Origin of the sequence: Streptomyces sp. NPDC016640 (assembly GCF_043076215.1) — a bacterium.
Taxonomy (GTDB): Bacteria; Actinomycetota; Actinomycetes; order Streptomycetales; family Streptomycetaceae; genus Streptomyces.
Window position 1 is genome coordinate 1 of sequence record NZ_JBIBRG010000003.1, and the last position, 57,162, is coordinate 57,162.

Below are 57,162 nucleotides of genomic sequence, written 5' to 3' on the forward strand. Positions count from 1 at the left end.
GCGTTGACTTTTGGCACGCTGTTGAGTTCTCAAGGAACGGACGCTTCCTTTGTACTCACCCTCTCGGGCTTTCCTCCGGGCTTCCCTTCGGTGTCTCCGACTCTATCAGATCCTTTTCGATCCGATTTCCTCGGTGCTTTCCAGGTTCCCGCTCTCGCGTTTCCCTTTCCGGCGGCTCCGACTTTATCAGAAGTTTCGGGGCGGACTTGCCGGCCCCTGATTTCCGATTTATCGGGAGGCGCTTCTCCGAAATCAACGTTTCGCCGAGAAGCAGACAGACACTCACGGTTGCCCTCTGGGGACAGACCCCATCTCCAGGCAACTGTTTGAATCTACCTCCCCGCTCATGCTGTGTCAACAGCTCCTGCGGGGTGAAGAGGACACTAGCAGCTCGGGGGGCCGCCTCGCACATCAGGCGGCCGTGGGCACGTCGGCGCTGCGTTCGGACGCCGCCAGGTCACCGGTCTCACCGGCGCGCGCCGCTCGTCCGCCCAGGACATAGACGTAGGCCAGGAAGGCCAGCTCGGCGACGGCGCCGATGGAGATGCGCGCCCAGGTGGGCAGGCCCGACGGGGTGACGAAGCCTTCGATGGCTCCGGACACGAAGAGGACCAGGGCCAGGCCGATCGCCATGGCCAGGGCCGCCCGGCCCTCCTCCGCGAGTGCCGAGCGCCGGGTGCGAGGGCCCGGGTCGATGACGGTCCAGCCCAGGCGGAGTCCGGTTCCGGCGGCGACGAAGACCGCGGTGAGTTCCAGCAGGCCGTGCGGCAGGACCAGGCCGAGGAAGGTGTCGAGGCGGCCGGCCGAGGACATCAGACCGAAGCCGACACCCAGGTTGAGCATGTTCTGGAAGAGGATCCAGAGGACCGGCAGGCCCAGGAAGACGCCCAGGATCAGGCAGAGGGCCGCGGCCCAGGCGTTGTTCGTCCAGACCTGAGCGGCGAAGGACGCTGCCGGATCGCTCGAGTAGTACGTCTCGTACTGGCCGCCCGGTCGGGTCAGCTCGCGCAGTTCGCCGGGAGCCGCGATGGTCGCCTGCACTTCGGGGTGGGTGCCTATCCACCAGCCGAGCAGTGCCGCGACCGTCGTGGACAGCAGCGCCGTGGGGACCCACCAGTGGCGCGACGTGTAGACGGCGGCCGGGAAACCCTGGGTCAGGAAGCGTGTGACGTCCCGCCAGGACGCGCGGCGGGCACCCGTCACCGCATTGCGCGCGCGGGCCACGAGCCGGCTGAGCCGACCGGTCAGCCGGGGATCGGGGGCGGCGGACTGGATCAGGGAGAGATGGGTGGCCGTGCGCTGGTAGAGGACGACGAGTTCGTCGGCCTCCGCGCCGGTGAGACGGCGCCGGCGCCGCAGCAGGGCGTCGAGGCGGTCCCACTCCGCGCGGTGGGCGGAGACGAAGACGTCGAGATCCATCGGAGTGCCTGCTCCTCGGCTGTTCGTCGGCGGTCGGCCGGACCGGTGGAATGACGATCCGCTTGATCGGCTGGTCGTACTGCGGTGCGATGTGTCATCAGCTTGGCAGACTGACGGTGTCCGGGGCAGGCCAGGGAAGGGCGGCGGGCGTGAGTGAGCTGGTGACGGGCGAGGCGGTGGCGCTGGAGCTGCGCCCCGCGAGACTGCCCAGCAGGGCGCTGGCCGTGCTGCTCGACCTGGCGGTGGCCATTGCCGTCTATGTCGCCGTCACCATCGCTCTGGTGGCGGCGACGGCCTCGCTGGACCCGGCGGCACGGACGGCGATGTCGACCGCGCTGTTCGTGCTCCTACTGGTGGGTGGACCGGTCATGGTCGAGACCCTGAGCCATGGACGGTCGCTCGGGAAGACGGCGTGCGGGCTGCGGGTGGTGCGGGACGACGGGGGGCCGATCCGGTTCCGGCACGCTCTGGTGCGGGGCCTGATCGGTGTGATCGAGATCTTGATGACGCTCGGGGTCGTGGCCTGCGTCGCCTCGCTGGTCTCGGCGCGCGGACGACGGCTCGGGGACGTGTTCGCGGGGACGCTGGTCGTGCGGGAGCGGGTGCCGGCCGGCCGGGCGGACTTCGTGCCGCCGCCCCCGCCCTGGCTGGCGGGGCGTTTCACCGGGCTCGACCTGTCGGCGGTGCCCGACGGTCTGTGGCTTGCCGTCCGCCAGTACCTGACGCGGATGCGGCAACTGGATCCGCGGGTCGGCCTGTCGATGGCGGAGCGGCTGGCCGCGGATCTGGCCGAGCGCACGGGGACGCCGGTGCCGCCGGGGGTCCCGGCGGCGGCGTATCTGGCGGCGGTGGTGCAGGAGCGGCAGGCCCGGGAGGCTCGGCGGGCCTTCGGGCAGGGGGCTGCCGCGGGAGGCGGGCGGGCCGGTGCGGTGGGTGGTGGCGGCCACGTCCGGTACCCCGCCGGGGCCGTGCCGCCGGATGTACGCGCGGATGCGCGTCCGGGTGCAGGGGCGGAGGTTCCGCCGGCCGGTCCGGGGGCCGGGGGGCGGGAGGGCCGGGCCGCCGCGCCGCGGGACGGTGCGTCGTCCGGCCGTCCGCCGGCTCGTCCCCCGACGGGGTTCGTGCCGCCGGCGTAGTGCCCGTGGTGCCCGTGGTGCCCCCTTGCCGTCGGACCGCTCAGCCGAAGACCGACGGCGGTGATTCGAGGTCCTCGAGCTCGATGCCGGGGGCCGCGAGGACCACGTCCCCGGCGAGGTGCACGGAGTGCTGCTCGCCCGTGTCCAAGGCTGTGACCTGGTATTCGTCCACGGTCAGGGGGCCGTTGTCAGTGGCGTGTGCTTCTCTTCCCACCAGCGACCAGGACTGGTCCACGGTGCGCGGGGCGAGGACCGGGTCCGTGAAGGCGACGAGGCGGACGCGGGTGGCGGAGGCGGAGGGGGTGAGGCGCAGGAGACGGGCGGTGGCGACCAGGAAGGCGGGGGACGAGCCGGTGAAGGCGTGGGCGCGCACATTGCCTTCGGTGGCGTGGGCCCCGGTGGGGTCGGTGCGGACCCAGGTGACGCCGTCGAGGGCGGCGCCGCGGACCTGCCAGCTCGCGGCGTGGAGTTCGAGACGGATGGGACGGCCGAGTTCGTCGAGGGCGAGGTCGACCGAGCCCAGGTGATCGCCGCAGGGGGCGGTGAGCTGGGAGACGTAGCGCCAGCCGGAGGGGCCGGGGGCGCAGTGGAAGTGCTCTTGGGCGAGGGGGGTGTGATCGTGCGGATCGTGGAGCGAATAGCGGCCGCGGGGCATGGGTGTCCTGGGTCGTGACGGACTGGGCCGGACGCTGGTCCGCCCATGGGACAGGCCCCCGGCACGGGGGTGCGGGGGCCTGTCTCCGGGGACCTGCTGCCGGGGTGCGCGTCAGTGCACGGGCGCGCACCCCATGGCGGGAGCGTGGGCTCAGTAGCGGTAGTGGTCCGACTTGAACGGGCCCTCGACCTGCACGCCGATGTACTCGGCCTGCTCGGGGCGGAGCGTGGTCAGCTTCACCCCGAGGGCGTCGAGGTGGAGGCGGGCGACCTTCTCGTCGAGGTGCTTGGGCAGCACGTAGACGCCGGTCGGGTACTCGTCGGGCTTCGTGAACAGCTCGATCTGGGCCAGGGTCTGGTCCGCGAAGGAGTTGGACATCACGAACGACGGGTGACCGGTGGCGTTGCCCAGGTTCAGCAGGCGGCCCTCGGACAACACGATGATCTTCTTGCCGTCGGAGAAGGTCCAGGTGTGGACCTGCGGCTTGATCTCGTCCTTGACGATGCCGGGGGTCTTGGCGAGGCCGGCCATGTCGATCTCGTTGTCGAAGTGGCCGATGTTGCCGACGATGGCCTGGTGCTTCATCCTGGCCATGTCCGAGGCCATGATGATGTCCTTGTTGCCGGTCGTGGTGATGAAGATGTCGGCCGTCTCGACGACCTCGTCGAGGGTGGTGACCTGGTAGCCGTCCATCGCGGCCTGCAGCGCGCAGATCGGGTCGATCTCGGTGATGATCACCCGGGCGCCCTGGCCGCGCAGGGACTCCGCGCAGCCCTTGCCCACGTCGCCGTAGCCGCACACGACCGCGGTCTTGCCGCCGATCAGGGTGTCGGTGGCACGGTTGATGCCGTCGATCAGGGAGTGGCGGCAGCCGTACTTGTTGTCGAACTTCGACTTGGTGACGGCGTCGTTGACGTTGATCGCCGGGAACAGGAGGACGCCGTCGCGCTGCATCTCGTACAGGCGGTGGACGCCGGTCGTCGTCTCCTCGGTGACGCCGCGGATCTCGGAGGAGAGCTGGGTCCACTTCTGCGGGTTCTCGCCCAGGGTGCGGTTGAGCAGCTCGAGGATGACGCGGTGCTCGTCGGACTCGGCGGTGTCGGGCGAGGGGGCCTTGCCGTCCTTCTCGTACTCGACGCCCTTGTGGACGAGGAGGGTGGCGTCACCGCCGTCGTCGAGGATCATGTTGGGGCCGCCGGTGGGGCTGTCCGGCCAGGTCAGCGCCTGCTCCGTGCACCACCAGTACTCCTGGAGAGTCTCGCCCTTCCAGGCGAAGACCGGGACGCCCTGCGGGTTGTCGGGCGTGCCGTTCGGGCCGACGGCGATGGCGGCCGCGGCGTGGTCCTGGGTGGAGAAGATGTTGCAGGACGCCCAGCGGACCTGCGCGCCGAGGGCGACCAGGGTCTCGATGAGGACGGCGGTCTGCACGGTCATGTGCAGGGAGCCGGTGACCCGGGCGCCGGCCAGCGGCTGGGTCTCGGCGTACTCCTTGCGGATCGCCATCAGGCCGGGCATCTCGTGCTCGGCGAGGGTGATCTCCTTGCGGCCGAACTCGGCCAGGGAGAGGTCGGCGACCTTGAAGTCCTGCCGGTTGTCGACAGTCGTCATGCGGGCTGCTCCTCGGGGTGTGGGTCGAGGTGGGTACGGCTGGTCTGCGCGGCGGCGGACACAGGGGTGCCCGAAGAGGACATGGGCATGCCCGCGTGCGCGCAGCGCAGTCCGTCGGAGGCCCTCTCTCCCTCGGCCGGCCCCGGTGGGACCGCCCGACCGCCATCAGCAGCGACGTCTGGCTCCGTCCCAAGCTACACCGCCCGACCCCGGCGCCCCCAGTCCGTCCGCCGTACACATCAGGCCGATCTGTGGCGTGACGGCGAAGGGCCCCGCCGTGACGGCGGGGCCCTCGGCTGCGGGGCGGGTCTCAGTGACCGGCGTCGTGCGGTGCGGGGCCGCCGGGGGCGGCCTCGGGGTCGGGGCCCCTGACGGCTTCGGTCTCGCTGTAGACGTCGGGCTCGAGGTAGATGACGCGGGCGATCGGGACGGCCTCGCGGATGCGGGACTCGGCGGCGTCGATGGCGGAGGCGATCTCCCTGGCGGTGTCCTCGTGCCGGACGGCGATCTTGGCGGCGACGAGGAGCTCCTCGGGACCGATGTGCAGGGTGCGCATGTGGATGATGCGGGTGACGGTGGCGCCGTCGACGAGGGCGGTCTCGATCTTCCGGGTCTCCTCCGGGCCGGCGGCCTCACCGAGCAGCAGGGACTTCGTCTCGACGGCGAGGACCAGGGCGATCAGGATGAGCAGGATGCCGATGCAGAGGGTGCCGACGCCGTCCCAGACGCTGTCGCCGGTGAGCACGGCGAGGCCGACGCCGCCGAGGGCGAGGATCAGACCGACGAGCGCGCCGAGGTCCTCCAGGAGGACGACCGGCAGCTCGGGCGCCTTGGAGTGGCGGACGAACTCCTTCCAGGAGCGCTTGCCGCGCAGGACGTTGGACTCCTTGATGGCCGTGCGGAAGGAGAAGGTCTCGGCGATGATCGCGAAGACGAGGACGCCGACCGGCCAGTACCAGTGCTCCAGCTCGTGCGGGTGCTTGATCTTCTCGTAGCCCTCGTAGAGGGCGAACATGCCACCGACCGAGAAGAGCACGATGGAGACGAGGAAGGCGTAGATGTAGCGCTCGCGGCCGTAACCGAAGGGGTGCTGCGGGGTCGCCTCGCGCCGCGCCCTCTTCCCGCCGACCAGCAGCAGGCCCTGGTTGCCCGAGTCGGCGAGCGAGTGCACGGACTCGGCGAGCATCGACGAGGAGCCGCTGAAGAGGAACGCCACGAACTTCGCTACCGCGATCGCGAGGTTGGCGGCGAGTGCCGCCACGATCGCCTTGGTGCCGCCTGACGCGCTCATGTGTCCGCGTTGTCCCTTCGTACGCCGTGTGGGGCCCGGGCGTGCGCGTGCGTACGCCGCCCGGGACTCTGCCCGTCCCTTGACGGTGGGCCATTGTTGCAGCCCGGTCCGGCGACTGCGCGTCAGGTCGCCGTCACGGGACGGTCAGGCGACGACCGTGGCCCTGAACAGGGTTCCGGTACCCGATACTTCGGCCTTCTCACCCGCGGGGACGAACACGGACGTGCCCGGGGTCAGTTCGTGCCCGCCGGCCCGTACGGTGCCGGCCGTGCAGAGCAGGATCTGGGGGGTGGTGAGGGCGAGGTCGTGGGTGGTTCCGCCCGCGGGAAGGACGTAGCGGGAGAGCCGGAACTCGTCGATGGGGGTCTCGTAGACCTCTTCGCCGTCCGGGGTGGCCTCCGGGCGCAGGACGCCCGGATCGCCCGCCTCGAAGCGGACGATCCGCAGGAGTTCGGGGACGTCGACGTGCTTGGGGGTGAGGCCGCAGCGCAGGACGTTGTCGGAGTTGGCCATGATCTCGACGCCGAGGCCGCTGAGGTAGGCGTGCGGGACGCCGGCGCCGAGGAAGAGGGCCTCGCCGGGCTGGAGCCGGACGTGGTTGAGGAGCATCGCGGCGATGACGCCGGGGTCGCCCGGGTAGTGGTGGGCGATGTCGGCGTACGGGGCGTGGGCGCCGCCGAGACGGTCGCAGGCGGCGGCCGCCTCCGTGACGGTGCGGGCCATCTCCTCGGGGTCGGCGGTGAGGACGGCGGTGAGCACCTCGCGCAGGGCCGCCTCCTCGGGGTGGGCGTGCAGCAGGTCGACGTACGGCTTCAGGGACGCCACGCCGAGGCCGTCGAGGAGTCCGGCGGCGCGCAGCGGGTCGCGGAAGCCGCACAGGCCGTCGAACTCGGTGAGGGCGCAGATCAGTTCGGGCTTGTGGTTGGCGTCCTTGTAGTTGCGGTGCGGGGCGGTCACGGGGACGCCGCGGCGCTCCTCGTCCGCGTGGCCCTCCTTCGCCTGCGCCAGGTCGGGGTGGACCTGGAGGGAGAGGGGGGCGCCGGCGGCGAGGAGTTTGAGCAGGAAGGGCAGGCGGGGGCCGAATTTCGCGACCGAGTCCGCGCCGAGTTCCTTCTCCGGATCGGCGTCGATGACCTCGGCGAGCGTGCCCCGGCCGGTGCGCGAGGGTGCGCCGGGGTGGGCGCCCATCCACATCTCCGCCTGTGGCTCGCCGGTCGGTTCGGTGCCGAGCAGCCGCGGGATGGCGGTGGTGGAACCCCAGGCGTAGGGGCGGATGGTGTTGTCGAGGCGGTCCATGGGGTTCTCTGCGTTCCTTCTGCCGGTTCTCGTGCGTGCGCGTGGAGGGAGGGTCAGGGCTTCCCGCGCATGATCAGGCACCCGAGGCGAGCGCCAGGTAAACGGCGGCGAAATCCGTGACGGCGATCAGTTCCGCGAGGCTCTCCAGTTCGCCGCCCGCCTCCGGCTCCAGTTCGCTGATCGGCGTGTCGTGGGTGAGGGCCAGTTCACGGGCTGCGGGGGCGGCGGTGATGCCGCCGATGGGGCGGTCGCGGAGCAGCACCACGCGCGCGTGCAGGGCGGGGGGCTCCTCCACGCGGTCGCGGAAGAAGTCGCCCGGGTCGGCGCCGGCGGCGAGCGGGCCGGCGAGCAGGGCGCTGTGCGCGGCGAGCGCCTCGGGCAGTTCGGCGACGACGGCGGGGGTGCCGGACAGCTCGGCCAGTGCGGCGGCGAACCGGCGGCCGGCCGGGCCGGCCGAGACGCCCTCGGTCCACACGACGGGCAGCGCGTCGGCGAGTTCGGCGGCCAGGGTCTTGGCCGGGTTGCTGTACGTCGCGGTGGCGGGCCCGCAGCGTTCGGCGATGGCGTCGAGCCGGTCGGCGATCGTCTCCAGGACCTCCGGCGGCGCGGAGAGCAGGCCGGTGCGGTCCAGGAGGGCGAGCAGCGGGGTGAGCAGCGCCCACAGGACTCCGGGGGCGGAGGCCGCGGCGAGGGGCTGGTCCGGGTCGTAGGGGGCGGTGGCCATGGGGACGAACAGGCTGTGGGAGCCGTTGACCGTCTCGGCGAGCGGGGTGCGGGCGGGGGCCACGGCGACGACGGTGCAGCCGCGGCGGTAGGCCTGCTCGGCGAGCAGGGACAGGCCGGGTTCGGTGCCGTCCGGGGTGGCGATGAGGAGCAGGTCCACGGAGCCGGCCCAGCCGGGCAGTTCCCAGCGCAGGGCGCCGGCGGCGGGGGCCACACCGGTGGGTGCGAGCCGGGTGACGGGGCTGCCGGCGCCGGCCAGGGTGCCGAGGAGATCGGCGGTCTGGGTGGCGGCGGCGCCGGGCCCGGCGATGAGGACGGCGCGGGGGCGGCCGTCCGGCTCGAGGTCGTTGACGCCGGCCTCGGCGGCGTACCGGACGGCGGTGCGGACGCGGGCGCCGGCTTCGGCGGCGCCGCGGAGCAGTGCGCGGTGGTCGGCCTGGGCGAGGCCCTGCGGTGAGTCGAGCAGCGATTCGTCGAGCATGTGCGGCAGGCTCCGATCGGCGGGACGTCGGTACGCGGGGCGCCGGCTCGCAGGTGCGCCGGATCTCCGGACCGTGGGGTGCGCGGGTGACGGACCGTGGGGTACGCGGGCGGCGGGCCGCGGGTTACGCGGGGCGGCGGGCCTCGTCGACGAGGAGGACAGGGATACCGTCGCGGACCGGGTAGGCCAGGCCGCAGTCCTGGCCCGTGCAGATCAGCTCGGTGTCCCGCTCCTCGAGGGGGGAGTGGCAGGCCGGGCAGGCGAGGATCTCCAGGAGACCGGCTTCGAGCGGCATGGGGGTTCCCTTCGGGGCGATGTGCGGATGTGCTGGTCAGGGTACCGCCGGTGGGAGGCGGGTGGAGGGCCGCCGCCCCCGCACCCGCCGGGGCGCCCCCGGTGCGTGTGCCCACCCCCACCGGCTCGGCCGGACCGGCGGCGGGCCGCTCGCGTCAGCCCCTGATGATCGCCAGTGCCTCGTCCCGGATCTTCGTCATCGTCGCCTCGTCGCGGGCCTCCGCGTTCAGCCGGAGGAGGGGTTCGGTGTTGGAGGGGCGGACGTTGAACCACCAGTCGGCGGAGGTGACGGTGAGGCCGTCCAGTTCGTCCAGGGTGATGCCCTCGCGGCCCTCGTAGGCGGCGCGGACGGCGGCGAGGCGGGCGGTCCGGTCGTCCACGGTGGAGTTGATCTCGCCGGATCCGGTGTAGCGGTCGTACTGGTCGACCAGCGCGGACAGGGTGCCGTCCTGGCCGCCGAGTGCGGCGAGGACGTGCAGGGCGGCCAGCATGCCCGTGTCGGCGTTCCAGAAGTCGCGGAAGTAGTAGTGCGCGGAGTGCTCGCCGCCGAAGATCGCGCCGCTCCTGGCCATCTCGGCCTTGATGAAGGAGTGGCCCACGCGGGTGCGGGCGGGGGTGCCGCCGTTCTCCCGCACGACCTCGGGCACCGACCAGGACGTGATCAGGTTGTGGATGACCGTGCCCCTGCCGCCGTTCCTGGCCAGTTCGCGGGAGGCCACCAGGGCGGTGATCGCGGACGGGGAGACCGGTTCGCCCCGCTCGTCGACGACGAAGCAGCGGTCGGCGTCGCCGTCGAAGGCGAGGCCGAGGTCGGCGCCCTCCACGCGGACACGCTGCTGCAGATCGACGAGGTTGGCCGGGTCGAGGGGGTTGGCCTCGTGGTTGGGGAAGGTGCCGTCGAGTTCGAAGTACATGGGGACGAGAGTGAGCGGCAGGCCGGCGAAGACCGTGGGGACGGTGTGCCCGCCCATGCCGTTGCCCGCGTCGACGACGACCTTCAGCGGGCGGACGGAGGTCAGGTCGACGAGCGAACGCAGGTGCGCCGCGTAGTCGTCCAGCGTGTCGCGCCGGGTGACCGATCCCCTGGTGGCGGCCGGTTCGGGGGCGCCCGAGGCGCTCCACCGCTCGACGAGTTCGCGGATCTCGGTCAGGCCGGTGTCCTGGCCGACCGGGGCGGCACCCGCGCGGCAGAGCTTGATGCCGTTGTACCGGGCCGGGTTGTGCGAGGCGGTGAACATCGCGCCCGGCAGGTCCAGCGCGCCCGAGGCGTAGTACAGCTGGTCCGTGGAGCACAGGCCGATCTCGGTGACGTCGACGCCCTGAGCCGCCGCGCCCCGCGCGAACGCGCCCGAGAGGCCGGGGGACGACGGCCGCATGTCGTGACCGGTGACGACGGCCGTCGCGCCGGTCACCCGGGCGAAGGCGGCGCCGAAGAGCTCGGCGAGCGGCTCGTCCCACTGGTCGGGGACGACCCCGCGCACGTCGTACGCCTTGACGATCTGCGACAGATCAACAGCCACGGCCAACCCTTCCGGAGGTCCTGTCGGTCCTCACAAGCTACCCGTAGCGGGTGGCACCGCGGCGTGGTCACCGGATGAACGCCCGGCCGTCCCGGGGAGGGGGAGGGTCTCCGGCCGCCTCGGTGGGCCGCCGGTCGTATCGATGGGTGTGCGTGACGCGGAGGGGTGCGCTCGGCCGGGTGCGGGTCAGTTGTCCGGCGAGCGGAGGACGCGCAGGTGGCCGCGGCGGGCGACCTCCATGGGGTCGGCCCCGCGGGATCCGCCGCCGGCGCCCGCCGCACGCCCCTGGGGGCGGGCCGCCTCGCGTACCGCGTTCGCAAGCGCTTCCAGGTCGTCTCCGCTGGGCTGGGCGGGGGCCGAGCCGTCGAGGAGGCGGACGACCTCCCAGCCGCGCGGTGCGGTGAGGCGCTCGGAGTGCTCGGCGCACAGGTCGTAGCAGTGGGGTTCGGCGTAGGTGGCGAGCGGGCCGAGGACCGCGGTCGAGTCGGCGTAGACGTACGTCAGCGTCGCGACGGCGGGACGGCCGCAAGCGGTGCGCGAACAGCGACGTACAGGGCTCACGATGTTGGACGGTACCGCACTCTTGAGCGGGCCGCGACGACTCCCCACCAGGCCACTCCCCCGTGTCGTGGCGCGAATCACCCTACATACCCCTTTGGGCACACCTTGCCGGCCTGGTTCGACGCGGGTGTCCGGGGAGGGGGCGGCGCTGGTTCCGGTCACCAGCTGGCACAAACACCGTCAATTGCCTTGGGATCCGCGGTCGCGGAACGATATGGAATCGAGCCCAACCTTGGCTGGAACGGTCACGTTGTGACACGGCGGGCGGGTCGACCGGAAGGCGTACGGGGATCGGGCGGCCCGGCGACGCGACGGCTACCCTTCGCAGTGATGGACAGCCCTGTGACGCCCCGTGCCGCCGGCCCCGGGCCCCGACGCCGTGATCGCCACGGCCGCGGTATGCGCGGCCCGATCGCACCACCCCAGGTACCGCTCGCCGCCAGCCGCGCGGAGACGTTCGCGGATCTGGTGCAGGACTCCGTGGAGCGGCTGGAGCGGCGCTGGCCGCAGCTCGCCGACATCGATTTCCTCGTGCTGGACGTGCCGCGGCCGGACGGGGCGGCGGAGGCGGGGTGGGGTGACGGGACGGTGCCCCTGGGCGGGACCGTGGCCGCGCGGGAGGGGCGTCCGGCGCGGGTGGTGATCTATCGCCGGCCGGTCGAGATCCGGACCAAGGGGCGTGATGAGAGGGCGGCTCTCGTGCATGAGGTGGTGGTCGAGCAGGTGGCGGATCTGCTGGGGCTGACGCCGGAGACCGTGGATCCCCGGTACGGCGAGGACTGAGACGGACGCCGGCGGCGCGACCGCGGCTCCGGTGGGGCCCGGGCAGCGCCTGCGGCGGGGTGGTCAGGGGCCGGGCCGTACGCGGCCCGGCCCCTGACCCTGACCGCGGGCAGCCACCGCCTTCCGTCGCGGGCAGTCGTGCCTCCCCCAGTGCCCGGACGGCCTGGGAGGTACCCCCGGGGGCGAGGGGGGTCCCCTGCCCGGGCGCAGCCGAGGACTCGGGTAGGCACCCTGTCGGTGCCGGGCCGCGCGACCCGCCCCGCGCGCGGCCGTCGCCTAGCGCTGCAGGACCGACAGGTCCTCCTCCGACTTCGGTACCGCCACCATCCCGCGGTCGTCCGGGAGGGGCTGGACGGTGAAGAACGGGACGCCGTTGTCCGTGGTGGTGAGGGTCCGGGCGGCGTAGACGGGGGTGCCCGGCCGGGGTTCGACGGTGAGGGCGTAGGTGCCCTTCGCGCCGGACGGTACGGGGGCCGCCACGTTCTGGGTGGTGCCCGACTTGATCGTGTACGTCTTGGACACCGGCGTACCGCCCTCGGTGCCCGCCGAGGCCGTGACCCTGATCTCGGCGGTGCCCTCGGGGGCGGTCACCGAGAGGGTCGTGCCCTCGGCCGTGTTGCCGGCGGACGTCGCGCGCGTGCCCACCGGCCGGGCGGCCGGGATGAAGGCCGACTCCTGTTCGCCGTCGTCGCCGCGCAGGACGCGTACGGCCGCCACGACCGGGACCGAGCCGTCCGACGCCGTCAGGACCAGGGAGCCCGCCTCGCCTCGCGTGATGTCGCCCAGGTCGACGGCCGCCGTCATGCCGCCCTTCACATGGAGCGTCTCGTGACCGGCCGGGGTGAGCAGGCCGGAGGGGCCGGCGAGGCGTAGCTTCAGGTCGACGTCGGCGTCTCGCGGGGTGAAGGCGACCAGGCGTACGGCGGTGGCGTCCTCGGGGATTCCGGGGATGACCAGGCTGCCCGCCGGGTCGGCCGACGCGGGCAGCCAGTCGCCGCCCAGCTCGGCGTCGAGGGCCTGTACGGCCGCGCCCACCCTGCCGCTGCGGACCACCACGTGCACGGTCACGTCGGTCTGCTTCTCGTCGGTGAGCGTGGACAGCAGGACCGGCTCGGCGGAGTGCGGCTTCACCGTGATGCCCTCCCCCACCACCGTCTCGAGGGCGCCGTCCTCGCCGTAGAGCTCGATGTCCACGACCGCCGCCGAGTCGTCGGGGTTGGTCAGGTGGACGTAGTCGGTGCGGCCGGTCCCGGTGCTCGTGCCCGGGAACCAGAACTCGGTGTCGGCGGCCGAGCAGGCGACGCCCTGCATGCCCCGGCCCGTGCCCGCCGCGACCTGTGTCGTCTGCTGCACGGTCCAGCCGGGCGCGAAGCGGCCCTCGGCGGTGCCGACGAGGGCGGGGGCCTCGCCCCCGGAGGTCTCCCCGGTGACCGGCCTGCCGGGGTCCCCGGGCTCGAGGAGGGGCTGGTCGTCGGTCTGCGTCTTCGGCGCGGCCGGGCGCAGTTCGGCCTCGCCCTCGTTCTCCGTGCCCTTCGTGACCGGCGTGAACGACGTGTACGTCGTCTCGGCCAGGTCGGAGGTGCTGGGCCGGGGACACAGCAGGCTCGTGCGCTCGACCGGGAGGCCGGCCGCCGCCGTGGCCGTCTCGTCCGTGGTCCCGGCGTCCGGTGCGGACACCGCGGCGAAGCCGGTGACGGCGGCGAGCGCGGTCACGCCCGCGATCAGGGACAGGGTGGTGCGGTTCACTGCTGGCTCCCGTCGGGACGCTCACTGGCGGTGCCGTGGGGGTCGTACGACGTGTCGTAGCCCTGCGGGTGGTTCTGGTCGTAGTACGTCGGGTCGTAGCCCTGGGTGTACGCCCGGTCGTCGTACGGCGGTTGCTGGGTGCCGTGGGCGTACGGGTCGTACCGGCCGCCCTGTTGAGGTTCCGCCTGGTAGGGCTGGTAGGGGTCCGGGGTGTACTGCTGCTGGTACCGGTCGCCGGTGTCCGGGGCCCAGTCGCCGTAGTCGGGCTGGGGCGGGACGGTGGCCGGGGCCTCCTCGGTCCCGGGGGTCCGTGCGGTCCCGGGCGCTTCCTCGGGGGTGGACTCCGCCTCGGCCTGGGCGCGCAGGCGGCGGGCGCGGCGGCCCTCGCCGGCCAGGGCCTCGGCGGGAACGGCCGGCTCCTCCTCGGGCAGGTCGTCGTCGACGTCGCGACGGCGGCCGGGCAGGGCCATGACGACGAGGACGAGGGCGAGCAGACCCTGGGCCCAGAGCCAGGCGGTGTGGCTGACCGGGTCGTCGTAGGTGACGTCCAGCGTGCCGCCGGCGGCGGGGAGTTCGAAGCCCTGGGCCCAGCCGTCGACCGTGGTGCGGGGCAGCGGCTCGCCGTCGAGGGTGGCGGTCCAGCCCTCGGCGGTGGTGTCGGCGAGGCGGAGGACCCTGCCCTCGGCGCCGTCCGGGATCCTGGTGTGGATGTCGACGGGGCCCGCGGCGACGGGCCGGGGCTCGGTGTCGCCCTCCCCGGCGGCGACGACGCTCGCGCGGGAGACCTGGCGGTCGACCCGCCACAGTGCGCCGCCCGCCTGCTGGCTGAGCCGGCTCAGGCCGGGGGTGGCGTCCAGGACCCGGGTGACCTCGCGGGGCGCTCCCGGGTGGAGCAGGACGTAGCGGACGGCGAAGCCGCCGAGCTGGTCGGCCTGGTCGGCGCCGGAGCCGGCGACCAGGTTGGCGACGACCTTGTCGAGCCGGGTGTTCTCGCCGTCCGCCGCGGCGATCTCGGCGTCGCCCATGCGCGCGCCGGAGCCGCGGACCAGCACATAGCGGACGTGGGCGGCGGAGTCGCTGTCGAGGACGAGCGTGCGGGCCTGGTCGCGGGTGCCGCTCTCCTCGGCGACGAAGGCGGGCACCTGGACGGGGTCGCGGCGCTCCACGGGGCCGTCGGCGCCGCGGATCATCCAGCCGGCGGCGACGAGCAGCGGTCCGGCGGCGCAGGCGAGGGCGATCAGCGCGGCGACCGGCTGGCGCCAGCCGAAGCTCTGCTCGGCGACCCGTGCCCGTGCCCCGTCGGCGCCGAGCGTGGCGGCGGCCAGGACGGCGATGCCGTAGACGAGCGTGGCGGGTCCGGCCCAGGCGGAGGCGTTGGACAGGACCGCGAAGACGAGGCCCACCAGGGCGGCGGCCCAGGCGGTGAGGATCGCCGGGCGGCGCTCGGAGCGGAGCAGGGCGGCGAGCGCGGCGAGCACGAGGCCGATCAGCAGCAGGCCGTCGGCGGTGCCGGGGCCGCCGGGGCTCGCGCCGAGCAGGTCGAGGGCGGAGGCGGCGGAGGAGCCGTACTCCAGGCCTGCCTCCCGGAGGAAACCGGAGGGCAGGAGCGACAGCGACCAGGGGGCGAGGACCAGCAGGGGGCCGCCCAGCTGGGCCAGGAAGCGGAGCGCGTACGCCGGGAGGTCGGCCCTGCGCAGGGCCAGGAGGCCGAGGCCGAGGACCAGCGCGATGGGCCACACGATCGGGGTGAACGCGGTGGCGACGGTGAGCAGCAGCGTGTACGCCCAGGTGGCGCGCCAGGTGGCGCGGGCGCCCGGGGCGCTGGTGAGGCCGCTCGCGGCGATGCCGGTGCGGGCGATGAGCGGCAGCAGGACGGCGAGGACGGCGGTGCCGATCCGGCCGCCCGCCAGGGCTCCGGTCACGGCGGGCAGGAAGGCGTAGGCGACGGCCGCCCACGCGCGCAGCAGCCGGGACTCGACGAGCGGCCGGGAGGCGAAGTAGGCGGTGCAGCCGGCCAGCGGTACCGAGCAGACCAGGAGGACGGTGACGGCGAGGCCGGTCGAGCCGAGCAGCAGGGAGGCGAGGGCCGCCACGACGGCGAGGTAGGGCGGTGCGGATCCGGTGCCGCCGGCGCCCACCGCGTGCCAGGCGTCGGTGTAGCGCGCCCACAGCTCACCGGCGTCGGCGGGCGCGGGGAGCAGGGCGCCGCCGCCGAGCGCGCCGCCGCCGATGAGGGCGCGGCAGGCGGCGAGGGAGACCAGCAGCAGCATCAGGAAGAGCACCGGGCCGGGTCTGCGGGCGATGCGCTTGAGCCGGGCGAACTGCTCGACCTGCAGGAAGTCGGCGTCGTCGCCGCCGGGTCCGGACTCGATCGCGCCGCCGTGCCGTCCCGCGCCGGTGACGGCCTCGGGATCGGAGCGGCCGACGAGGTCGCCCGCGACCTGTTCCACGGTGACGCGGACGGTCGCGCCGGGCGGCGGGAGCAGCGCCCGCAGTTCACCCTTGTCGATCTGCGGGCTGCCGCGGTGGCGCCGGCCGGCGAGGATCCGCTCGGGCCGCAGCAGGGTGCCCACGAGGCCGCGGATCTCGTCGACGGCCTGCCCGGGCACCTTGCCGACGAGGTAGGCGAGGGTGCGCAGCAGGGTGCCGAGGACGAGGCGCAGCAGCACCCAGGGCAGCGCGGCGGTACGGGTGTTGACGAGCAGGGTGTAGACGGCGCCCGCCTTGTCCACCTTGTGCGGGGAGGCGGAGGTGCGGCCCACGCAGTCGACGGTGCGGCGTTCCCGGGAGGCGGCCTCGGCGTGCCGGACGACCGCGTCGGGGGCGATCAGGACCCGGTGTCCGGCGGAGTGCGCGCGCCAGCACAGGTCGACGTCGTCGCGCATGAGGGGAAGGTGCCGGTCGAAGCCGCCGAGCCGGTCGAAGACGTCGCGGCGGACCAGCATGCCGGCGGTGGACACCGACAGCACGGTCCGCACGTGGTCGTGCTGGCCCTGGTCCTGCTCGCGGCGGTCCAGACCGGTCCAGCGGCGCCCGGAGTTGGCGATGGAGACGCCGACCTCGAGCAGCTGCCTGCGGTCGTACCAACCGCGGAGTTTGGGGCCGACGACGGCCACGTCGTCGCGGCCGAGCTCGTACTCGTGCTCCACGACGCGCAGCAGCTGGGCCAGCGCGTCGGGTTCGGGGGCGCAGTCGTCGTGCAGCAGCCACAGCCACTGCACCGGTTCGCCGTGCGGGAGTTCGGGCAGGTCGTAGGCGTCGTCGCGCCAGCTGCGGGTGACCGGGTCCCAGCCGCTCGGCCGTTTCAGGTAGGGCAGGTCGTCCGGCGTGAGGTGCGGGGCGCTGCGGTTGCACTCCTCGACGGCCTGGCCGAAGCCGGTGCGCCGGGCGAGGTGCAGTACGTGGTCGTCGCCGAGGGCGTCGGTGACCAGCCGGGCGGAGTCGTCCGCGCTGCCGGTGTCGGCGGCCATGGCGAACTGGACGGGACGCTCCTGGCCGAGCAGCCCGGCGAGTGCGTCGGGCAGCCAGCGGGCGCCGTCGTGGGAGACGAGGACCGCTGTCACCACGTGACGCGGGAACTCGGGCGGGCGGGCAGGGTCAAACACTGCGGCGGCAGCGAGGTCTCGCCGGGCTGCCGTGTGGCTGTGCACGGACATCGAGGTACGGGCCCCGGTTCGGTGGTCTGTGGGGGACGCCTGTGCCCCAGGGGGCAGCGGGGCGTCTCGGACGAGCGACCACACTATCGGCAGATCGAACGGGGCGGCGCGGAGCGCCTCGACGGGAGGCGGTGGCCGGGCGACGGGCGGGCACGGCGGTCCGCCGCCTGTGGACGACCCACTCGCGACGTGCCCTGCGCGGCACGGGTGCCGGGTGTCAGACGGCGGCCTTCTTCAGCCGGCGGCGCTCCCGCTCGGACAGGCCGCCCCAGATGCCGAAGCGCTCGTCCTTGGCGAGGGCGTACTCGAGGCACTCCGAGCGGACCTCGCAGGCGAGGCAGACCTTCTTGGCCTCGCGGGTCGAGCCGCCCTTCTCGGGGAAGAAGGACTCGGGGTCGGTCTGGGCGCACAGTGCGCGCTCCTGCCAGCCGAGTTCCTCGTCCGCGTCGTCGACCAGCAGTTGCTGCACCAGCTCGGTCATGTGCGCCCCTCGTCCGTCTTTCGCGTCCCCGTGATGCGGCCGTTACCGATTCCGGTTGAACGACACGAGTGAAATTACAAGTGCGCTGCTCCGGGCGAGTCAAGCTGGGATCTGCTATTGAGCCCCTTATTCACTCTGCGGAACCAAGGCCGAGCGGAAAGTGTTCAAATCACCCTAAACCTTGACGCACCTGCGGGACCCGCGGGGACCACCGGCCCCGCGCGGAGCCTCCAAGGGCCTCTGCGGGAAAGACGCCCGGGAGACCGGTCCCGTTGCGACACCCGCGCCGGTGCGAACCGGATCACAGTCGGATCACGGGATCGCAACGGCGCGCGAGACGCCCGGCCGTGCGCACCTTGTGTCCCGGGAAACGACTGAGCAAACCTTTCGCCTGACAGATGGACCGGATGAGGTGAACCATGTCCCACATACCGGGCGCCGAGTTGACAGTGCGGGAGTGAACCGTTGTCCTAGGGGGCATGCTCGCGAATCCGGCACTCACCCCGACCCGCTCCGCCGGGTTCTCCGGTGCTGCCCGCGCTCGCTGTAGCTGTCGCTGTTCCGGCTGTTGAGCCTTCTTCCGCGCTCCGGCCCCCGCCGCCGGGTCACCCACGACCCGGCGACCCGTCTCCCCTCGCCGCCGCCCGCGACCCGGGCGCACGCGACGCGACACCCCTCCCCCACCTCTTCTCCGCCAAGGAATTCCCGCGCCCATGAACAGCGACAGCGACCTGCAGATCGCCGGTGACATCCTCGAAGTCCCGCACCTCCTCCAGCCCCCGCGCGAACACCCGTCCACCGTCGCCGAGTTCGCCGGTCTGGCCCGCTCCATCGCCGCCGACCGCTCCCGGTGGGAGCACCTCGTGCGCTACGACGCCACCAGCCGCTGGTACCACCGGTTGCGCGCCGTCCCCCAGGCCCCCGGCTCCGCCGGAGCAGGGGAGGTCCCCATCGGCTACGAGGTGTGGCTGCTGTCCTGGGTGCCCGGCCAGGGCAGCGGACGGCACGACCACGGCCGCTCCTGCGGTGTCCTCACCGTCCTGGACGGCACCCTGACCGAGCACACCGGGCGCGGCACGCGCGCGTTGCCGGCCGGCGCCCAGCGGGTCCTCGCACCCGGCTCCGTGCACGAGGTCGTCAACGACGCGCTGGAGCCCGCGGTCAGCCTGCACATCTACTACCCGGGCCTGACCGAGATGCCGATGGCCCCCCGGTCCCGGTCCCGGTCCCGTTCGACCGGGGGCACCCCCGTCGCCCCGTACGGCGGGGCGCGTACGGCACCCGGCCCGGTGACTGCCTGACGCGATGCCGTGGCCGCCTGCGAGGATGGCTCCCATGCGCATTGTGGTTCTGGCAGGCGGCATCGGCGGTGCCCGTTTCCTGCGCGGTCTGAAGCGGGCCGTGCCGGACGCGGACATCACGGTCATCGGCAACACCGGGGACGACATCCACCTCTTCGGGCTGAAGGTCTGCCCGGACCTCGACACGGTGATGTACACGCTCGGCGGCGGCATCGACGAGGAACAGGGCTGGGGGCGGGCCGACGAGACCTTCCACGTGAAGGAGGAGCTCGCGGCGTACGGCGCGGGCCCGGAGTGGTTCGGGCTCGGCGACCGGGACTTCGCCACGCACATCGTGCGGACGCAGATGCTCACCGCCGGGTATCCGCTGAGCGCGGTGACCGAGGCACTGTGCGACCGCTGGAAGCCCGGCGTGCGCCTCATCCCGATGACCGACGACCGCGTGGAGACGCACGTGGCCGTCACGCTGCCCGACGGCGGCCCCGGCGAGCGCAGGGCGATCCACTTCCAGGAGTACTGGGTGCGGCTGCGGGCCTCGGTGCCGGCCGAGGCGGTGGTGCCGGTCGGCGCGGAACACGCGAAGCCGGCCCCGGGTGTCCTGGAGGCGATCGCCGGGGCCGACGTGATCCTCTTCCCGCCGTCCAACCCCGTCGTGTCCGTCGGCACGATCCTCGCCGTCCCCGGCATCCGGGAGGCGATCGCCGACGCGGGCGTGCCGGTGATCGGCCTGTCGCCGATCGTCGGGGACGCGCCCGTGCGCGGCATGGCCGACAAGGTGCTGGCGGCCGTGGGCGTGGAGTCCACGGCCCCGGCGGTGGCCGAGCACTACGGCTCGGGCCTGCTGGACGGCTGGCTGGTCGACACCGTCGACGCGGCCTGTGTGGAGCGCGTCGAGGCGGCCGGGATCCGCTGCAGGGCCGTGCCGCTGATGATGAGCGACGTCGACGCGGCCGCGCGGATGGCCCGGGAGGCGCTGGCCCTGGCCGAGGAGGTGCGGGCGGTATGAGCGACGTGCCCGCGGGCTACCGGGTCTGGCCGGTGGCCGGCCTGCCCGAGGTCCGCGACGGCGACGACCTGGCCAAGCTGATCGCGGCCGCCGAACCCGGGCTGTCCGACGGCGACGTCCTGCTGGTCACCTCGAAGATCGTCTCCAAGGCGGAGGGCCGGACCGTCGAGGCGGCCGACCGGGAGGCCGCGATCGACGCGGAGACGGTACGCGTGGTGGCGCGGCGCGGCGCGCTGCGCATCGTCGAGAACCGGCAGGGCCTGATCATGGCCGCGGCCGGTGTCGACGCCTCCAACACCCCCGCCGGCACGGTCCTGTTGCTGCCCGAGGACCCGGACGCCTCCGCGCGGACCATCCGCGAGGGCCTGCGCGCCGCCCTCGGCGTCGAGGTCGGCGTGATCGTGACCGACACCTCCGGCCGCCCCTGGCGCGCGGGGCTGACGGACGTCGCGATCGGCGCGGCGGGCATCCGGGTGCTGGAGGACCTGCGCGGCGGCACCGACGCGTACGGCAATCCGCTCGCCGCCACGGTCGTCGCCACGGCCGACGAACTCGCCGCCGCAGGCGACCTGGTGAAGGGCAAGGCGTCCGGCCTGCCGGTGGCCGTCGTGCGCGGGCTGGGGCACCTGGTGGCGCCCGGCAGCACCGAGGGCGCGCGGTCCCTGGTGCGCGGCGCGCGTGACGACATGTTCCGCCTCGGCACCTCGGAGGCGGTACGCCAGGCGGTGACCCAGCGCCGCACGGTGCGGGCCTTCACGGACGAGCCGGTCGACCCCGGAGCCGTACGCCGCGCGGTGGCGGCGGCCGTGACGGCCCCGGCCCCGCACCACACCACGCCCTGGCGTTTCGTCCTGCTGGAGTCCCCGGGATCCCGCACCCGTCTCCTCGACGCGATGCGCGACGCCTGGATCGCGGACCTGCGCCGGGACGGCAGGTCGGAGGAGTCCGTCGCCCGGCGCGTCCGCCGCGGCGACGTCCTGCGCAACGCGCCCTACCTGGTCGTCCCGTGCCTGGTCATGGACGGCTCGCACACCTACGGGGACGTACGGCGCGACGGCGCGGAGCGGGAGATGTTCGTGGTGTCCGCGGGCGCCGGCGTGCAGAACTTCCTGGTCGCGCTGGCCGGGGAGCGGCTGGGTTCGGCCTGGGTGTCGTCGACGATGTTCTGCCGCGACGTGGTCCGGGAGGTCCTGGACCTGCCCGGGCACTGGGACCCGATGGGCGCGGTGGCCGTGGGCCACCCGGCCGGGGCCCCGAGCCCGCGGCCGGAGCGGGACGCGGGCACGTTCACCGAGGTGCGGTGAGCCGGTCGCGCGGGCGCCTACCCTCATAAGGGCCCTCCGCTCCACTCCACCCCTGGGATCCCTCGTGGCAGGACGTTTCGCCCCCCGCCCCGCCCGCACGCCGGTGCGCGGCGGGCAGGCCGCCGCGCCCGCGGGGATCCCCCGCCGGGCACCGGCCCCGGCCCGGGTACGGACGTGGGTGCCGGACGGCCCGCTGGACCTCGCCCTGGTGCTCGGGCCGCTGCGGCGCGGGCCCGGCGATCCGACGTTCCGGGCGCTGCCGGACGGCTCCGTGTGGCGGGTCAGCCTGACACCGGCGGGCCCGGGGAGCCTGCGGGTGACGCGGTGGTCCGGCGGGATCCGGGGAGAGGCGTGGGGGCCGGGCGCGGACTGGCTGCTGGAGCGGCTGCCGGACCTGCTCGGAGCGGCCGACGACCCCTCCCCCTTCGTCCCCCGGCACAAGCTGCTGGCGCTCACCCGGCACCGGCGGCCGGGACTGCGGCTGACGCGCACCGGGCTGGTGCTGGAGTCGTTGATCCCGTCGGTCCTGGAGCAGAAGGTCACGACCGGTGAGGCGTACCGGGCGTGGCGGCTGCTGGTACGGAAGTACGGGGAACCGGCGCCCGGGCCCGCACCGGAGCGGATGGCGGCGATGCCCGCGCCGCGCACCTGGGCCCTGATCCCCTCCTGGGAGTGGCACCGCGCCGGGGTCGACGACAAGCGTGCGGCGACGGTCCTGCGGGCGGTACGGGTCGCCGCGCGCCTGGAGGAGGCGGTGGGGATGCCGCCGGCGGCGGCGCGGGCGCGACTGGAACTGGTGCCGGGAATCGGGCCGTGGACGTCGGCCGAGACCGTGCAGCGCAGTCACGGGGCGGCGGACGCGGTGACCGTCGGCGACCTGCACCTGCCGGGGATCGTGGGGTGGGCGCTCGCCGGGGACCGGCATGCGGACGACGCCGTGATGCTGTCGTTGCTGGAGCCGTACGCGGGGCAGCGGCACCGGGCCACGCGGCTGATCCTGCTGAGCGGCCGGGTGCCGGAGCGGCGGGCGCCGCGGATGCCGTACGGGGACATCGGGCGGTTGTAGGCGGGGGCACATGGGCCGGCGCCGGTGCGGGCCGGGACCCGTCCACGCAGCGCGGCGCCACCGGGATGCCGCCGCGCCCGCCCTCCCCCGGCCCGCAGGGGGCGTCGCCCGCACCCCCACCGAAGCCGACAGGCGCCGCGGGCGTCACCGCGCCCCCTACTGGTCCGAGGAGAACCGCACCGCCCCCGCCGGGATCCGGGCGTCGCACCACACCCGCACGCCCTCCCGGAGTTCGTTGCCCGCCCCGATCACCGCACCGTCGCCTATCACCGTGCCGGTGAGCACCGAGCGCTCGCCCACCCGTGCCCGGCTGCCGATCAGCGAGTCCGTGACGACCGCCCCCGGCTCGATGACCGCCCCCGGAAGGATCGTGCTGCCGAAGACGCGCGCGCCCTCCGCGACGAACGCGCCCTCGCCCACCACCGTCCCGCCCGCGAGCTTCGCGTCGGGTGCCACGACGGCCGTGGGCAGCACCAGCCGGTCACCGCAGCGGCCCGGCACCGCGGGCGACGGCGCACGGCCCAGCACCAGATCCGCCGAGCCCCGTACGAACGCCGCCGGGGTACCCAGGTCCAGCCAGTACGTGGAGTCGACCATGCCCTGCAGATGGGCCCCGGCCGACAGCAGTTCCGGGAACGTCTCCCGCTCCACCGACACCACCCGCCCCGCCGGGATCGTGTCGATCACCGAGCGCCGGAAGACGTACGCCCCCGCGTTGATCTGGTCGGTGACGATCTCCTCCGGCGTCTGGGGCTTCTCCAGGAAGGCGAGCACCCGCCCCGTGCCGTCCGTCGGGACCAGCCCGTAGGCACGCGGGTCCGTCACCTTCGTCAGGTGCAGCGAGACGTCCGCGCCCGTCGTCTCGTGCGTGCGCACCAGCGCCCGTATGTCCAGCCCCGTCAGGATGTCCCCGTTGAAGATCAGCACCGGATCGTCCGGCGCCGAGTGGAGCCGGGACGCGACGTTGCGGATCGCGCCGCCCGTGCCGAGCGGCTCCTCCTCCGTCACGTACTCGATGTGCAGCCCCAGCGCCGCCCCGTCGCCGAAGTAGGGCTCGAAGACCTCGGCCAGATAGGACGTGGCCATGACGATGTGCTCGACGCCCGCGGCTCTGGCTCTCGCCAGTTGGTGCGTGAGGAAGGGCACCCCGGCCGCCGGGACCATGGGCTTGGGCGTGTGCACCGTGAGCGGGCGCAGCCGCGTGCCCTTGCCGCCGACCAGGAGGATGGCTTCTGTCACCTGTCGTCTCTGCTTCCTGCCGGGACCGGCCGAACTGTCCTTCGGCCGGCCAGTGTATGCAGACCGCTCCACAGCACTGGCGACGGCGGTGCCTCCGGCGGGAAAGGACGTCCCGGACCGCCTCAGCGGCCCTGGTAACGAGCAGCCGTGGAACGTGCGGTGCCGAGCTTCCGGTAGAGCTTCCCCCCTGGGCACGCGGTGTTGAACCCGTCCCGGTGACCGGAGATCACGTTCAGTCGTACCTTCTTGCCTTTCCGGTGGAGATTGCCACCGGCGGACTCCAGGTACGTCTTTGCCCGCGGATTCACGCCGTGCAGCCCGAGTTTCCAGGCGGTGAGCCGAGCGATGGCCTTCACCGCCGAGGAGGACGGCTTCTTGGAGCCGTAGGAGCCGATCACCGCGATGCCCGTGGTGTCGGTGTTGAACCCGAAGGTGTGGGCGCCCTTGACCGGCTTCGCCACTCCCCCGGCCCGGCCCTCGTAGATCCTCCCGCACTTGTCGACGAGGAAGTTGTAGCCGATGTCCCGCCAGCCCAGGCTCCTGACGTGGTAGCGGTAGAAGCCGCGGACGAGCGCCGGGGCCTGCGCGCACGAGTAGGTGTTGCCGGAGGCGGTGTGGTGCACGAAGGCCGCCTTGACCTTGCCGGTGTACACGAACCCCTTGTCCCGCAGGCTCTCGTTCGCCCCCCAGCCGCGCCGCGTGACGATGGCGGGCCGCGGCCCGATGTACGGCCTGGCCCGCTGCTCCCCCGTCAGTTCGGACCCGCGCAGGGTGAGCAGTTCCTGCCGGGTCTGTTCACCGGTCAGCGCCGGGAGCTCGGTGGCGCCGAGCGGTGCGAGCGCGGAGTTGGCCGCGGAGGCGGCGGTCGCCTCGGTGCTCATGACGTCCGTACGGGGAGCGTCCGCGGCCTCCACCGGGGCCGGAGCGGCGGCCCCGGGGTCGACGAGTTCCAGCCGCAGCCCGGAGGGCAACGCCGGCGAGTCGCCGGACCCGGGATCACCCGCCCCTGGATCACCAGCCCCTGCTTCCCCCGCGCCTGGTTCCCCCGCACCGGAATCACCGGCCCCGGAATCACCGGCCCCGGATTCTCCGGGCTCCGGTTGCACCCGGACCTCCACAGCGTCCGAATCCCCCACCCACAGCGGCGCCGTGGCGCCGCGGACCCCGTCCGCGGCGGCCTCCGCGCTGCCCGGATCGGCCGCGTGGTCGGCGTAATGGGTCTCGACGTCCCGCCAGTCGGTCCAGGCCCGCTCCCCGGCCGCCCGGGTACGGACCTGGACGCGTCCGTGGAGTTCGGCGGCGGGGTCGTCCCAGACGACCCCGAGAAGGGAGAAGTGCCGTACGGCCCGAGGGGCGAGGCCGACGACGACGGCGCCGGTGACGCGGTCGCGGGCGAGGGGGCGCAGGGGCAGCGACTGGGTGCTGCCGGGAACGTCGGGCCGGGCCGTCACCGCTGCGCGCGTGGCCGCTTCCGCCGTCGCCGCCGGTCTCACGGCCGCCGCGGTGGCGGGCGGAGCGAGCGGGAGGGCGAGGGCGGCGGCGCAGGTGACACCGATCGAGGAAGCAAGGATTCCACGCATACTCCCGACCTTGGGCACAGCCGGCACATCTGTCCATCCGTGAGGTGACGGTCCGTCGGAGCCCGTTCGTCCGAACCGGTGTCCCGGCCGGGCGGTGCGCGCGGACGGGTCCGCGTACGCTTGCGCGGGTGAACGCGACCGACCGCACCCCTGCCGACCTGCTGAGTTCCGCGCTGGCCGCGGACCCGGGACGCCCCCTGGTGACCTTCTACGACGACGCCACCGGCGAACGCGTCGAATTGTCCGTGGCCACCTTCGCCAATTGGGTGGCCAAGACCGCCAACCTCCTCCAGGACGAGCTGTCCGTCGAACCGGGCGACCGGGTGGCGCTGCTCCTGCCCGCGCACTGGCAGACGGCGGTCTGGCTGCTGGCGTGCGCGTCGGTGGGCGTGATCGCGGACGTGGCCGGCCGGCCGGCGTCCGCGGACGCCGTCGTGAGCGGGCCGGAGCCGGAGTCGCTGGACGCCGCCCGGGCCTGCTCGGGCGCGCGGATCGCCCTGGCGCTCAGGCCGCTCGGCGGACGCTTCCCGCAGCCGCCGGAGGGCTTCGCCGACTACGCCGTCGAGGTGCCGGGACAGGGCGACCGGTTCGTGCCGTACGCGCCCGTCGACCCCGACGAGCCGGCGCTGATCGTGGCGGGGCGGGAGTTCACCGGGGCCGAGGTGGTCGAGCGCGCCCGGGCGGAGGCGACGGACCTCGGTCTGACCGGACCCGGCTCACGGATCCTGTCCGGGCTGCCCTACGACACCTGGGAGGGCCTGAACGCCGGCCTGTACGGACCGCTGGCGACCGGCGGTTCCGTGGTGCTGTGCCGCAACCTGGACCGTCTCGGGGGCGACGCCCTGGACAAGCGGGTGGAGAGCGAGCGGATCACGGCCATCAGCCGCTAGAGCCGGGGCCCGCGCCCCGGCCACCCACGCCCCGCCGCCCGGGCTCCTCACCCGTTCGGCGCAGCACCGTGCGCCGGGCACCGCCCTGCCGGGTCATCGTCGTACCAGCGGCACAGCACCGCGCCGTGCCCACCACTCCACACCGCACCGCACCCCGTCCCGGTCCCGTACGCACTGAGGGATGGCCCCGGCCATGAGCGACAACGCGAGCGCGTCCCGCGGGGCCACGGCCGACGGCCCGGGACGGACCCGGCGCCCGCGCCGGCGCCGGCGCTGGGCGTGCGGCACCGGCCTCGCGGTCGCGGCCGTGTTCGTGGCGGCCGCCGGGGCCGGCTGGGCGGTGTACCTGAAGCTGGACGGGAACATCACACCGGACGAGGCGGCCGCGGCCGAACTCGCGCGGTTCGAGAAGGAGCGCCCGACCGCTCTCGTCAAGGACGCCCGGAACATCCTGCTGATCGGCTCGGACTCGCGCTCCGGGGACGAGAACCGCCGCTACGGGCGGGACCCGGGGACCGAGCGGTCCGACACCGCGATCCTGCTGCACCTGTCGGCGGGCCGGCGCACCGCCACCGCGGTGTCCATACCCCGGGACCTGATGGTCCGGGTGCCCGGCTGCCGCCGCCCCGACGCCTCACGCTCCGAACCGGTGTTCACGCAGTTCAACGAGGCCTTCCAGGTGGGCGGTTCGGCCTGCGCCGTCCGTACCGTCGAGAAGCTCACGCGCATCCGCGTCGACCACCACGTCGTCGTCGACTTCCACGGCTTCAAGGAGATGGTCGACTCCGTCGACGGCGTCGAGGTGTGCCTGCGCGAGCCCATCGACGACAAGGCCGCCGGACTGCGGCTGCCCGCAGGCCGGGTGACCCTGGACGGGGAGCAGGCCCTCGGCTACGTCCGCGCGCGCAAATCGCTCGGCGACGGCAGTGACACCGAGCGGATCGAGCGCCAGCAGCGCTTCCTGGGGGCGCTCGTCAGCAAGGTGCGCGGCGATGACGTCCTGCTGAATCCGGTGAAGCTCTATCCCGTTCTGGACGCGGCCACCTCCTCGCTCACGACCGATCCGGAACTGGCGAGTCTGCGCAGTCTCTACGAACTGGTGCGCGGGCTGCGCGAGACCCCCACGGAAGGCGTGCAATTCCTCACCGTGCCGCGGGAGCCGTACACCGGGGACGCCAATCGGGACCAGCTCGCGCAGCCCGCCGCGGGGGAACTGTTCGAGCGGCTGCGCAGGGACGCACCCGTGGCGATCGACACGAACGGTGACGGCAAGGCCACGGAAAGGGAATCCGGGGAGCGGTCCGGCGACACCTCCCCCGCCCCGACCTTCCCGGGAAACACCGCCGCCGACGACACCTGTTCGTAAAGGCCCTCCGAACCGCCCCCTGTTCGTGAACTTCAAACCACGAAAATGGGCGGATTGCCCCTTGTGGGGCGTGTAATTCGTCACCGGCGTCGCCCGGGGAGGATCAGGACCGTTAGTGTGAGCGCTCCGGTGCGTCCGTTCCCCCAGGCACGTCCTGAGATCCCGCACTGTGTGACCGAGACCCGAGCGCCTGGGAGGGGAAAGGCGCCGCGTGGCCCCGACGGAGGATTCGAGCGACCGTGGACGCGCAAGGCCGTGGGCGGGCGGAGAACATCGACCCCGCAGACCAGTGGGTACTCAATCCGGACACGGGTGAATACGAATTGCGACTGGGTACTTCCGCAGCGCAGTCGCCGGTTCCCGGTCCGCGCGGTCCCCGCTCCTCACGCGGGAGATCCGCGCGCGAGCGGTCGGCCGCACCGGACCGCTCGTCCGAGGGGCCGGGCCGCGGGGCCCAGGGGCGCGAGACGCCCGGCCGGGAGGTGCCCTCGCAGCGCAGGCGCCGGGGCGCGCCGCAGGAACCGCCCCCGGGGCGGCGCGGGCGCCGGCCGGGGAAGAGCGGCAGGAAGCAGCCGAGGACGAGGAAGGCGCTGCTGTGGACCGGCGGCACCATGGCGTTCGTGGTGCTCGCCACCGGCGTCACCGGCTACCTGTACCTGGAGCACCTGAACGACAACATCACGTCCGTCTCCGACGACGGGGCCGGCACCGGTGGCTTCAGCAAGGACAAGGCGATCAACATCCTGGTGATCGGCACCGACAAGCGCACCGGGGCGGGCAACGAGGGCTACGGCGACACGGGCAGCGCCGGGCACGCCGACACCACGATCCTGCTGCACGTCTCCAAGGACCGCTCCAACGCGACCGCGTTGAGCATCCCGCGCGACCTGATAGTCGACATCCCGGACTGCCCGACGCAGCAGGAGGACGGCAGCCAGAAGGTGATCCCGGGCTCCACCGGCGTCCGCTTCAACACCAGCCTGGGCCAGGGCGGTCGCACGCCCAGCTGCACCATGCGGACCGTGACCGAGCTGACCGGGATCACGCCGGACAACTTCATGGTGGCCGACTTCAACGCCGTCAAGACGCTGACCTCGGCGGTCGGTGGCGTCGAGGTGTGCCTGGCCAAGGACATCGACGACCCGGACTCCCACCTGAAGCTGTCCCGGGGCACGCACACCATCGAGGGCGAACAGGCCCTGGCGTTCGTCCGGACCCGGCACTCGGTCGGTCTGGGCGGCGACCTGAGCCGGATCGCGCTGCAGCAGCAGTTCCTGAGCGCGCTGATGCGCAAACTGAAGTCGAACGACACGCTCACCAGCCCGTCAAAGATGATCAAGCTCGCCGAGGCGGGCACCGAGGCGCTCACCGTCGACTCCCAGCTGAACAGCATCGGCAAGCTCAAGGACCTCGGCCTGGAACTGGGCAAGCTCAACATCAAGAACCTGTCCTTCACCACCGTGCCGGTGATCGACAATCCCGCGGAGGCGGTGAAGGCGACCGTCGTCCTCGACGACTCCAAGGCCCAGGACGTCTTCGAACTGATCCGCAGCGACGTGTCGTTCACCGCGGTCAAGCAGCAGAAGAAGAAGGAGAAGGCCGAAGTCGCCGCCCGGCTGAAGGGCGAGAAGGCACCGGCCTCCGAGGTCCGTGTCCGCATCCTCAACGGCGGCGCACCCGGCGGCAGCGCCCAGGAGATGCTCAGCTGGCTCCAGGTCGAGGAGGGCATCGACAAGTCCGAGAACGCCGGCAACGCACCCGCGCAACTGAGCAGGACCACCCTCGAGTACGCCCCCGGCCAGGCCGCCCAGGCGCGCCGCCTGGCCGACGTCCTGGGACTGTCCGGGGCGGCGATGAAACCCGGCGAGAGCGTCACCAACGCCCAGGGCCTGCCCGCGATGTCACTGACCCTCGGCAAGGACTTCAAGGGCGCCGGGGTCTCCCTCACACCGCCGGACAAGGCGCCCGAGGACATCAAGAAGTCCACGGCGGACAAGGTGGAGTGCGCCAAGTGACCCGACGGGCCCGCCGGGCGTCCTACGGGGCGCGGGCGGGCCCGTTCCGCGGTGCCAGGGGTGGGGGGACACGACGATGACACGGAGCGGTGTGCACGAGGAGGGGGCCCGGCCGGGGACCGGTCCGCGCCGGCCCCGCCCCAGGGACGGGAACCGCTCCGGCGGACGGTCGGCTCCGGACGGCCGTGACGGCCCGGAAGGCGGCGGCCCGGAAGGCGGCGGCCGGCCGCCCGGTGGACGCGTGCCGGGGCGGGGACGGCGCGCGCTGCGCCGGTCGGCGACGGCCCTGGCCGTCCTGATACTCGGGACGTCCGGCGCGGGTTACCTGTACTACGGGCACCTGAACGGCAACATCGACAAGGGCGAGCGCAGCAGCGGTGACTCCAAGGCGCGCAGGACCGGGCCGAACGCGGCCGGGCAGACGCCGCTGAACATCCTGCTGATCGGCTCCGACAGCCGTGCCTCGAAGGAGAACGTCGCACTCGGCGGCGGCCGGGACACCCGCGGCAATCCGCCGCTGGGCGACGTGCAGATGCTGGTCCACCTCGCCGCCGACCGCAGGAGCGCGGCCGTGGTGAGCATGCCGCGCGACACCCGGGTGGACATCCCCGAGTGCACCGACCCGAAGACGGGGGAGATCCACCCGGCGGCCGACGACATCATCAACACGTCGCTGGCCCGGGGCGGCGCCGGCTGCACGCTGGCCACCTGGCAGAACCTCACCGGTGTCTACATCGACCACTGGATGACGATCGACTTCGCCGGCGTGGTGACCATGGCCGACGCCATCGGCGGGGTGGAGGTGTGCGTCGAGCAGAACGTGTGGGACCGTCCGCTGCCCGGAGTGCCCGGCGGCTCGGGCCTGAAGATGACGGCGGGGACCAGGAAGGTCGAGGGCGAGCAGGCGCTGCAGTGGCTGCGCACCCGGCACGCCTGGGGCAGCGACGTCCTGCGGACCCGGGCGCAGCGCATGTACATGTCCTCGATGATCCGCACCCTGCGGGACCAGAACGTCTTCACCGACACCGGCCGCCTGACGGATCTGGCCGAGGCGGCGACCGAGTCGCTGACGGTCTCCGAGGAGATCGGTTCGGTGGGGAAGCTGTACGGCCTGGCGATGCGGCTGAAGACCGTCCCGCCGGACCGCATCACCATGACGACGCTGCCCACCGCCGTGGATCCGCGGAACCGCAACCACCTGATCCCGGCCGGTGCCGACGCCGAACGGGTGTGGGCCATGCTCCGCGACGACGTGCCCTTCGACGGCAGGGGCGGCGGGGCGGGCGGGAAGAGGGCCCCCGCCGGCGAAGCGGCCTCCGGGGACCCGGCCGCACCGGACGGGCGGATCGACGTCCTGGTGCGGAACGCCACCCGGTCCGCGGCCCTCGGCCCGGTGGGCGGCCGGGCGGGCGCGATCGCCCGGACGCTGCTGGAGAAAGGCTTCGCCCGGGCCGTGCCGGACGCCTCGGGCGCCCTCGCCGAGGAGCGGACCGCCGTCCGGTACCCGGGCGCGGGGCTGCGGGGGGACGCCCGGCGGGTCGCCGAGGCGCTGGGCATCCCGCGGAGTTCGGTGGAGCGGTCCGCCGACGTCACGGGCGTCACGGTGGTGGTCGGCGCGGACTGGCGGGAGGGCACCGCCTATCCGGAGGAGCCGCCGCCCGGGCCGGGGGACCTGCCGGAGGACGCCGACGCCCTCAACGGCTCGGAGACGGACGCGTGCATGGACGTGTACGAGCCCTACCGCTGGTAGGGGGCTCGCGCGGTGCGGGGGACGGTTTCCGCGGCCGCGCGAAACTTGTTGAAGTCCGTTGGAGTCCCGGTGCAACTGACGGGCCCGTCGAGCGTCTAACAGGACGCAGGGCGAGCCTGCTTGACGAGGCGAGGAGTTGCCAGGGGTGGCCAGGACGGAGGCGGTGACGCAGAACGCCACGCGGGAGACGCTCGGTGACGGCGCGCGCGAGGACGACACGGAGGCGGGCCCGTCCGACGGCGGCAGCGGCCCCCGCCCGCGCCGGGCACGCCGGCTGCTCAAGTGGTCGGCGGCGGTCCTCGCACTGCTCATGACCGGCGCGGCCGGGGCGGGTTACCTCTACTACCGGCAGCTGAACGACAACATCAAGAAGGACGTCCTGAACCTGGGCGACAGCAAGGTCGCCGAGCCGACCCCGAACGCGGCCGGGCAGACCCCGCTGAACATCCTGCTCATCGGCAGCGACGCGCGGGACACCGAGGAGAACCAGCAACTCGGCGGCGCCCGTGAGACGTTCGGGGCCACCCCGCTCGCCGACGTCCAGATGCTGCTGCACCTGTCCGCCGACCGGTCCAACATGTCCGTGATCAGCATGCCGCGCGACACCCTGGTCGAGATCCCCAAGTGCACCGACCCGGACGACGGGACGGTGTACCCGGCGAGCTACGGGCGCACGATGACCAACCAGAGCCTCGGACACGGCGGTCCCGGCTGCACCGTGGCCACCTGGCAGGAGCTGACCGGCATCCACATCGACCACTTCGTCATGGTCGACTTCGCGGGCGTGGTGTCCATGGCGGACGCGGTCGGCGGTGTCCCGGTGTGCGTCGACGCGAACATCCACTCGCGCGACAGCCAGGGCCACGGCTCCGGCCTGAGGCTGTCCGAGGGCACCCACCCGATCAAGGGCGAGCAGGCCCTGCAGTGGCTGCGCACGCGCTACGGCTTCGAGGACGGCAGCGACCTCGCCCGTGCCAAGGCGCAGCACATGTACATGAACTCGCTGGCCCGGCAGCTGCGGGAGAACGCCACCCTGAGCAGCCCCAACAACCTGCGCAGACTGGCCGAGAAGGCCACCGGGGCACTCACCGTGGACCCCGGACTCGACACCGTGAAGAAGCTCTACGACCTGAGCGCCGAACTGCGCAAGGTGAAGCCGTCGCGCATCACCATGACGACCATGCCCAACCGGTACGTGGGCGCCCGCGTGGAGCCGACCGAGGACGCCGAGAAGCTGTTCCGCCTGGTCCGCGAGGACATCGCCCTCGACGGCGGGGACGCGAAGCCGGAGAAGGCCGGGGAGAGGGTTGCGTCCGACCCGGCCGCCGACGACGCCGAGATCGCCGTCCAGGTCCGCAACGGCACCCGCACCGACACCCTGGCGGCCGTCCCCGGCCGCACCGGCACCGTGGCCGGGGTGCTGCGGGAGAAGGGCTTCGCGGAGGCGACCGCCGACACCACCGGCGCGCTCGGCGAGGAACGGACGGTGGTGCGCTATCCCAGCGCGGACCTGGAGGGCGACGCCCGGCGGGTCGCCGAGGTCCTCGGGGTCCCGGCCGGCTCGGTGAAACGGTCCACCGAGGTGTCCGGCGTCACGCTGGTGGTGGGCGCCGACTGGCGCGAGGGCACGACGTACGAGGCGCCCGAAAAGAACGACAAGGACGACAAGGACGACAAGGACGACACCACCCCCGAGTCGGCACAGGCGCTCAACGGGGCCGACGACAAGGCCTGCATGCGCGTCGACCCCGACTACACCTGGTGACGCGAGGGGGCCCTTCCCGGCCGCCGGGAAGGGCCCCCTCGTACCGCGGAGCGTCAGACGGTGGGCGCGTCCGCGGGGACGGCCGGCCGCCGCGAGGCGATGACCTTCCTCGCCAGGGACCGCGGGCTGGTCAGGAAGCCCCAGCCCCACGACATGTGCATGGTGGCCAGCGCCACCGGGATCCGCAGCCGCGCCTTCGGCGGCAGCCCCCTGCCGGCCGGTACGGACCCCGCCACGATCGCCGCGAGATAGCCGCCGGGCACGACGAAGCCCCAGGGCGTGAGCGCCGCGCCGACGACGGTTCCGGCGGCGATGGCGCACACCGCGGCCGGCGGGGCGAGATAGCGCAGGTTGATGGAGCCGGAGTGGTAGCGGGCCACCACGTGCCGCCAACGGCCGTAGTCCTTGTACTGCTTGGCCAGCGCCCGCACGCTCGGCCGGGGCCGGTAGGACACCTTCAGCTCCGGCGAGAACCAGATCAGCCCGCCGGCCTCACGGATGCGGAAGTTCAGCTCCCAGTCCTGGGCGCGGATGAACTCCACGTTGTAGCCGCCCTGCTGCTCCAGCGCCTCCCGCCGGAAGACGCCGAGGTACACCGTCTCGGCGGGACCGGCCTCGCCACCGGTGTGGAAGGCGGCGTTGCCCACGCCTATCCTCGACGTCATCGCGGCGGCGACCGCCTGCTCCCAGTCGTTCTCGCCCTCGGCGTGCATGAGGCCGCCGACGTTCTGCGCGCCGGTCTCCTCCAGGAGGCGCACGGCGGTCGCGATGTAGTCCGGGGAGAGCATCCCGTGCCCGTCGACACGGACCACCACCGGATGGCGCGAGGCCCCGATCGCCGCGTTGAGGGCGGCCGGGGTGCGGCCGGTCGGATTGGGCACGGTGTGCACCCGCGGGTCCTCGGCCACGAGCTCGGCGGCGATCTCGTCCGTGCGGTCCGTGGACGGACCGAGGGCGATCACGACCTCCATCTCGCCGGCGTACTCCTGGGCGAGGATCGCGCGGACGGCGCCGCGCAGATGCCGCTCCTCGTTGAGGACGGGCATGATCACGGAAACGGCGGGGAGCCGCACGTCGGGATTGGCGTTCATAGGGGGCTCACGTTACCGCGAACGGGGGACACCGATGCGCGCGCCGGGGCGCTGCGCCGGGGGCGCAGATCCTGTCGGCCTACGGTGCTCACGATCCCACGCACGGCCGTCGTCCGGAGGTGCCCCCTTGCCCACGCCGCCGCGGTCCCCCCGGCCCCGCACCGCGCCCCAGCAGCCCCCGCGGCCACCCCGCCGGAGTCCGCGGCCCCCCGCGACCGCGCGCCGCAGGCCCCGCTGGGCCGTGCGCACCGTCACCACGCTGTCGGTCGTGGTGCTCGCCTCCGCCGGGATCGGGCACGCGGTGATCAGCAGCCTCGACGAGGACATCGCCCGGGTGGACCCGTTCCGCGACATGAAGAACCGTCCGGAGGCCGGGCACGGCATGAACATCCTGCTCGTCGGCACCGACGGCCGCGAGAGGATCGGCCGGGCGGAGCGGGAGCGGTACCGGCTCGGCGGGGTCCCCTGCCGCTGCACCGACACGATCATGATCGTGCACATCTCGGAGGACCGGGACCGGGCCAGCGTGGTCAGCCTGCCCCGCGACTCCTACGCCCTGACGCCCCCGCACACCGACCGGGTGAGCGGCGAGCGGCACGAGGGGCACCCCGTCAGACTCAACGCGGCCTACGCGGAGGGCGGACCGCGGCTGACCGTACGCACGGTCGAGAGGATGACCCGGGTGAAGATCGACCACTACCTGGAGGTCGACTTCGCCAGCTTCATGAAGACGGTGGACGTCGTCGGAGGCGTCGAGATCTGCACCGACCGGCGGTTGCGGGACAGCCGCACCGGCCTGGACCTGCCGGCCGGCCGGCACACCCTCCGGGGCGGACAGGCCCTGCAGTACGTGCGCGCCCGCCACGTCGACAGCGCCTCCGACCTCGGCCGGATGAAGCGCCAGCAGCACTTCATGGCGGCGCTGGTGGACCGGGCCACCTCCTCCGGGATCCTGCTGAACCCGATGAGGTTCCGGGACGTGACCCGGGCGGTGCTCGGCTCGGTCCGCGCCGACAAGGGCTTCGGCACCGACGAACTGCTGGACCTCGGCCGGGCGATGCGGAACTTCTCGCCCTCCTCGTCCGAGTTCACGACGGTGCCGATCGCGACGATGGGGTACGCCGTGAAGGGCGTCGGCTCGACGCTGAAGTGGGACACCGGCAGGGCCGAGCACATCTTCGAGGCGCTGCGCCGGGACCAGCCGCTCACCGTGCGCCGGGGGCGCGGCGCGGCGCTGCCCGTGCCGGTCGACCCCCGGCGGATCCGGGTGCAGGTGGAGAACGGCACCCGGACGCCGGGCCTGGGCCGGCGCGTGGACGCGGCCCTGGCGGCGACCGGCTTCGACACCACCCGCGCCCCCGTCAACGCGGCCGACCGCGACGTGCGGCGGACGGTCGTCGCCTACGACCCCCGCTGGGACCGGTCCGCGAAGTCCCTCGCGGCGGCGCTGCCGGGCAGCGAGCTGCGCGCGGTGGAGGGCCAGGGCCCCACGCTGAAGGTGATCGCGGGCGCCGACTTCCGCAAGGCCCGCACGGTGCGGGCGCGGGACCCGGGGCAGGACGAGTTCGGGGCGGTGCGGGGCGACGAGGTGAGCTGCTCCTGAAGCCGGCCCGGGAGGGCCGCCCCGCCGGCGGTCGGCCGGTCGGCCGGGGCGGGGCGGCGATGCGCGGTCCGGCGGCCGCGCGGGGCGGCGGGCGGTCAGTCCTCGAAGCCCTCCGCCGCCCGCTTCTCCCGCAGCTCCATGATCGCCCGGCGGCGCGCCAGCCGGTGGGTGCGGCGGATCTGCGCCTCCTGGTAACGGCGGCTGTCGCGCTCGGTCTCCGTCATCACCGGCGGCACCCGGCGGGGCTTGCCGTCGGCGTCGACGGCCGCGAACACCAGGTAGGCGGAGCCGACCTGGGTGGCCGGCGCGGACTCGTTCCAGCGCTCGGCCAGCACCCGCACCCCCACCTCCATGGAGGTCCGCCCGGTCCAGTTGACCTGGGCCTTCACATGGACCAGGTCACCGACGCGGACCGGCTCGAGAAAGGCCATCTCGTCCATCGAGGCGGTGACCGCCGGCCCCCCGGAGTGGCGTCCGGCGACGGCGCCCGCCGCGTCGTCGACCAGCTTCATGATCACCCCGCCGTGCACCGTACCGAGGAGGTTGGTGTCGGCGTGGGTCATGATGTGGCTGAGGGTCGTACGGGACGCCGAGGTGGGCTTGCCCGGTATGTCGGGACCCTCCGTGCGTGCGGCTGAGGCCTGGTCTGTCATGGCCTCAACCTTATGCCGAGGCCGCATCCGGGGGATTTGTGTCAGCTTCGCAACAGCGCTGCCCTGATTTTCCGACGACCCTTGTATGGCACACCGCCGGGACCTGCACACTGTTGCCCATGAATGATTGGCCCGAGGCACGGTCCGACGACAACCGCGGCGGACGCCGTGGACACGGCAGCGCGAGCGCACGGCCCGAGGGCGCCCGTGTCATGCGGCAGGTCCGCCGCGGCCCGGCGGCCCCTCCCGGGCAGGGCGCGTACGGCGGTGTCCCGCAGCAGCCGTCGTACGTGGACGGCCAGGGCCACGGCGGCTCCGACGGTTACGACAGCGGCTACAACACCGGCCAGGTCTACGGCAGGCCCGGCGGCGGCTCCGGCGGGCCCGGCGGTGGCCCCGGTGACGCCTCACGGCCCGCGCCGGACTGGCGCCGCCGCGTCAAGCTGACGACGATCACCGTCGTGACCGTGCTGGTCGTGACGGCCGTCGGCACGTACTTCTGGGCCGACTCCAAGCTCAACCGCGACGTCGACCTCGCCACGGTCATCGACCGGCCCGAGAAGGGCGAGGGCACGAACTACCTCATCGTCGGCTCCGACAGCCGTGAGGGCATGTCCGACGAGGACAAGAAGAAGCTGCACACCGGGTCCGCCGAGGGCAAGCGGACGGACTCGATGATGATCCTGCACACCGGCGACAACGGCCCGACCCTGATCTCCCTCCCCCGTGACTCCAACGTCACGATCCCGGAGTTCAAGGGCTCCGAGTCGGGCAACACCAGGCCCGCCATGGGCGCGAACAAGCTGAACGCCGCGTACTCCATCGACGGCCCCACGCTGCTGGTGCGGACGGTGGAGTTCAACACCGGACTGCACATCGACCACTACGTCGAGATCGGCTTCGGCGGTTTCGCGAGCATCGTGGACGCGGTCGGCGGCGTGGAGATGGACATCCCGCAGGACATCAAGGACACCAAGTCCGGCGCCGACCTCAAGAAGGGCAAGCAGACCCTGAACGGCGAGGAGGCCCTCGCCTTCGTCCGCACCCGCTACGCGCTGGCCGGCTCCGACCTGGACCGCACGAAGAACCAGCAGAAGTTCCTCTCCGCCCTCGCCAACCAGGTGGCCACGCCGGGCACGGTCCTCAACCCCTTCAAGCTCTACCCGACGATGGGCGCGGGCCTGGACTCGCTGGTCGTCGACAAGGACATGGGACTGTTCGACCTGGCCGGGATGTTCTGGGCGATGAAGGGCGTCAGCGGCGGCGAGGGCAAGTCGCTGAACATGCCGATCTCGGGCAACGCCGCCAACGGCAACCTGCAGTGGGACATGACGAAGGTGAAGACGCTGGTCGGCCAGCTGAGGAACGACGAGAAGGTCACCGTCTCGGGCAACTGAGCCCCGACGCCGGCCGAGGGGCATCCCGGTGCGGGGTGCCCCTCCGCCGTGTCGGCGGGTGCGTCACATCGTGGCGCCCGCCATGGCGCGGCACATCTCCGAACAGCGGCGGCAGGACTCGGCGCAGCGCATCATCCGGTCGTCGTCCGGCAGGGACATGCACGCCTCGGCGCACATGTCGCACGCCTGCGCGCACATCGTGCACATCTCGTTGGCCAGCGGGGAGCGGCGCATCATCATGTCGGCGCACATGCGGGTCATCTCCGCACAGTCCATGAGCGTGCGCATGATCGGCATCTGGGCCTGGCCGCCCATCTGCAGACAGGAGCTCATGGTCTCCTCGCACACACCGTGACAGGACATGCAGGCGTTGACGCAGTCCTGCATCTCCTGGCTCATCGGCTCCGTGGCGGCGGGCTGCTGCTGGGTCATGATTCCTCCCGGGGGAACGGCGGGAGCCGACGACCGGCCCCCGCCCCTCCGTCCTACGCCCCCTGCCCCATGACCACCACAGGAAGGGCCGGATCACCCGGAACCGGGCTTTTTCACGGCAGGTTGCGGGCCATCACGATCCGCTGGACCTGATTCGTGCCCTCGTAGATCTGGGTGATCTTGGCATCGCGCATCATGCGCTCGACGGGGTAGTCACGGGTGTAGCCGTAGCCGCCGAGGAGCTGGACGGCGTCCGTGGTGACCTCCATGGCGACGTCGGAGGCGAAGCACTTGGCGGCGGCGCCCTGGAAGGTGAGATCGCTGTCGCCGCGCTCGGACTTGGCCGCGGCGGCGTAGGTCAGCTGGCGGGCGGCCTCGATCTTCATGGCCATGTCGGCGAGCATGAACTGGATGCCCTGGAAGTCGGCGATCGGCTTGCCGAACTGCTTGCGCTCCTTGACGTAGCCCTTGGCGTAGTCGAGGGCGCCCTGGGCGATGCCGAGGGCCTGGGCGGCGATGGTGATGCGGGTGTGGTCCAGGGTCTTCATCGCGGTGGCGAAGCCGGTGCCCTCCTCGCCGATCATGCGGTCGGCGGGGATGCGGACGTCGTCGAGGTAGACCTCGCGGGTCGGCGAGCCCTTGATGCCGAGCTTCTTCTCCGGGGCGCCGAAGGAGACGCCCTCGTCGGACTTCTCGACGACGAAGGCCGAGATGCCCTTGGACCGCTTGTCCGGGTCGGTGACGGCCATCACCGTGTAGTACTCGGACTCGCCGGCGTTGGTGATCCAGCGCTTCACGCCGTTGAGGACGTAGGTGTCGCCGTCGCGGACCGCCCTGGTCTTCATGCCGGCCGCGTCGGAGCCCGCGTCCGGCTCGGAGAGGCAGTACGAGAACATCCCGTCGCCCTTGGCGAGCGGGGTCAGGTACCTGCGCTTCAGCGCCTCGGAGCCGGAGAGGACCACCGGCAGCGAGCCCAGCTTGTTCACGGCGGGGATGAGGGAGGAGGACGCGCAGACGCGGGCCACCTCCTCGATCACGATGACCGTCGCGAGGGCGTCCGCGCCGGCGCCGCCGAACTCCTCGGGGACGTGGACGGCGTGCAGATCGTTCGCGACCAGGGCGGCGAGCGCCTCCTTCGGGAAGCGGGCCTCCTCGTCCACGGCGGCGGCGTACGGCGCGATCTTCGCCTCGGCCAGCGAGCGGACGGCGTCGCGGAGCATGTCGTGCTCCTCGGACGGGCGGTACAGGTCGAAGTCAGCCGATCCGGCCAAGGTCTCTCACGCTCCAAAGCTGCGATGCTGGGCATGCTAACTACCGTTAAGTAACCACAATTTTAGGGCGTGCTCCGCGTCGGTGGATAGGTGAGGTGGGCGACAGTCGGCCGAGGGCCCCGCGCACCCGGCGGATATGCTCGGGCGCGCACTGCCTGCCGTAGACCCCTGGAGCACCCATGGCCCTCAAGATCACCGTGATCGGCACCGGTTATCTCGGCGCGACCCACGCCGCGGCCATGGCGGAGCTGGGGTTCGAGGTGCTGGGCCTCGATGTCGTACCGGAGAAGATCGACAAGCTCCGGCGCGGTGAGGTCCCGATGTACGAGCCGGGGCTCGAGGAGCTGCTGCGGCGGCATGTGGCCGGGATCGAGGGATCCACCGGGCGGCTGCGGTTCACCATGGACTGGGCCGAGGTCGGGGAGTTCGGCGACGTCCACTTCGTGTGTGTCAACACGCCGCAGCGGCACGGCGAGTACGCCTGCGACATGTCGTACGTCGACTCCGCGATCGCCTCGCTCGCCCCGCACCTCAAGGGCCCCGCGCTGGTCGTCGGCAAGTCGACGGTGCCCGTGGGCTCGGCCGACCGGCTGGCCGCCTACCTGGCCGAGCACGCCCCGGCCGGCGAGGACGCGGAGCTGGCGTGGAACCCCGAGTTCCTGCGCGAGGGCCTCGCCGTCCGGGACACGCTGCGCCCGGACCGGATCGTGGTGGGCGTGCGGAGCGAGCGGGCGGAGAAGCTGCTGCGTGAGGTGTACGCCACGCCGGTCGAGGAGGGCTCGCCGTTCGTGGTGACCGACTTCCCGACCGCGGAGCTGGTGAAGACCTCCGCGAACTCCTTCCTGGCCACCAAGATCTCGTTCATCAACGCGATGGCCGAGCTGTGCGAGGCCACGGGCGGTGACGTGGCCAAGCTGGCGGAGGCCATCGGCTACGACGACCGGATCGGCGCGAAGTTCCTGCGGGCCGGGATCGGTTTCGGCGGCGGCTGCCTGCCGAAGGACATCCGGGCGTTCATGGCGCGCGCGGGCGAACTGGGCGCGGACCAGGCGCTCACCTTCCTGCGGGAGATCGACTCGATCAACATGCGCCAGCGCGGCCGGATGGTGGAGCTGACCCGGCAGGCGCTGGGCGGCGGGCCGTTCCTGGGCAGGCGGGTGGCGGTGCTGGGCGCGACCTTCAAGCCGGACTCGGACGACGTACGGGACTCCCCGGCGCTGAACGTGGCCGGGCAGATCCACCTCCAGGGCGGCCAGGTCACGGTGTACGACCCGAAGGGCATGGACAACGCCCGCCGCATCTTCCCGACGCTGGGGTACGCCGACTCGGCGCTGGAGGCGGTGCGGGGCGCGGACGTCGTACTGCACCTGACGGAGTGGCGGGAGTTCCGCGAGCTGGATCCGGCGGAGCTGGGCGAGGTCGTGACCGAGCGGCTCGTGCTGGACGGGCGCAACGCGCTCGACCCCGAGGCGTGGCGGCGGGCCGGGTGGCGCTACCGCGCGATGGGGCGCCCCGCCGCCTGACGCGGACCGTGCGCGGGAACGGGTGACGCCGGTTCGGCCGAGGCTCAGTCGGCCGAACCGGCGTCCCGCCGCATTCTGCCCCACCGGGCGCCGGCGGGGTGCGGCTACACGTCCTTCGCCCGGTACCGGCGCATCCTCGCGCGGGCGCCGCACAGTTGCACGGTGCACCAGCGGCCGCGTCCGGCGGGGCTGCGGTCGTAGTACGCCCCGTGGCAGCCGGCGGCCTCGCAGGCCTTCAGCCGGTGCCAGGTGCCCGCCGTGACCGCTGTCGCTCCAGCGGTGGGCGCGGTGGTGGGCGGCTGTCCGATGAGGTCGAGGCGATCGGTCAAGAGGTTCTGTGCACCCGGTACCTGACGCGGCAGCGCCGAACCGTGGCGGCGGTCTACCGCGAGATCACGCGCCAGTGCCGGGCTCGCGGCCTGCGGGTTCCCTCATGGGGAACGGTGCGGCGCCGGATCGCGCGGCTGGACCCGGTTGGCTCCATCAGCGCGCGGGAGGGAAGCGAGGCGGCCCGTCGGCTGCGGTCGGCGGGCGGCGTGCCGCCGGAGGTCACTGAGGTGTTGGAGCAGGTCCAGGTCGACCACACGCCGGTGGATGTGATCGTGGTCGACGAGCAGCACCGGCTGCCGATCGGCCGGCCGTATCTGACGGCGGCGATCGATGTGGTCAGCCGGTGTGTGGTGGGCCTGGTGGTGACGCTGGAGGCGCCGTCGGCGACCTCGGTCGGGCTGTGCCCGGCGCATGCGGCCACCGACAAGCGTCCGTGGCTGGAGCGGCTGGGGGGATGCGGTGTGACCGATGAGCGGCAAGCCGCGCGAGCTGTATGTGGACAACGCCGCGGAGTTCAAGAGCGAGGCCCTGCGCCGTGGCTGCGACCAGCACGGCATCAATCTGCGCTGCCGGCCGCCCGGTCAGCCGCACTTCGGCGGGATCATCGAGCGGCTGATCGGCACGATGATGGAGATGGTCCACGAGCTGCCGGGCACTACGTTCTCCAGCACAGCCGAGCGTGGCGCCTACGACAGCGACGCCAAGGCCGTTTTGACCTTGCGGGAGTTGCAGCGGTGGCTGGCCCTGGCGGGGGCCTGCTACCACGGCCAGGTGCACGAGGCGCTGGGCCGTACCCCGGTGGGGGTCTGGGCGGAGGTGGCCGCGGCGTCCCCGCCGGTGATGGTGACCAACGAGACGGCGTTCTTGGTGGACTTCCTGCCGGTGGTCCGCCGGACATTGTCGCGATCGGGGTTCGTCATCGACCACGTGCAGTACTACAGCGACGCGCTGAAGCCGTGGATCGCCCGCCGCGAGCGGCTGGGCCGCTTCGTCCTGCGCCGTGATCCGCGGGACATCAGCCGCATCTGGGTCCTGGACCCAGACCAGGGCGCCTACGTGGAGATTCCCTACCGGACGCTGTCGAGGCCGCCGATCAGCGCGTGGGAGCAGAAGGCCGCCGTCGCGCGGCTGCGCGAGCTGGGCCGCGCCGAGGCCGATGAGAACGCCCTGTTCGCCATGGTGGCGCAGATGCGCGAGATCACCGAGGCCGCTGCGGCCAGCACCCGCAAGGCCCGCCTCGACCGCCAGCGCCGCACCGAGGCACCGCCCGGTCCCCGGCCGGCAGCGCTGCCGAAGCCGCCCGTTCCGCACGCTGGCCAGGACGCTGTGGTCCAGCCGTTCGAGGTGATCGAGCAGTGGTGAGCGAGGACGGGCCGGTGGACCTGTCGCACCTGCACCCGGCCGCGCAGCAGATCGCGCGGCTGCCGGACGCCGAGCGGCTGCGGTACGTGCGGGCGGACCGGTGGATCGGCTACCCGCGCGCCACCGAGGCACTGGAGCGATTGGAGACGCTGCTGGCCTGGCCGTCCAAGCAACGCATGCCGAACCTGCTGCTGATAGGACCGACCGACAACGGCAAGTCGATGATCGTTGAGAAGGCTGCGCTGCTTGCTGGACGAGGTCAGCCTCTCCCTGAGCGGCCGAAGCAGCCACGGCCGAGCCACGCTGGAACAGGTCTGGCAGGCCGCCGGCCGCGAAGAGCGCGCCGGGCTGACCACCTGGCGGCCCTACGAACACCTCAAGCCCGGCGTCCAAGAGGCGATGCTGCACGCTGCCGGAACCGCCCTGCACCTGGTCGCCGATGGGACCGTCATCGCTTTCGGCCGCCTCGCCTCCACACTGCGACGGGAGCACCGGTACGTCTACGACGGCGACCGGCTCTCCCCGCACCGCAGCTCCTGGCAGGAGGTCATGGCCGAGATGGAGGCGGCGCTCGCCCTGGCGCGGACCGACCGTGACGCCGCCCGGCAGCTCTTGACGCGTGCATCCCCAACGACCGGATCTACGTGGACAAGAAGAGCGGAGCCACCGTCGAGCACCCCGGCCTGGCCGACCTGCTCGCCTACGCCCGCCCCGGGGACACCGTCGTCGTGCACACCCTCGACCGGCTCGGCCGCAACCTGCGCGAAGTCCTCAACCTCGTCCACGACCTCGACGAGAAACAGATCGGCGTGCGCTCCCTTGCCGACCCCTTGCCGATCAACACCGCCGACGAAGGCATGGCCCGCATCGCCTTCCTCCTTCTGGCCCTGTTCGCAGAGATGGAACGCACCTTCACCGCCGAACGCGCCGCCCATGCCCGCACCGTCGCCGAAGCCGCCGGCCGCCGCATCGGCCGACCGGTCGCCCACCCCGCCGAGAAAATCGAATATGCGCGCCTGCTGAAAGCCCAGGGCACCAGCTACGGCGAGATCAGCGCCAAGACCGGCATCCCGAAGACCTCCCTGCACCGCTATCTGCAAGAGTGAGCCGCGGCATCAGACGGAGAGCCGTCACCGATCTTGCTCACGGTCTTTGCCCGGCATCCGAGCAGTGTTCTTGACCCTCACACCGTGTCAGGCGGTCAACTCGGAGACATCATGTTCACCATCGGAGACTTCGCCCGGCACGGCCGCGTCTCGGTCCGGATGCTGCGTCATTACGACGCGACCGGCCTGCTGCGCCCGGCCCACGTCGACCCGGCCACCGGCTACCGCTACTACACAGCCGCCCAGCTGGCCCGCCTCAACCGCGTCATCGCGCTCAAGGACCTCGGCTTCACCCTCCAGCAGGTCCAGGCGATCCTGGACGAAAAGGTGACCACCGAGGAGCTGCGCGCCATGCTCCGGCTGCGGCGCGCCGAGCTGGAGGCGGCGATGACGGCCGCGGCGGCCCGGCTGGCCCAAGTCGAGGCGAGGCTCCGCTCGATTGAGAGCGAGGGGCAGATGCCCAGCAACGATGTTGTACTGAAGAGCCTGCCGAGCGTGCGGGTGGCCGAACTGACCGGAGTGGCACCAGACTTCGACACCATCGGCCCGGTCATCCAACCGCTGTACGACGAACTGTTCCGGCGTCTGGAGGCGGCGGGCATCGCCCCCTCCGGGCCCGGGGTCGCCTACTACGAGGACGCGCCGGACGGCGGGATCCTCATTCACGCGGGCGTCGAGGTCTCCGCGCCCCTCAGCGAAGACGACGGGCTGCAGATCGTGGACCTGCCGCCCGTCGAGCAGGCGGCGACCGTCATGCACCGCGGCTCGATGGAGACCGTCCTGCCCACCGTCCAGACCCTCGGCCGCTGGATCGACGCCAACGGCTACCGCTCGGTCGGCTACCCCCGAGAGATCAACCTGGAATGCCCCGACAACCACGACGAGTGGGTCACCGAACTCCAAGAACCGGTGAGCAGGGCCTGACAAGAGAAGAGCCAGCCAGGCTCTCCTGGCTGGCCCCAGCGTGATCCGCCATCAGCGAGTGCAGACGACTTCGGGCATCTGCGCAGCCGACTTCGAAAGCTGACAAGAAGACGTTCCGGAAGATGCTCCACGAGTCGGCGGCCCGCGCCGATGAGGTGCTGTGCCTGAACGTGGAGGACCTATATCCGCATATCCGCAGGACAAGCGCGGCAGGATCACCGCCAAGGGCGGGGCGGTCGAGTGGATTCACTGGCAGTCCGGCACCGCCCGGCTTCTGCCCCGACTGATCGCCCGTCGCACCCGCGGCCCGCTGTTCCTCACCGACCGCAAGGCCCCGACCGGAACACCCACGCTGGACGTGTGCTCCGAGACCGGCCGGGCCCGGCTCTCCTATCGCCGGGCCGAGAAAATCTCCAAGGAGAACACCCGGCTACTGGCCAACCCTCTCGCCTCGCCCGAGGACATCGAGGACCTGAACGGCTGGACGCTCCATCGGCTACGCCACAGTGCCCTGACACACGACGCCGAGGGCGGCACCTCCGCCCCGATGCTGCTGACCCGCTCCCGCCACGCATCCGTCCGCTCCCTGGAACGCTACGCCCGCCCCAGCGTCGACGCAGTCGCCCGGCACGTCGATCACCCTTGAGCGGCGACGGCAGGGACACCTGACGAGCCGTTCGGGCGCTGTCGCGAGGCGGGGAACGAGCCGAACGTAGGCAACCATCCCGACGGTCCTCACCAAGGTCTGGGGCGCCACGACCGCCGCGGCCGCAGCCATGCCGTCCGGCATGGGCCGACGCCTCGCCGAACCGCTGGCGTATCGCTTAGCGGGGCCTGAGTCCGTCGACGACGACGTCCAGCATGCGGTTCAGTTGGGGGCGCTGCTCGGGTGCGCCGGCCACGGAGAGCAAACCGGCGAGGATGCCGCCTACCTCGACCGGGTCGATGTCGCTGCGCAGTTCTCCTGCTGTGGCACCGGCCTCGAGCACCATCGCCAGGACTTGCTGGACCTCGTCGCAGACCGGTCCGGTGCCGAAGCGGCCGGAAGCGCTCATGGCGACCAGGGCCTCGCAGATGCCGCGTCGTTCGCCGGCCCAGTCGGCGAATCGGAGCATCCACGCGTGGAGGGCCTGTGCGGGCGGCTTGGTAGCCAGCAGGGTGCGCGCGTCTTCGCGCAAGGGGCGGATCTGGTCCCGGTAGACCTCTTCGACCAGATCCTCTCGGGTGGGGAAGTGCCTGTACAGGGTGGCGTTCCCCACTCCCGCGCGTTTGGCGATCGCGTCCAGCGAGATCGGGCGTCCGGAGGCGAAGGCTTCGGCGGCCGTGGCGATCAACTGCTCGCGGTTGCGCTGCGCGTCGGCGCGCAGGGTGCTGCGTGGAGGTGTCATGACCTTCGCGATCGTGAGTGTCGGATGAGGCTCGGGAACGATTCGGGGATGTCCCCGGTTCAGTGTACGGTGAGACAACCGGGGAGTTCCCCGATTACGGGTGGTCTCACCCATCGCTTCAGCGACGAAAGGTTTGCCATGCCTACAGCGGTCATCACCGGGGGGACGACCGGGATCGGCAGAGCGACGGCCGAGCTGCTGCACGCCCGCGGCTACCAGGTCGCGGTCACCGGCCAGAATCCCGAATCCCTCGCGCGGGCGCAGTCCGAGCTCCCCGGTGACGTGCTCGTCGTCCGATCCGACGGGCGCGTGCTCTCCGACACCGACGCCCTGATGTCGGCGGTGTCGGCGCGGTTCGGATCGTTGGACCTGCTCTTCCTCAACGCCGGGATCTTCCGTCCGGCACCGGTTGCCGAGGTGACGGAGGAATCGTTCGACGAGCACGCCGACCTCAACTTCAAGGGCCAGTACTTCACCCTCCAAAAGGCCCTTCCCCTCATGAACGACGGCGGCTCGATCGTGCTGACCGTCGGCATCGGATCCCGTCGCGGCACCCCTGGCGCCACGGTGGGGGCGGCGACACGCGGCGCGCTGCTGGCCATGCTGCCCTCCCTCGCGCTCGAACTGGCCCCACGCAGGATTCGCGTCAACGCCGTGAGCCCCGGGGCCACCGACACCCCGCTGCTCAACAAGCTGGGGGTGCCCGAGAGCGGCCGGGACGCCATGCGTTCGAAGATCCCCTTCAAGCGCTTCGGAACCAGCCAGGAGGTCGCGGAAGCAGTCGCCTTCCTCGCCTCGGACGCCGCCGGCTACATCACCGGCCAGGACATCACCGTGGCCGGCGGCTACGGGCTCGGCGCCTGAAACCCGGGCGAGTCGACCACCAATCCGCACCTCTCGAACGCCACGAACCGCACCTCACAGGAGAACACGATGGCACTCACTCTCGACACCTATCGGCTGCTGGGCCGCTCCGGACTCCGGGTCTCACCGCTGGCGCTGGGCACGGCGACCTTCGGCACCGAGTGGGGCTGGGGCGCCGAGCGCGACGAGGCGCGCAAGCTCTTCGACCGTTACACCGAGCTCGGCGGCAACTTCTTCGACACCGCCAGCACCTACACCAACGGCAGCTCCGAGCGACTGCTCGGCGAATTCGCCCGCACCAACCGCGACAAGATGGTGCTGGCGACGAAGTACTCGACGCTGCGTCAGCCCGGTGACCCGAATTCCGGGGGTACCCACCGCAAGAGCATGCTGGCGTCGGTGGAAGCCAGTCTGCGGCAGCTGAACACCGACTACATCGATCTGCTCTACGTGAACGTATGGGACTTCAGGACGCCGGTGGAGGAGATCCTGCGGGGCCTGGACGACCTGGTGAGGCAGAGCAAGGTGCTGTACGTGGCGATCTCCAGCGCCCCGGCCTGGCAGGTGTCGCGCATGCAGGCGATCGCCGACCTGCGCGGCTGGTCACCACTGGTCGCACTGGAGACCGAGTACAGCCTGATCGAGCGCACCGCGGAGCGTGACCTGATCCCGATGGCACGCGAGATGGGACTCGGCGTGGTCCCCTTCTCCCCATTGGGCGGCGGGGTGCTCACCGGCAAGTACAGCCGGGAGGACCAGAACCAGGCGGGCTCCGTTGTCGGCGAAACCGCCAGCAACCGCAAGAGCCTCAACGTCGCCCTGGGATGGGTCACCGACCGCAACCTTGCCATTGCCGATGTGGTGAAGGAGGTGGCCTCGGAACTAGGCCGCACACCCGCCCAGGTCGCACTGGCCTGGACCCTGAACACCCCGGGCGTGACGGCACCCATCATCGGCGCCCGCACCATCGCGCAGCTGGAGGACAACCTAGGTGCTCTGCAGGTCGACCTCACTCCTTCCCAGCTGGCCCGCCTCGACGAGGTCAGCTCCATCGACCTCGGCAATCCGCACGACCTGCTCGCCAGCGATCACATCCGCACGGTCACCACAGGCGACATGAAGATCGAAACCCTCGGCTGATTCGCTTCATGAATGGCGACATCCAGACATATCGACATGTTTTTGATGATGGAACGGAGCAACCTCGGTATGGGTAGGTACAGCGACAAGAATGTGGTGATCACGGGTGGCAGCAGCGGCATGGGGCTCGCGCTGGCGGAGCTGCTGGTGCAAGGCGGAGCCCGCGTGGTGATCACCGGCCGTTCTCAGGCCAAGCTCGACGCGGCACGCGAGCGGCTCGGCGAGAATGCCGTGGCTGTCCGGGCGGATGTGGCCTCACTGTCCGACCTGGATATGCTCGTCGGCCGTGTAAAGAGCGAGCTCGGCTCGATCGAGGCATTGTTCGTCAACGCCGGCATCTCACCCCTCACGCCCCTCGAGTCGACGACCGAGGACGTGTACGACGAGCTGTTCGCGATCAACGTCAAGGGCGCCTTCTTCACTGTGCAGAAGCTCGCTCCGCTGCTGAGCGCGAACGCCGGCATCGTCCTCACCACCTCGATCGCGAACGTCATCGGCATGGTGGACACCAGCGTCTACGCGGCCGGCAAGGCGGCGCTGCGCTCGATGGCCCGCACCTTCTCCCGGGAGCTGCTTCCGCGGGGAATCCGTGTCAATGCGATCAGCCCGGGTCCCATCGACTCGGGGATTCTGGAAACGATGAACTTGTCCAAAGAGGCCGCTGACCAGTTCAGGGCGGAGCGGACCGCGAGCAACCCTATGAAGCGCTACGGCACCGTCGAAGAGTTCGCCAAGGCGGCCGCATTCCTCGCCTTCGATGCCACGTACACCACCGGCATCGAGCTGGCCGTGGATGGCGGCGAAACCCAGCTCTGAGCTCGTCTGCCGTCCCGCCACGGGCGTAAGGCCCGCTACCACGGCGGTTTCAGCGGGGAGCTGCAACACGTGGTCGTGTCGATCAGGCCGCGAGCAGTTTATGCAGGCGCTCGGCTGGGGTTTCCCAGCCGAGCGTTTTGTGTGGGCGGCCATCGAGTTCGACGGCGACGGCGTCAAGATGCTCGCACCAGGAGGTTGTCGCGGCCCACAAAGACACGCCGACTGCACCTTCCTCCGTGAAGTGGACACCTGTTTGTGTCGTTATGCGGCGAGGGTGCTGGTGACCAGATGCTGTTCGTAGGCGATCGGAGCCCCAGCTCCTCACCCCAGGGCCGCCGCCGGTCTACCCTCGGGGGCGCGCGGCCCGGGCACGGCGTCCCGGGCGGTCAGGTCCAGGTCGAGGCGTCTGTTCATGCCCAGCTCGAACCGGCCGTAGGGATTCACATGGGTCCACAACAGCGGGGGGAGCGCCCGCCGGTCCGCGTCGGTGAGTGTGTCAGACCACTTCGGATCGGCGAGGACCTGCTGCATCAGCAGCGTGTTGACGTGGACCAGGGCGGACTGGAGCAGATGCAGCGCGAGCATCGATACCTCCGGGGACTCCTTAACGACGGCTCAGCGCCCCAGGGCGGCGGTTCAGCCGTCCAGGGCGGCGAGGGTCGCCGTCGACGGCGGGCGGCGCTGCTGGGCCGTGTGTGCGGCGAAGTCGGCGCCGCGCAGTACCCGCTGGACGTTGCCCCAGGTCAGCAAGCCGACCTCGGAGTCGTCCCAGCCGCGCCGCAGCAGCTCCGCGATCAGCCTCGGGTAGCAGGAGGTGTCGTGCAGTTCCTGCGGGTGGGCGCTGCCGGTGTCGTAGGTGCCGGACAGGCCGACGCACTCCGGGCCGGCGAGGGTGCGGATGTGGTCGAGGTGGTCGGCGACGTCCCGCACGGTCGGGCCGGCCTGCTCGGCGGTCAGCGGCACCATGCACAGGCCCTTGGCCTCCCCCACCTCGGCGAGCAGGTCGTCGGGGAGGTTGGCCGGGTGGGGGCGCAGTGCGCGGGCGGCGGAGCGGCTGAACAGCACGGGCGCCCTGGAGACGGTGAGGACGCGGCGGACCACCGGGGTGGAGGCGTGGGAGAGGTCGGCGATCATGCCGATGCGGTTCATCTCGCGGACGACCTCGTCGCCGAACCGGGTCAGTCCGGCGGGGCCCGCCCAGGAGACGCCGGTCAGGGTGAGCACCCGCAGCCCGTGGTCGTGCAGGGCGCGCAGCACGCTCAGGGAGTCGCCGAGGGCGGCGGCCCGGACGGGCCCGAACAGGACGGCGACCCGGCCGCAGTTGCGGGCGTCGGCGAGCTGGCCGACGGTGCGGGCCGGACGCAGACTCTCGTCGTGGGCGGCGAGGACCGCCTTCGCCAGGTCCAGCTGCTCCAGGGCGGCGACGACGGGCCGGTCGGCGTCGGCGTCGTCCTCGGGCAGGTGCAGCGACCAGAAGACGGCGCCGACCCGGCCCCTGCGCAGCCGGGGCACATCCGCGTCGACGGCGCTCTCGCCGAGGTCGAGGTCGTACCAGGCCAGCCGGCTCAGCGCCCGGGGCAGCCCGCTGTAGCCGTCGGCGACGGGATGTGCGGCCAGGACGGCCCGGGCCCGGGTCAGCGGGGCGTCGTCGGGGTCGGAGACGGGTTCGCCGGTATCCGGCGCGACGACGACCGCCTCCTCGGGGCAGGGCGGGCCGGGCTCGTCGGCCCGGCCGACCTCGGCGGCGGGGTACAGGTCGTCCTGGAGATCGGCCATAACGGGCTCCGTACGTCGTGACCCGGGCGCGTGCCCGCGCGTGGGCGTTCGCAGTACGGTCACCGTCGCACGCCGCTCCCGCGTCCCTCCTGGTGAACGCGGCGTTCGGGGGACGACGCCGGATCGGCGCGGGCGGCCGTGCGGGCGTGTGCCGGCCCCGGGCGGCCCGCCCGCGCGTGACGCGGGCGCTCAGTCCCCGGTGCCGTCCAGCGACTCGAGGGTGGCGTGGGAGGGGGCGCGGGCCGATCGGAGCTCGCGTGCCACGTCCTCGGCGGCGCCCAGCACCCGGACCGCGTTCTGCCAGGTCAGCTTGGACAGGTCGGTCCTGGACCAGCCGCGGTCGAGCAGCTCGGCGATCAGGTTCGGGTAGGCGGAGACGTCGTTCAGGCCGTCGGGGGTGAACGCGGTGCCGTCGTAGTCGCCGCCGATGCCGAGGTGGTCGATGCCGGCGACCTCGCGCATGTGGTCGAGGTGGTCGGCCACGGTGGCGGCCGTGGCGACGGGGCGGGGGTGGGCCTCCTCGAAGGCGCGGTGCACCTCCATCGCCCCGGCGGTGGTGTCGAGGTGGTGGAAGCCGTGGGCGCGCATGTTCTCGTCGGCCGCGGCGGTCCAGTCGACGGCCGCCTGGAGCACGAACTTCGGCACGAACGTCACCATCGCCATGCCGCCGTTGGCGGGCAGCCGCTCCAGGACGTCGTCGGGGATGTTGCGCGGATGGTCGCACACGGCCCGGGAGGACGAGTGCGAGAAGATCACCGGCGCGGCGGACGTGTCCAGCGCGTCCCGCATCGTCGTCGCCGCCACGTGCGACAGGTCGACCAGCATGCCCTCGCGGTTCATCTCCCGCACGACCTCCCGGCCGAAGGCCGACAGGCCGCCGACGCCGGGCTCGTCGGTCGCCGAGTCCGCCCACGCCACGTTGTCGTTGTGGGTGAGGGTCAGGTAGCGCACGCCGAGCGCGTACAGGGCGCGCAGGGTGGCCAGGGAGTTGTCGATGGAGTGGCCGCCCTCGGCGCCCATCAGGGAGGCGATCCGGCCCTCGGCGCGCGCGGCCTCCATGTCGGCGGCGGTCAGCGCGGCCCGCAGCTCCCCGGGGTGCCGGTCGAGTAGCCGCCGTACGCAGTCGATCTGCTCCAGCGTCGCCGTCACCGCGTCCGGCAGGTCGGAGCGGACGTACACCGACCAGTACTGCGCGCCGACCCCGCCGGCCCGCAGCCGGGGGATGTCGGTGTGCAGATGGGCGCTCTGGTCGCCGGCGATGTCGCGGGCGTCCAGGTCGTAGCGGACCTGCTCGCGCAGGGCCCAGGGCAGGTCGTTGTGCCCGTCGACGACGGGGAACTCGGCCAGCAGCGCGCGGGCCCGGCCGAGGGACGTCACGGGGCTCACTTCCCGAAGCCGAAGCCGCCCGCGGACCCTTCGGCCCTGGAGCGCAGCCGCTTGCCCTTCTCGGTGGCCTGGTCGTTCAGTTCCTGCTGGAACTCCCGCATCCGGCCGAGGAGTTCCTCGTCGTGGGCGGCGAGCATGCGGGCCGCGAGCAGGCCCGCGTTGCGGGCGCCGGCCACCGACACCGTGGCGACCGGGACACCGGCCGGCATCTGGACGATGGACAGCAGCGAGTCCATGCCGTCGAGGTACTTCAGCGGCACGGGCACGCCGATGACCGGCAGCGGGGTGACCGAGGCGAGCATGCCGGGGAGGTGGGCGGCGCCGCCCGCGCCCGCGATGATCGCCTTCAGTCCGCGGTCCGCGGCCTGCTCGCCGTACGCGATCATCTCGCGGGGCATGCGGTGCGCGGAGACGACGTCGACCTCGTAGGCGATCTCGAACTCGTCGAGGGCCTTGGCCGCGGCCTCCATGACGGGCCAGTCGGAGTCCGACCCCATGACGATGCCGACAACTGGGCTCATTCGGTGATCGTGCCTCTCAGGTATCCGGCTGCGTGACGGGCGCGCTCCAGCACGTCGTCCAGGTCGTCGCCGTAGGTGTTGACGTGGCCGACCTTGCGGCCGGGCTTCACGTCCTTGCCGTACATGTGGATCTTCAGCTGGGGGTCGCGGGCCATGCAGTGCAGGTACGCGGAGTACATGTCCGGGTAGTCGCCGCCGAGGACGTTGACCATGACCGTCCACTTCGCGCGCGGGCGCGGGTCGCCGAGCGGGAGGTCGAGGACGGCGCGGACGTGGTTGGCGAACTGGGAGGTGACCGCACCGTCCATCGACCAGTGGCCGGAGTTGTGCGGGCGCATCGCGAGTTCGTTGACGAGGATGCGGCCGTCGCGGGTCTGGAACAGCTCCACGGCGAGGTGGCCGACGACGCCGAGTTCCTTGGCGATGTTCAGCGCCATCTCCTCGGCCCTCAGCGCGAGGGAGTCATCGAGGCCGGGCGCGGGGGCGATGACGGTGTCGCAGACGCCGGCGACCTGGCGGGACTCCACCACCGGGTAGGCGACGGCCTGGCCGTGCGGGGAGCGGACCACGTTGGCGGCCAGCTCGCGCACGAAGTCGACCTTCTCCTCGGCGAGGACGGGAACACCGGCCCGGAACGGCTCGGCGGCCTCCTCGACGGAGTCGACGACCCACACGCCCTTGCCGTCGTAGCCGCCGCGGACGGTCTTGAGGACGACCGGGAACCCGTCGCCCTCGGCCGCGAAGGCGGCCACGTCCGCCGGATCGGTGACGATGCGGTGCCGGGGGCACGGCACGCCGATCGCGTCGAGTCTCGCGCGCATCACGCCCTTGTCCTGGGCGTGCACCAGCGCGTCGGGGCCCGGGCGGACGGGGACGCCGTCCGCCTCCAGGGCCCTGAGGTGCTCGGTGGGCACGTGTTCGTGATCGAAGGTGATCACGTCACAGCCGCGCGCGAACTCGCGCAGCGTGTCCAGGTCGCGGTAGTCGCCGACGACGACATCACCGACGACCTGCGCCGCGGAATCCTGCGGAGTGTCACTGAGAAGCTTGAACCTGATGCCGAGCGGGATGCCCGCCTCGTGTGTCATACGAGCGAGCTGCCCCCCGCCGACCATGCCGACTACCGGGAACGTCACGCTCCCAGGGTATCGGCCACGCCGCGGTGGCCGAATCCCGCCTGCCCGGCGGGACGGTCACCGGTCACCGGCTCGGTCCACAGGAAGATCGCGCGGGTGGGTGGTTAGCATGGCGGAGTTGACGCAACCGACGGACGGGAGCCTGCAGGCGATGGAACGCGGTTCCCAGGGAATCCGGCGCCTCTTCCGCGAAGTGGCCAAGTTCGGCGCGGTGGGCGGAGTCGGCGTGCTGGTCAACCTGGGCGTGTTCAACCTGGTGCGGCAGGTGACCGACCTCCAGGTGGTGCGGGCGAGCGTCATCGCGACGGTCGTCGCGATCGTCTTCAACTACGTCGGCTTCCGGTACTTCACCTACCGCGACCGCGACAAGTCCGGGCGGACCCGGGAGATGTCACTGTTCCTGCTGTTCAGCGCGATCGGCCTGGTGATCGAGAACGGCGTGCTGTACGCGGCGACCTACGGTTTCGGCTGGGACAGCCCGCTGCAGAGCAACGTCTTCAAGTTCCTCGGCATCGGCGTCGCCACCCTGTTCCGCTTCTGGTCCTACCGCACGTGGGTCTTCCGTGCGCTGCCGGTGCGGGAGCCGGGGACGGGGGCCCGCGACGCGGCGGTCGCGGAAGGCGGGAGGCCGGACCGCCGCCCCACGCAGCGGGTGCCGTAGCCCGTCGCCCGGGCGACGGACCGTGCCAGGGCCGCCCGAGCGGGGGCGCGGACGGTGCGATGTCCTCCCGGCCGGCGGCGGGATGTTTCTCCGGCCGGTCGGCGGACCGTGCGACGCCCCTCCGGCCGGTCAGCGGACCGTGCGGCGGTTCTCGTCGTGCGAGGACCGCTGCGGAGGGGTCCGGGAGAGGAACAGGCCGAAGACGGCCGGTTTGGCCTGGAGCATCTCCAGCCGACCGCCGTCCGCCTCGGCGAGGTCCCGCGCGACGGCCAGGCCGATGCCGGTGGAGTTGTGGCCGCTGATCGCCCGTTCGAAAATCCGTGAGCCCAGCTCGGCGGGGACGCCGGGCCCCTCGTCGGTGACCTCGACGACGACCTGGTTGCCGGTGACCCGGGTGCGCAGGGCGACCGTGCCGCCCCCGTGCATCAGCGAGTTCTCGATCAGCGCCGCCAGCACCTGGGCCACCGCGCCCGGCGTGCCCACCGCCCGCAGGTGCCGCTTGCCCGAGGTGACGATGGCGCGGCCGGCGCTGCGGTACGCGGGGCGCCACTCCGCGAGCTGCTGCGTGATCACCTCGTCGAGGTCGAAGGTGACCGCGGAGCCGGTGCGGGGGTCCCGGGAATTGGTCAGCAGCCGCTCCACCACGTCCGTCAGCCGCTCCACCTGCGTGAGCGCGATCGTGGCCTCCTCCTTCACCGTGTCCGGGTCGTCGGTGAGGGTGATCTCCTCCAGGCGCATGGACAGTGCGGTCAGCGGGGTGCGCAACTGGTGGGAGGCGTCGGCGGCCAGGCGCCGCTCGGCGGTCAGCATGCGGGCGATGCGCTCGGCGGAGCGGTCCAGCACGTCCGCGACCCGGTCCAGCTCGGGAACGCCGTAGCGGCGGTGGCGGGGGCGCGGATCGCCGGAGCCGAGCCGTTCGGCGGTCTCGGCGAGGTCGGTCAGCGGGGAGGCGAGCCGGTTGGCCTGGCGGACCGCCAGCAGCACCGCCGCGATCACCGCGAGCAGCGCCACCAGCCCGATGATCAGCAGCGTGCGGCCGACCTCCCGGGTCACCGAGGAGCGCGGCTCCTCGACGGTGACCGTCTCGCCCTCCTCGCCGGGTGCCGAGGCGCTGATGACGTCGCCGTCCGGCTTGGTGCCGACCTCGATGGGCGGCTTGCCCGGGATCCGGATGACGGCGTACCGGTCCCCGGTGACCTGGTTGCTGAGGATCTCGGCGGTGACCTGGTCCTCGACGATCAGCCGGCTGTCGACGATGCTGGCCAGTCGCACCGCCTCGGACTCCACGCGCTCCTGGGCGCTCCCGGTGATCGTGCGGGTCTCGACGATCACCAGGGAGACGCCGAAGACGGCGATCACGACGAGCACCACGGCGAGCGTGGACTGGATCAGACGGCGGCGCATGTCCTCTTACCCACGGGCGGACCCCGGCGGGGGTCAGCTCTTCTCGAAACGGAAGCCCACGCCGCGCACGGTCGCGATGTAGCGGGGGTTGGCAGCGTCGTCGCCGAGCTTCTTGCGCAGCCAGGAGATGTGCATGTCGAGCGTCTTGGTGGAGGACCACCAGGTGGTGTCCCACACCTCGCGCATCAACTGGTCGCGGGTGACGACCCGGCCCGCGTCCCGCACCAGCACCCGCAGCAGGTCGAACTCCTTGGCGGTGAGCTGGAGCTCCTCGTCGCCCATCCACGCCCGGTGCGACTCGACGTCGATGCGCACGCCGTGGGTGGCGGGCGGCTGCTGGGGCTCGGTGGCGCCGCGCCGCAGCAGGGCGCGTACCCGGGCGAGCAGTTCGGCCAGCCGGAACGGCTTGGTGACGTAGTCGTCGGCGCCCGCGTCCAGGCCGACGACCGTGTCCACCTCGTCGGCGCGTGCGGTCAGGATCAGCAGCGGGACCGTGTGCCCCTCGGAGCGGAGCCGGCGGGCGACCTCCAGGCCGTCCATGCCGGGCAGTCCGAGGTCGAGCACCACCAGGTCGACGCCCCCCTGCATTCCGGCGTCGAGTGCGCCGGGGCCGTCCTCACGCACCTCGACTTCGTAGCCTTCCCGGCGCAGGGCACGGGCCAGCGGCTCCGAAATGGACGCGTCGTCCTCGGCGAGCAGTACTCGGGTCATGCCAGTGATGGTAGTCCCGCCGCGGCGGGACCAGGGGCGTGATCACCAAGCCCGGCCCTACCTCGCGCACACCCGTTTCTCACCTTGACGCCCCTGGGGTGGACCTGCGGCCGTGGGGGGTGATCCCGGGTAAGACCTTCGAATGAGTGATCTAGGTTCCATTGAAACCTGTGATCCGCATCTCAAGTCCTTCCATATCCGGCACTGACCTGCCGTATGGTGAATCAACGCATGTTGCACCATGGGGGCCTTTGGCGCAGTTGACGCCGAAGGTCTCTTTTGTGTGCGGGCCGGTTTCCGCCGGCCCCGGAAGGAACGACCTGTGGCCGGGCCTCACCGCGCATGGACGCGCGGAGGAGGCGTGGATCCCGGTGGTCGCCGTCCGCCGCCCCCGCGATCCGGGGTGGCCTCCCCCGGGCGTGGGGCGGACGGCACGGCCCGCCGGTGCCGGCCGCCCCCCACCGGGCGCGTACACGTTCGCGTGACGCGTCCCGACCAGCAAGGAACGACCATGGCGTCCAGCCTGACGAAGGACTCGGTCACCCCGGGCACCCCCGGGTCCGAGAAGACCTTCTTCGGCCACCCCCGCGGACTGGCCACTCTCTTCATGACCGAGATGTGGGAGCGGTTCTCCTACTACGGCATGAGGGCTCTGCTCCCGCTGTACCTCGTCGCGCCGGGCGGTCTCGCCCTGAACGCCGGCACCGCGACGGCGATCTACTCGGTGTACGTGTC

General features: G+C 72.4%; 48 protein-coding genes and 3 pseudogenes (1 of these 51 only partly in view). 24 read left to right on the forward strand and 27 right to left on the reverse strand.

Annotated features, from left to right (window positions below):
- Positions 1–411: 411 nt before the first annotated feature.
- Positions 412–1,419, reverse strand: a complete 1,008-nt coding sequence (locus ACF07S_RS06885; RefSeq protein ID WP_391963508.1) for a stage II sporulation protein M — start codon at positions 1,417–1,419, stop codon at positions 412–414.
- Between the two features lie 149 nt (positions 1,420–1,568).
- On the opposite strand from ACF07S_RS06885, the gene ACF07S_RS06890 reads away from it, so the two are divergent.
- A complete protein-coding gene (locus tag ACF07S_RS06890) occupies positions 1,569–2,555 on the forward strand; it encodes an RDD family protein (RefSeq protein WP_391973614.1) in 987 nt (328 codons plus the stop codon).
- Between the two features lie 40 nt (positions 2,556–2,595).
- On the opposite strand, the gene ACF07S_RS06895 is transcribed toward ACF07S_RS06890, so the two are convergent.
- The 8 genes from ACF07S_RS06895 to ACF07S_RS06930 form a co-directional block, all read right to left on the reverse strand.
- A complete protein-coding gene (locus ACF07S_RS06895; protein WP_391963510.1) occupies positions 2,596–3,210 on the reverse strand; it encodes a hypothetical protein in 615 nt (204 codons plus the stop codon).
- Positions 3,211–3,360: 150 nt separating this feature from the next.
- The gene (ahcY, locus tag ACF07S_RS06900) at positions 3,361–4,818 is read right to left on the reverse strand and encodes an adenosylhomocysteinase (RefSeq protein WP_391963511.1); all 1,458 of its coding nucleotides are present in this window, start codon (positions 4,816–4,818) and stop codon (positions 3,361–3,363) included.
- Positions 4,819–5,128: 310 nt separating this feature from the next.
- On the reverse strand, positions 5,129–6,109 hold the full coding sequence (locus tag ACF07S_RS06905) for a cation diffusion facilitator family transporter (protein ID WP_391963512.1): 981 nt from the start codon (positions 6,107–6,109) through the stop codon (positions 5,129–5,131).
- Positions 6,110–6,253: 144 nt separating this feature from the next.
- Positions 6,254–7,405 carry a mannose-6-phosphate isomerase, class I gene (gene manA / locus ACF07S_RS06910; protein WP_391973615.1) on the reverse strand — a complete coding sequence of 384 codons (1,152 nt, stop codon included), beginning with the start codon at positions 7,403–7,405 and terminating at the stop codon, positions 6,254–6,256.
- 73 nt (positions 7,406–7,478) lie between these two features.
- A complete protein-coding gene (locus ACF07S_RS06915; protein WP_391963514.1) occupies positions 7,479–8,609 on the reverse strand; it encodes an SIS domain-containing protein in 1,131 nt (376 codons plus the stop codon).
- Positions 8,610–8,733: 124 nt separating this feature from the next.
- The gene (locus ACF07S_RS06920) at positions 8,734–8,904 is read right to left on the reverse strand and encodes a Trm112 family protein (RefSeq protein ID WP_391963515.1); all 171 of its coding nucleotides are present in this window, start codon (positions 8,902–8,904) and stop codon (positions 8,734–8,736) included.
- 154 nt (positions 8,905–9,058) lie between these two features.
- Entirely contained in the window at positions 9,059–10,423 is a 1,365-nt protein-coding gene (locus ACF07S_RS06925; RefSeq protein ID WP_391973616.1) for a phosphomannomutase/phosphoglucomutase, read from the reverse strand.
- A 186-nt stretch (positions 10,424–10,609) separates the two neighbouring features.
- Entirely contained in the window at positions 10,610–11,032 is a 423-nt protein-coding gene (locus ACF07S_RS06930) for a DUF3499 domain-containing protein (protein WP_391963517.1), read from the reverse strand.
- A gap of 282 nt (positions 11,033–11,314) precedes the next feature.
- Here ACF07S_RS06930 and ACF07S_RS06935 point away from each other — a divergent pair, with 282 nt between their 5' ends.
- Entirely contained in the window at positions 11,315–11,767 is a 453-nt protein-coding gene (locus tag ACF07S_RS06935; protein ID WP_391963518.1) for a metallopeptidase family protein, read from the forward strand.
- Positions 11,768–12,043: 276 nt separating this feature from the next.
- Here ACF07S_RS06935 and ACF07S_RS06940 read toward each other — a convergent pair whose 3' ends face one another.
- From ACF07S_RS06940 to ACF07S_RS06950, 3 genes are all read right to left on the reverse strand, one after another.
- Positions 12,044–13,513, reverse strand: a complete 1,470-nt coding sequence (locus ACF07S_RS06940; protein WP_391963519.1) for a DUF5719 family protein — start codon at positions 13,511–13,513, stop codon at positions 12,044–12,046.
- The gene (locus ACF07S_RS06945; RefSeq protein WP_391973617.1) at positions 13,510–17,169 is read right to left on the reverse strand and encodes a glycosyltransferase; all 3,660 of its coding nucleotides are present in this window, start codon (positions 17,167–17,169) and stop codon (positions 13,510–13,512) included. The genes ACF07S_RS06940 and ACF07S_RS06945 overlap by 4 nt, the downstream gene beginning before the upstream one ends.
- A 217-nt stretch (positions 17,170–17,386) precedes the next feature.
- On the reverse strand, positions 17,387–17,650 hold the full coding sequence (locus tag ACF07S_RS06950) for a WhiB family transcriptional regulator (protein WP_391963521.1): 264 nt from the start codon (positions 17,648–17,650) through the stop codon (positions 17,387–17,389).
- A gap of 713 nt (positions 17,651–18,363) precedes the next feature.
- On the opposite strand from ACF07S_RS06950, the gene ACF07S_RS06955 reads away from it, so the two are divergent.
- The 4 genes from ACF07S_RS06955 to ACF07S_RS06970 all read left to right on the forward strand — a co-directional run bounded on the left by ACF07S_RS06955 (position 18,364) and on the right by ACF07S_RS06970 (position 22,327).
- A complete protein-coding gene (locus tag ACF07S_RS06955; protein WP_391973618.1) occupies positions 18,364–18,951 on the forward strand; it encodes a cysteine dioxygenase in 588 nt (195 codons plus the stop codon).
- Positions 18,952–18,985: 34 nt separating this feature from the next.
- Positions 18,986–19,957: a 2-phospho-L-lactate transferase gene (gene cofD / locus ACF07S_RS06960; protein ID WP_391963523.1), complete on the forward strand. Its 972-nt coding sequence runs from the start codon at positions 18,986–18,988 to the stop codon at positions 19,955–19,957.
- Positions 19,954–21,261, forward strand: a complete 1,308-nt coding sequence (locus tag ACF07S_RS06965) for a coenzyme F420-0:L-glutamate ligase (protein WP_391963524.1) — start codon at positions 19,954–19,956, stop codon at positions 21,259–21,261. The genes cofD and ACF07S_RS06965 overlap by 4 nt, the downstream gene beginning before the upstream one ends.
- Before the next feature lie 64 nt (positions 21,262–21,325).
- Positions 21,326–22,327: a DNA-3-methyladenine glycosylase family protein gene (locus ACF07S_RS06970; RefSeq protein WP_391973619.1), complete on the forward strand. Its 1,002-nt coding sequence runs from the start codon at positions 21,326–21,328 to the stop codon at positions 22,325–22,327.
- A gap of 156 nt (positions 22,328–22,483) precedes the next feature.
- On the opposite strand, the gene ACF07S_RS06975 is transcribed toward ACF07S_RS06970, so the two are convergent.
- Positions 22,484–23,566, reverse strand: a complete 1,083-nt coding sequence (locus tag ACF07S_RS06975) for a sugar phosphate nucleotidyltransferase (RefSeq protein ID WP_391963526.1) — start codon at positions 23,564–23,566, stop codon at positions 22,484–22,486.
- Between the two features lie 122 nt (positions 23,567–23,688).
- Entirely contained in the window at positions 23,689–25,146 is a 1,458-nt protein-coding gene (locus ACF07S_RS06980) for a peptidoglycan recognition protein (RefSeq protein WP_391973620.1), read from the reverse strand.
- A 128-nt stretch (positions 25,147–25,274) separates the two neighbouring features.
- Here ACF07S_RS06980 and ACF07S_RS06985 point away from each other — a divergent pair, with 128 nt between their 5' ends.
- From ACF07S_RS06985 to ACF07S_RS07005, 5 genes are all read left to right on the forward strand, one after another.
- Positions 25,275–26,036, forward strand: coding sequence for a TIGR03089 family protein (locus ACF07S_RS06985; protein WP_391963528.1), 762 nt, complete (start codon positions 25,275–25,277; stop codon positions 26,034–26,036).
- Positions 26,037–26,229: 193 nt separating this feature from the next.
- The gene (locus tag ACF07S_RS06990; protein WP_391973621.1) at positions 26,230–27,402 is read left to right on the forward strand and encodes an LCP family protein; all 1,173 of its coding nucleotides are present in this window, start codon (positions 26,230–26,232) and stop codon (positions 27,400–27,402) included.
- 239 nt (positions 27,403–27,641) lie between these two features.
- On the forward strand, positions 27,642–29,417 hold the full coding sequence (locus ACF07S_RS06995; RefSeq protein WP_391963530.1) for an LCP family protein: 1,776 nt from the start codon (positions 27,642–27,644) through the stop codon (positions 29,415–29,417).
- 76 nt (positions 29,418–29,493) lie between these two features.
- Entirely contained in the window at positions 29,494–31,167 is a 1,674-nt protein-coding gene (locus tag ACF07S_RS07000; protein WP_391973622.1) for an LCP family protein, read from the forward strand.
- Between the two features lie 163 nt (positions 31,168–31,330).
- Positions 31,331–32,932, forward strand: a complete 1,602-nt coding sequence (locus tag ACF07S_RS07005; RefSeq protein WP_391973802.1) for an LCP family protein — start codon at positions 31,331–31,333, stop codon at positions 32,930–32,932.
- Positions 32,933–32,985: 53 nt separating this feature from the next.
- On the opposite strand, the gene ACF07S_RS07010 is transcribed toward ACF07S_RS07005, so the two are convergent.
- Entirely contained in the window at positions 32,986–34,023 is a 1,038-nt protein-coding gene (locus tag ACF07S_RS07010) for a glycosyltransferase family 2 protein (RefSeq protein WP_391963532.1), read from the reverse strand.
- A gap of 241 nt (positions 34,024–34,264) precedes the next feature.
- On the opposite strand from ACF07S_RS07010, the gene ACF07S_RS07015 reads away from it, so the two are divergent.
- A complete protein-coding gene (locus ACF07S_RS07015) occupies positions 34,265–35,626 on the forward strand; it encodes an LCP family protein (protein ID WP_391973623.1) in 1,362 nt (453 codons plus the stop codon).
- A gap of 95 nt (positions 35,627–35,721) precedes the next feature.
- Here the strand turns inward: ACF07S_RS07015 and ACF07S_RS07020 are convergent, their stop codons facing one another.
- Positions 35,722–36,279: an acyl-CoA thioesterase gene (locus ACF07S_RS07020; RefSeq protein ID WP_391963534.1), complete on the reverse strand. Its 558-nt coding sequence runs from the start codon at positions 36,277–36,279 to the stop codon at positions 35,722–35,724.
- 212 nt (positions 36,280–36,491) lie between these two features.
- Between ACF07S_RS07020 and ACF07S_RS07025 the strand changes: the two genes are divergently transcribed.
- Complete coding sequence (locus ACF07S_RS07025) at positions 36,492–37,676, forward strand: LCP family protein (protein ID WP_391973803.1); 1,185 nt, start codon at positions 36,492–36,494, stop codon at positions 37,674–37,676.
- Positions 37,677–37,739: 63 nt separating this feature from the next.
- Here the strand turns inward: ACF07S_RS07025 and ACF07S_RS07030 are convergent, their stop codons facing one another.
- On the reverse strand, positions 37,740–38,108 hold the full coding sequence (locus tag ACF07S_RS07030; protein WP_391963535.1) for a four-helix bundle copper-binding protein: 369 nt from the start codon (positions 38,106–38,108) through the stop codon (positions 37,740–37,742).
- A gap of 113 nt (positions 38,109–38,221) precedes the next feature.
- Entirely contained in the window at positions 38,222–39,379 is a 1,158-nt protein-coding gene (locus ACF07S_RS07035) for an acyl-CoA dehydrogenase (protein ID WP_391963536.1), read from the reverse strand.
- A 179-nt stretch (positions 39,380–39,558) separates the two neighbouring features.
- Between ACF07S_RS07035 and ACF07S_RS07040 the strand changes: the two genes are divergently transcribed.
- A complete protein-coding gene (locus tag ACF07S_RS07040; RefSeq protein ID WP_391973624.1) occupies positions 39,559–40,902 on the forward strand; it encodes a UDP-glucose dehydrogenase family protein in 1,344 nt (447 codons plus the stop codon).
- 104 nt (positions 40,903–41,006) lie between these two features.
- Here the strand turns inward: ACF07S_RS07040 and ACF07S_RS07045 are convergent.
- Positions 41,007–41,180, reverse strand: a pseudogene (locus tag ACF07S_RS07045) (CGNR zinc finger domain-containing protein); the annotation flags it as partial.
- On the opposite strand from ACF07S_RS07045, the pseudogene ACF07S_RS07050 reads away from it, so the two are divergent.
- From ACF07S_RS07050 to ACF07S_RS07070, 5 genes and pseudogenes are all read left to right on the forward strand, one after another.
- Positions 41,172–42,594: pseudogene (locus ACF07S_RS07050) on the forward strand (Mu transposase C-terminal domain-containing protein); the annotation flags it as partial. The pseudogenes ACF07S_RS07045 and ACF07S_RS07050 overlap by 9 nt on opposite strands.
- 86 nt (positions 42,595–42,680) lie before the next feature.
- Positions 42,681–43,190, forward strand: coding sequence for a TniB family NTP-binding protein (locus ACF07S_RS07055; protein WP_391973804.1), 510 nt, complete (start codon positions 42,681–42,683; stop codon positions 43,188–43,190).
- Positions 43,191–43,232: 42 nt separating this feature from the next.
- Positions 43,233–43,700 (forward strand): recombinase family protein, encoded by a 468-nt coding sequence (locus ACF07S_RS07060; RefSeq protein WP_391963925.1) that lies wholly within the window; start codon positions 43,233–43,235, stop codon positions 43,698–43,700.
- A gap of 111 nt (positions 43,701–43,811) precedes the next feature.
- The gene (locus ACF07S_RS07065) at positions 43,812–44,624 is read left to right on the forward strand and encodes a MerR family transcriptional regulator (protein WP_391963538.1); all 813 of its coding nucleotides are present in this window, start codon (positions 43,812–43,814) and stop codon (positions 44,622–44,624) included.
- Between the two features lie 160 nt (positions 44,625–44,784).
- Positions 44,785–45,270: a site-specific integrase gene (locus ACF07S_RS07070; protein WP_391973625.1), complete on the forward strand. Its 486-nt coding sequence runs from the start codon at positions 44,785–44,787 to the stop codon at positions 45,268–45,270.
- A gap of 178 nt (positions 45,271–45,448) precedes the next feature.
- Here the strand turns inward: ACF07S_RS07070 and ACF07S_RS07075 are convergent, their stop codons facing one another.
- Positions 45,449–46,012, reverse strand: a complete 564-nt coding sequence (locus ACF07S_RS07075) for a TetR/AcrR family transcriptional regulator (RefSeq protein ID WP_217235502.1) — start codon at positions 46,010–46,012, stop codon at positions 45,449–45,451.
- A gap of 138 nt (positions 46,013–46,150) precedes the next feature.
- Between ACF07S_RS07075 and ACF07S_RS07080 the strand changes: the two genes are divergently transcribed.
- The 3 genes from ACF07S_RS07080 to ACF07S_RS07090 all read left to right on the forward strand — a co-directional run bounded on the left by ACF07S_RS07080 (position 46,151) and on the right by ACF07S_RS07090 (position 48,832).
- Complete coding sequence (locus tag ACF07S_RS07080) at positions 46,151–46,876, forward strand: SDR family oxidoreductase (RefSeq protein ID WP_366056245.1); 726 nt, start codon at positions 46,151–46,153, stop codon at positions 46,874–46,876.
- A gap of 69 nt (positions 46,877–46,945) precedes the next feature.
- On the forward strand, positions 46,946–48,016 hold the full coding sequence (locus ACF07S_RS07085) for an aldo/keto reductase (protein ID WP_391963540.1): 1,071 nt from the start codon (positions 46,946–46,948) through the stop codon (positions 48,014–48,016).
- A gap of 69 nt (positions 48,017–48,085) precedes the next feature.
- Positions 48,086–48,832, forward strand: coding sequence for an SDR family oxidoreductase (locus ACF07S_RS07090; RefSeq protein ID WP_391963926.1), 747 nt, complete (start codon positions 48,086–48,088; stop codon positions 48,830–48,832).
- Between the two features lie 321 nt (positions 48,833–49,153).
- On the opposite strand, the pseudogene ACF07S_RS07095 reads toward ACF07S_RS07090, so the two are convergent.
- From ACF07S_RS07095 to ACF07S_RS07115, 5 genes and pseudogenes are all read right to left on the reverse strand, one after another.
- Positions 49,154–49,423 (reverse strand): annotated as a pseudogene (locus ACF07S_RS07095) (Tn3 family transposase); the annotation flags it as partial.
- 45 nt (positions 49,424–49,468) lie between these two features.
- On the reverse strand, positions 49,469–50,608 hold the full coding sequence (locus ACF07S_RS07100; RefSeq protein ID WP_391973626.1) for a dipeptidase: 1,140 nt from the start codon (positions 50,606–50,608) through the stop codon (positions 49,469–49,471).
- 189 nt (positions 50,609–50,797) lie between these two features.
- Entirely contained in the window at positions 50,798–51,985 is a 1,188-nt protein-coding gene (locus tag ACF07S_RS07105) for a dipeptidase (protein ID WP_391973805.1), read from the reverse strand.
- A 5-nt stretch (positions 51,986–51,990) separates the two neighbouring features.
- Positions 51,991–52,515, reverse strand: a complete 525-nt coding sequence (gene purE, locus ACF07S_RS07110; protein ID WP_391963542.1) for a 5-(carboxyamino)imidazole ribonucleotide mutase — start codon at positions 52,513–52,515, stop codon at positions 51,991–51,993.
- The gene (locus ACF07S_RS07115) at positions 52,512–53,651 is read right to left on the reverse strand and encodes a 5-(carboxyamino)imidazole ribonucleotide synthase (RefSeq protein WP_391963543.1); all 1,140 of its coding nucleotides are present in this window, start codon (positions 53,649–53,651) and stop codon (positions 52,512–52,514) included. The genes purE and ACF07S_RS07115 overlap by 4 nt, the downstream gene beginning before the upstream one ends.
- A gap of 151 nt (positions 53,652–53,802) precedes the next feature.
- Here ACF07S_RS07115 and ACF07S_RS07120 point away from each other — a divergent pair, with 151 nt between their 5' ends.
- Positions 53,803–54,312 (forward strand): GtrA family protein, encoded by a 510-nt coding sequence (locus ACF07S_RS07120; RefSeq protein WP_391963928.1) that lies wholly within the window; start codon positions 53,803–53,805, stop codon positions 54,310–54,312.
- A 129-nt stretch (positions 54,313–54,441) separates the two neighbouring features.
- Here ACF07S_RS07120 and ACF07S_RS07125 read toward each other — a convergent pair whose 3' ends face one another.
- Both ACF07S_RS07125 and ACF07S_RS07130 read right to left on the reverse strand, forming a co-directional pair.
- Positions 54,442–55,716: an ATP-binding protein gene (locus ACF07S_RS07125; protein WP_391963544.1), complete on the reverse strand. Its 1,275-nt coding sequence runs from the start codon at positions 55,714–55,716 to the stop codon at positions 54,442–54,444.
- A gap of 33 nt (positions 55,717–55,749) precedes the next feature.
- A complete protein-coding gene (locus ACF07S_RS07130; protein WP_391963545.1) occupies positions 55,750–56,427 on the reverse strand; it encodes a response regulator transcription factor in 678 nt (225 codons plus the stop codon).
- Between the two features lie 511 nt (positions 56,428–56,938).
- Between ACF07S_RS07130 and ACF07S_RS07135 the strand changes: the two genes are divergently transcribed.
- Positions 56,939–57,162 carry the 5' portion of an oligopeptide:H+ symporter gene (locus ACF07S_RS07135; protein WP_391963546.1) on the forward strand. 1,273 nt of this gene lie beyond the right edge of the window, so only the first 224 of its 1,497 coding nucleotides appear in the window; it begins with the start codon at positions 56,939–56,941; its stop codon lies off the right edge, out of view.

What these genes read in the sequence shown, in the direction of transcription:
- ACF07S_RS06905 (WP_391963512.1), bottom strand. Translation starts at nt 6,109, where the DNA reads ATGAGCGCGTCAGGCGGCACCAAGGCGATCGTGGCGGCACTCGCCGCC.
- ACF07S_RS06955 (WP_391973618.1), top strand. Translation starts at nt 18,364, where the DNA reads ATGAACAGCGACAGCGACCTGCAGATCGCCGGTGACATCCTCGAAGTC.
- ACF07S_RS07040 (WP_391973624.1), top strand. Translation starts at nt 39,559, where the DNA reads ATGGCCCTCAAGATCACCGTGATCGGCACCGGTTATCTCGGCGCGACC.
- ACF07S_RS07065 (WP_391963538.1), top strand. Translation starts at nt 43,812, where the DNA reads ATGTTCACCATCGGAGACTTCGCCCGGCACGGCCGCGTCTCGGTCCGG.
- ACF07S_RS07130 (WP_391963545.1), bottom strand. Translation starts at nt 56,427, where the DNA reads ATGACCCGAGTACTGCTCGCCGAGGACGACGCGTCCATTTCGGAGCCG.
- ACF07S_RS07085 (WP_391963540.1), top strand. Translation starts at nt 46,946, where the DNA reads ATGGCACTCACTCTCGACACCTATCGGCTGCTGGGCCGCTCCGGACTC.
- manA (WP_391973615.1), bottom strand. Translation starts at nt 7,405, where the DNA reads ATGGACCGCCTCGACAACACCATCCGCCCCTACGCCTGGGGTTCCACC.
- ACF07S_RS07080 (WP_366056245.1), top strand. Translation starts at nt 46,151, where the DNA reads ATGCCTACAGCGGTCATCACCGGGGGGACGACCGGGATCGGCAGAGCG.
- ACF07S_RS06965 (WP_391963524.1), top strand. Translation starts at nt 19,954, where the DNA reads ATGAGCGACGTGCCCGCGGGCTACCGGGTCTGGCCGGTGGCCGGCCTG.
- ACF07S_RS07090 (WP_391963926.1), top strand. Translation starts at nt 48,086, where the DNA reads ATGGGTAGGTACAGCGACAAGAATGTGGTGATCACGGGTGGCAGCAGC.
- ACF07S_RS07030 (WP_391963535.1), bottom strand. Translation starts at nt 38,108, where the DNA reads ATGACCCAGCAGCAGCCCGCCGCCACGGAGCCGATGAGCCAGGAGATG.
- ACF07S_RS07000 (WP_391973622.1), top strand. Translation starts at nt 29,494, where the DNA reads ATGACACGGAGCGGTGTGCACGAGGAGGGGGCCCGGCCGGGGACCGGT.
- ACF07S_RS07120 (WP_391963928.1), top strand. Translation starts at nt 53,803, where the DNA reads ATGGAACGCGGTTCCCAGGGAATCCGGCGCCTCTTCCGCGAAGTGGCC.
- ACF07S_RS06935 (WP_391963518.1), top strand. Translation starts at nt 11,315, where the DNA reads ATGGACAGCCCTGTGACGCCCCGTGCCGCCGGCCCCGGGCCCCGACGC.
- ACF07S_RS06920 (WP_391963515.1), bottom strand. Translation starts at nt 8,904, where the DNA reads ATGCCGCTCGAAGCCGGTCTCCTGGAGATCCTCGCCTGCCCGGCCTGC.
- ACF07S_RS06885 (WP_391963508.1), bottom strand. Translation starts at nt 1,419, where the DNA reads ATGGATCTCGACGTCTTCGTCTCCGCCCACCGCGCGGAGTGGGACCGC.
- ACF07S_RS06990 (WP_391973621.1), top strand. Translation starts at nt 26,230, where the DNA reads ATGAGCGACAACGCGAGCGCGTCCCGCGGGGCCACGGCCGACGGCCCG.
- ACF07S_RS06915 (WP_391963514.1), bottom strand. Translation starts at nt 8,609, where the DNA reads ATGCTCGACGAATCGCTGCTCGACTCACCGCAGGGCCTCGCCCAGGCC.
- ACF07S_RS06980 (WP_391973620.1), bottom strand. Translation starts at nt 25,146, where the DNA reads ATGCGTGGAATCCTTGCTTCCTCGATCGGTGTCACCTGCGCCGCCGCC.
- ACF07S_RS07125 (WP_391963544.1), bottom strand. Translation starts at nt 55,716, where the DNA reads ATGCGCCGCCGTCTGATCCAGTCCACGCTCGCCGTGGTGCTCGTCGTG.
- ACF07S_RS06895 (WP_391963510.1), bottom strand. Translation starts at nt 3,210, where the DNA reads ATGCCCCGCGGCCGCTATTCGCTCCACGATCCGCACGATCACACCCCC.
- ACF07S_RS06950 (WP_391963521.1), bottom strand. Translation starts at nt 17,650, where the DNA reads ATGACCGAGCTGGTGCAGCAACTGCTGGTCGACGACGCGGACGAGGAA.
- ACF07S_RS07010 (WP_391963532.1), bottom strand. Translation starts at nt 34,023, where the DNA reads ATGAACGCCAATCCCGACGTGCGGCTCCCCGCCGTTTCCGTGATCATG.
- ahcY (WP_391963511.1), bottom strand. Translation starts at nt 4,818, where the DNA reads ATGACGACTGTCGACAACCGGCAGGACTTCAAGGTCGCCGACCTCTCC.
- ACF07S_RS07075 (WP_217235502.1), bottom strand. Translation starts at nt 46,012, where the DNA reads ATGACACCTCCACGCAGCACCCTGCGCGCCGACGCGCAGCGCAACCGC.
- ACF07S_RS07100 (WP_391973626.1), bottom strand. Translation starts at nt 50,608, where the DNA reads ATGGCCGATCTCCAGGACGACCTGTACCCCGCCGCCGAGGTCGGCCGG.
- ACF07S_RS06945 (WP_391973617.1), bottom strand. Translation starts at nt 17,169, where the DNA reads ATGTCCGTGCACAGCCACACGGCAGCCCGGCGAGACCTCGCTGCCGCC.
- ACF07S_RS07020 (WP_391963534.1), bottom strand. Translation starts at nt 36,279, where the DNA reads ATGACAGACCAGGCCTCAGCCGCACGCACGGAGGGTCCCGACATACCG.
- ACF07S_RS07025 (WP_391973803.1), top strand. Translation starts at nt 36,492, where the DNA reads ATGCGGCAGGTCCGCCGCGGCCCGGCGGCCCCTCCCGGGCAGGGCGCG.
- purE (WP_391963542.1), bottom strand. Translation starts at nt 52,515, where the DNA reads ATGAGCCCAGTTGTCGGCATCGTCATGGGGTCGGACTCCGACTGGCCC.
- cofD (WP_391963523.1), top strand. Translation starts at nt 18,986, where the DNA reads ATGCGCATTGTGGTTCTGGCAGGCGGCATCGGCGGTGCCCGTTTCCTG.